General features: G+C 42.9%; 55 protein-coding genes (1 of these 55 running past the window's edge). 26 read left to right on the top strand and 29 right to left on the bottom strand.

Annotated elements, in window-relative coordinates; genetic code table 11:
* From O9334_RS13850 to sufB, 4 genes are all read right to left on the bottom strand, one after another.
* Window positions 1-22 carry the 5' end (the start) of a SufS family cysteine desulfurase gene (locus O9334_RS13850; RefSeq protein ID WP_288000585.1) on the bottom strand. The gene continues 1,241 nt to the left of window position 1, outside the view, so the window shows 22 of its 1,263 coding nt (coding positions 1-22); its start codon is at window positions 20-22; the stop codon falls past the left edge of the window.
* A 55-nt stretch (window positions 23-77) separates the two neighbouring features.
* Complete coding sequence (gene sufD, locus O9334_RS13845) at window positions 78-1,403, bottom strand: Fe-S cluster assembly protein SufD (RefSeq protein ID WP_288000583.1); 1,326 nt, start codon at window positions 1,401-1,403, stop codon at window positions 78-80.
* Window positions 1,404-1,563: 160 nt separating this feature from the next.
* The gene (gene sufC / locus O9334_RS13840; protein ID WP_288000581.1) at window positions 1,564-2,334 is read right to left on the bottom strand and encodes a Fe-S cluster assembly ATPase SufC; all 771 of its coding nucleotides are present in this window, start codon (window positions 2,332-2,334) and stop codon (window positions 1,564-1,566) included.
* A 100-nt stretch (window positions 2,335-2,434) separates the two neighbouring features.
* Window positions 2,435-3,877, bottom strand: a complete 1,443-nt coding sequence (sufB, locus tag O9334_RS13835) for a Fe-S cluster assembly protein SufB (RefSeq protein WP_002758413.1) — start codon at window positions 3,875-3,877, stop codon at window positions 2,435-2,437.
* A gap of 223 nt (window positions 3,878-4,100) precedes the next feature.
* Here sufB and sufR point away from each other — a divergent pair, with 223 nt between their 5' ends.
* Window positions 4,101-4,739, top strand: a complete 639-nt coding sequence (gene sufR / locus O9334_RS13830) for an iron-sulfur cluster biosynthesis transcriptional regulator SufR (protein WP_012265479.1) — start codon at window positions 4,101-4,103, stop codon at window positions 4,737-4,739.
* A gap of 46 nt (window positions 4,740-4,785) precedes the next feature.
* On the opposite strand, the gene O9334_RS13825 is transcribed toward sufR, so the two are convergent.
* The 4 genes from O9334_RS13825 to O9334_RS13810 all read right to left on the bottom strand — a co-directional run bounded on the left by O9334_RS13825 (window position 4,786) and on the right by O9334_RS13810 (window position 10,518).
* Window positions 4,786-6,342: a CPBP family intramembrane glutamic endopeptidase gene (locus O9334_RS13825; protein WP_288000578.1), complete on the bottom strand. Its 1,557-nt coding sequence runs from the start codon at window positions 6,340-6,342 to the stop codon at window positions 4,786-4,788.
* A 105-nt stretch (window positions 6,343-6,447) separates the two neighbouring features.
* Complete coding sequence (locus O9334_RS13820; protein ID WP_045360223.1) at window positions 6,448-7,674, bottom strand: glycosyltransferase family 4 protein; 1,227 nt, start codon at window positions 7,672-7,674, stop codon at window positions 6,448-6,450.
* A gap of 210 nt (window positions 7,675-7,884) precedes the next feature.
* Window positions 7,885-9,150 carry a phosphoribosylamine--glycine ligase gene (gene purD, locus O9334_RS13815; protein WP_045360225.1) on the bottom strand — a complete coding sequence of 422 codons (1,266 nt, stop codon included), beginning with the start codon at window positions 9,148-9,150 and terminating at the stop codon, window positions 7,885-7,887.
* A gap of 99 nt (window positions 9,151-9,249) precedes the next feature.
* Window positions 9,250-10,518, bottom strand: coding sequence for a Sll1247 family protein (locus O9334_RS13810; RefSeq protein ID WP_045360227.1), 1,269 nt, complete (start codon window positions 10,516-10,518; stop codon window positions 9,250-9,252).
* 568 nt (window positions 10,519-11,086) lie between these two features.
* Between O9334_RS13810 and O9334_RS13805 the strand changes: the two genes are divergently transcribed.
* The gene (locus O9334_RS13805) at window positions 11,087-12,457 is read left to right on the top strand and encodes a UDP-N-acetylmuramoyl-tripeptide--D-alanyl-D-alanine ligase (protein ID WP_045360229.1); all 1,371 of its coding nucleotides are present in this window, start codon (window positions 11,087-11,089) and stop codon (window positions 12,455-12,457) included.
* Between the two features lie 146 nt (window positions 12,458-12,603).
* Entirely contained in the window at window positions 12,604-13,554 is a 951-nt protein-coding gene (locus O9334_RS13800; protein ID WP_045360232.1) for a hypothetical protein, read from the top strand.
* Between the two features lie 54 nt (window positions 13,555-13,608).
* Here O9334_RS13800 and O9334_RS13795 read toward each other — a convergent pair whose 3' ends face one another.
* Both O9334_RS13795 and O9334_RS13790 read right to left on the bottom strand, forming a co-directional pair.
* Window positions 13,609-14,199, bottom strand: a complete 591-nt coding sequence (locus tag O9334_RS13795; RefSeq protein ID WP_045360233.1) for a PAP/fibrillin family protein — start codon at window positions 14,197-14,199, stop codon at window positions 13,609-13,611.
* A 180-nt stretch (window positions 14,200-14,379) separates the two neighbouring features.
* Window positions 14,380-14,943, bottom strand: a complete 564-nt coding sequence (locus tag O9334_RS13790; protein ID WP_045360234.1) for a bilin-binding protein — start codon at window positions 14,941-14,943, stop codon at window positions 14,380-14,382.
* 149 nt (window positions 14,944-15,092) lie between these two features.
* Between O9334_RS13790 and rseP the strand changes: the two genes are divergently transcribed.
* From rseP to O9334_RS13775, 3 genes are all read left to right on the top strand, one after another.
* Complete coding sequence (gene rseP, locus O9334_RS13785) at window positions 15,093-16,184, top strand: RIP metalloprotease RseP (protein WP_288000573.1); 1,092 nt, start codon at window positions 15,093-15,095, stop codon at window positions 16,182-16,184.
* On the top strand, window positions 16,184-16,840 hold the full coding sequence (gene nth / locus O9334_RS13780; protein WP_288000571.1) for an endonuclease III: 657 nt from the start codon (window positions 16,184-16,186) through the stop codon (window positions 16,838-16,840). Before rseP ends, nth begins: the two co-directional genes overlap by 1 nt.
* Window positions 16,841-16,909: 69 nt before the next feature.
* Window positions 16,910-17,518: a rhomboid family intramembrane serine protease gene (locus O9334_RS13775; RefSeq protein WP_002759790.1), complete on the top strand. Its 609-nt coding sequence runs from the start codon at window positions 16,910-16,912 to the stop codon at window positions 17,516-17,518.
* Here the strand turns inward: O9334_RS13775 and O9334_RS13770 are convergent.
* Window positions 17,515-17,841, bottom strand: coding sequence for an antibiotic biosynthesis monooxygenase family protein (locus O9334_RS13770; protein ID WP_002759792.1), 327 nt, complete (start codon window positions 17,839-17,841; stop codon window positions 17,515-17,517). The two genes, O9334_RS13775 and O9334_RS13770, sit on opposite strands and share 4 nt — an antisense overlap.
* A gap of 160 nt (window positions 17,842-18,001) precedes the next feature.
* On the opposite strand from O9334_RS13770, the gene O9334_RS13765 reads away from it, so the two are divergent.
* Window positions 18,002-18,544 carry an NADPH-dependent FMN reductase gene (locus tag O9334_RS13765; RefSeq protein ID WP_288000568.1) on the top strand — a complete coding sequence of 181 codons (543 nt, stop codon included), beginning with the start codon at window positions 18,002-18,004 and terminating at the stop codon, window positions 18,542-18,544.
* On the opposite strand, the gene folB is transcribed toward O9334_RS13765, so the two are convergent.
* Window positions 18,531-18,887 (bottom strand): dihydroneopterin aldolase, encoded by a 357-nt coding sequence (gene folB, locus O9334_RS13760; protein WP_045360240.1) that lies wholly within the window; start codon window positions 18,885-18,887, stop codon window positions 18,531-18,533. The two genes, O9334_RS13765 and folB, sit on opposite strands and share 14 nt — an antisense overlap.
* Before the next feature lie 224 nt (window positions 18,888-19,111).
* Complete coding sequence (locus O9334_RS13755; protein WP_288000566.1) at window positions 19,112-20,095, bottom strand: glycosyltransferase family 2 protein; 984 nt, start codon at window positions 20,093-20,095, stop codon at window positions 19,112-19,114.
* A 330-nt stretch (window positions 20,096-20,425) separates the two neighbouring features.
* Here O9334_RS13755 and O9334_RS13750 point away from each other — a divergent pair, with 330 nt between their 5' ends.
* The 10 genes from O9334_RS13750 (at window position 20,426) to O9334_RS13705 (ending at window position 28,490) form a co-directional block, all read left to right on the top strand.
* On the top strand, window positions 20,426-21,346 hold the full coding sequence (locus O9334_RS13750; protein WP_288000565.1) for a glycosyltransferase family 2 protein: 921 nt from the start codon (window positions 20,426-20,428) through the stop codon (window positions 21,344-21,346).
* Window positions 21,347-21,360: 14 nt separating this feature from the next.
* Window positions 21,361-22,320: a GDP-mannose 4,6-dehydratase gene (locus tag O9334_RS13745; RefSeq protein WP_045360246.1), complete on the top strand. Its 960-nt coding sequence runs from the start codon at window positions 21,361-21,363 to the stop codon at window positions 22,318-22,320.
* Window positions 22,321-22,322: 2 nt separating this feature from the next.
* A complete protein-coding gene (locus O9334_RS13740; protein ID WP_288000563.1) occupies window positions 22,323-23,540 on the top strand; it encodes a glycosyltransferase family 4 protein in 1,218 nt (405 codons plus the stop codon).
* A 29-nt stretch (window positions 23,541-23,569) separates the two neighbouring features.
* Entirely contained in the window at window positions 23,570-24,553 is a 984-nt protein-coding gene (locus tag O9334_RS13735) for a glycosyltransferase family 2 protein (RefSeq protein WP_288000562.1), read from the top strand.
* 27 nt (window positions 24,554-24,580) lie between these two features.
* Complete coding sequence (locus O9334_RS13730; RefSeq protein WP_045360249.1) at window positions 24,581-25,135, top strand: phycobiliprotein lyase; 555 nt, start codon at window positions 24,581-24,583, stop codon at window positions 25,133-25,135.
* Between the two features lie 86 nt (window positions 25,136-25,221).
* Entirely contained in the window at window positions 25,222-25,614 is a 393-nt protein-coding gene (locus O9334_RS13725; protein ID WP_045360250.1) for a heavy metal-responsive transcriptional regulator, read from the top strand.
* Window positions 25,615-25,619: 5 nt separating this feature from the next.
* Window positions 25,620-26,840, top strand: coding sequence for a hypothetical protein (locus O9334_RS13720; RefSeq protein WP_045360251.1), 1,221 nt, complete (start codon window positions 25,620-25,622; stop codon window positions 26,838-26,840).
* A complete protein-coding gene (locus O9334_RS13715) occupies window positions 26,837-27,619 on the top strand; it encodes a hypothetical protein (RefSeq protein ID WP_045360252.1) in 783 nt (260 codons plus the stop codon). Before O9334_RS13720 ends, O9334_RS13715 begins: the two co-directional genes overlap by 4 nt.
* A 230-nt stretch (window positions 27,620-27,849) precedes the next feature.
* A complete protein-coding gene (locus tag O9334_RS13710; protein WP_045360254.1) occupies window positions 27,850-28,074 on the top strand; it encodes an AbrB/MazE/SpoVT family DNA-binding domain-containing protein in 225 nt (74 codons plus the stop codon).
* Entirely contained in the window at window positions 28,074-28,490 is a 417-nt protein-coding gene (locus tag O9334_RS13705) for a type II toxin-antitoxin system death-on-curing family toxin (RefSeq protein WP_190357611.1), read from the top strand. The genes O9334_RS13710 and O9334_RS13705 overlap by 1 nt, the downstream gene beginning before the upstream one ends.
* Before the next feature lie 185 nt (window positions 28,491-28,675).
* On the opposite strand, the gene O9334_RS13700 is transcribed toward O9334_RS13705, so the two are convergent.
* On the bottom strand, window positions 28,676-28,855 hold the full coding sequence (locus O9334_RS13700) for a hypothetical protein (protein ID WP_045360426.1): 180 nt from the start codon (window positions 28,853-28,855) through the stop codon (window positions 28,676-28,678).
* A 266-nt stretch (window positions 28,856-29,121) separates the two neighbouring features.
* Here O9334_RS13700 and O9334_RS13695 point away from each other — a divergent pair, with 266 nt between their 5' ends.
* Window positions 29,122-31,362, top strand: a complete 2,241-nt coding sequence (locus tag O9334_RS13695) for a glycoside hydrolase (protein WP_288000559.1) — start codon at window positions 29,122-29,124, stop codon at window positions 31,360-31,362.
* Window positions 31,363-31,668: 306 nt separating this feature from the next.
* Entirely contained in the window at window positions 31,669-31,797 is a 129-nt protein-coding gene (locus O9334_RS13690; RefSeq protein ID WP_288000557.1) for a hypothetical protein, read from the top strand.
* Here O9334_RS13690 and O9334_RS13685 read toward each other — a convergent pair whose 3' ends face one another.
* The 5 genes from O9334_RS13685 to O9334_RS13665 form a co-directional block, all read right to left on the bottom strand.
* On the bottom strand, window positions 31,798-32,988 hold the full coding sequence (locus O9334_RS13685) for a HEAT repeat domain-containing protein (RefSeq protein WP_288000555.1): 1,191 nt from the start codon (window positions 32,986-32,988) through the stop codon (window positions 31,798-31,800).
* Window positions 32,989-33,099: 111 nt separating this feature from the next.
* Window positions 33,100-33,876 (bottom strand): energy-coupling factor ABC transporter ATP-binding protein, encoded by a 777-nt coding sequence (locus O9334_RS13680; protein WP_045360262.1) that lies wholly within the window; start codon window positions 33,874-33,876, stop codon window positions 33,100-33,102.
* 14 nt (window positions 33,877-33,890) lie between these two features.
* A complete protein-coding gene (cbiQ, locus tag O9334_RS13675; protein ID WP_288000553.1) occupies window positions 33,891-34,664 on the bottom strand; it encodes a cobalt ECF transporter T component CbiQ in 774 nt (257 codons plus the stop codon).
* Between the two features lie 150 nt (window positions 34,665-34,814).
* Complete coding sequence (locus O9334_RS13670) at window positions 34,815-35,138, bottom strand: PDGLE domain-containing protein (protein WP_045360266.1); 324 nt, start codon at window positions 35,136-35,138, stop codon at window positions 34,815-34,817.
* A 193-nt stretch (window positions 35,139-35,331) separates the two neighbouring features.
* A complete protein-coding gene (locus O9334_RS13665; RefSeq protein ID WP_045360267.1) occupies window positions 35,332-36,075 on the bottom strand; it encodes an energy-coupling factor ABC transporter permease in 744 nt (247 codons plus the stop codon).
* Between the two features lie 453 nt (window positions 36,076-36,528).
* On the opposite strand from O9334_RS13665, the gene O9334_RS13660 reads away from it, so the two are divergent.
* The 3 genes from O9334_RS13660 to O9334_RS13650 all read left to right on the top strand — a co-directional run bounded on the left by O9334_RS13660 (window position 36,529) and on the right by O9334_RS13650 (window position 38,414).
* Window positions 36,529-37,380 carry a zinc metalloprotease HtpX gene (locus O9334_RS13660; protein ID WP_288000551.1) on the top strand — a complete coding sequence of 284 codons (852 nt, stop codon included), beginning with the start codon at window positions 36,529-36,531 and terminating at the stop codon, window positions 37,378-37,380.
* Between the two features lie 88 nt (window positions 37,381-37,468).
* Complete coding sequence (locus O9334_RS13655) at window positions 37,469-38,005, top strand: deoxycytidylate deaminase (protein WP_043995593.1); 537 nt, start codon at window positions 37,469-37,471, stop codon at window positions 38,003-38,005.
* A 79-nt stretch (window positions 38,006-38,084) separates the two neighbouring features.
* The gene (locus O9334_RS13650; protein WP_045360273.1) at window positions 38,085-38,414 is read left to right on the top strand and encodes a BrnT family toxin; all 330 of its coding nucleotides are present in this window, start codon (window positions 38,085-38,087) and stop codon (window positions 38,412-38,414) included.
* 196 nt (window positions 38,415-38,610) lie between these two features.
* Here the strand turns inward: O9334_RS13650 and gyrB are convergent, their stop codons facing one another.
* The 7 genes from gyrB to O9334_RS13615 all read right to left on the bottom strand — a co-directional run bounded on the left by gyrB (window position 38,611) and on the right by O9334_RS13615 (window position 49,356).
* Window positions 38,611-40,533, bottom strand: a complete 1,923-nt coding sequence (gene gyrB, locus O9334_RS13645; protein ID WP_002781027.1) for a DNA topoisomerase (ATP-hydrolyzing) subunit B — start codon at window positions 40,531-40,533, stop codon at window positions 38,611-38,613.
* A 503-nt stretch (window positions 40,534-41,036) separates the two neighbouring features.
* Entirely contained in the window at window positions 41,037-41,747 is a 711-nt protein-coding gene (locus O9334_RS13640; protein ID WP_288000549.1) for a response regulator transcription factor, read from the bottom strand.
* 264 nt (window positions 41,748-42,011) lie between these two features.
* Complete coding sequence (locus O9334_RS13635; protein WP_288000547.1) at window positions 42,012-43,361, bottom strand: ABC transporter substrate-binding protein; 1,350 nt, start codon at window positions 43,359-43,361, stop codon at window positions 42,012-42,014.
* An 11-nt stretch (window positions 43,362-43,372) separates the two neighbouring features.
* Window positions 43,373-44,092 (bottom strand): PspA/IM30 family protein, encoded by a 720-nt coding sequence (locus O9334_RS13630; RefSeq protein WP_190380731.1) that lies wholly within the window; start codon window positions 44,090-44,092, stop codon window positions 43,373-43,375.
* A 107-nt stretch (window positions 44,093-44,199) separates the two neighbouring features.
* Entirely contained in the window at window positions 44,200-46,809 is a 2,610-nt protein-coding gene (locus tag O9334_RS13625) for an ABC transporter substrate-binding protein (RefSeq protein ID WP_288000546.1), read from the bottom strand.
* A 32-nt stretch (window positions 46,810-46,841) separates the two neighbouring features.
* Window positions 46,842-48,206 carry a DUF1822 family protein gene (locus O9334_RS13620; RefSeq protein ID WP_288000544.1) on the bottom strand — a complete coding sequence of 455 codons (1,365 nt, stop codon included), beginning with the start codon at window positions 48,204-48,206 and terminating at the stop codon, window positions 46,842-46,844.
* A gap of 16 nt (window positions 48,207-48,222) precedes the next feature.
* A complete protein-coding gene (locus O9334_RS13615; RefSeq protein WP_288000542.1) occupies window positions 48,223-49,356 on the bottom strand; it encodes a sigma factor-like helix-turn-helix DNA-binding protein in 1,134 nt (377 codons plus the stop codon).
* A gap of 245 nt (window positions 49,357-49,601) precedes the next feature.
* Here O9334_RS13615 and O9334_RS13610 point away from each other — a divergent pair, with 245 nt between their 5' ends.
* From O9334_RS13610 to O9334_RS13600, 3 genes are all read left to right on the top strand, one after another.
* The gene (locus O9334_RS13610; protein ID WP_045360288.1) at window positions 49,602-50,696 is read left to right on the top strand and encodes a fatty acid desaturase family protein; all 1,095 of its coding nucleotides are present in this window, start codon (window positions 49,602-49,604) and stop codon (window positions 50,694-50,696) included.
* 115 nt (window positions 50,697-50,811) lie between these two features.
* A complete protein-coding gene (gene pgsA, locus O9334_RS13605; RefSeq protein ID WP_045360290.1) occupies window positions 50,812-51,345 on the top strand; it encodes a CDP-diacylglycerol--glycerol-3-phosphate 3-phosphatidyltransferase in 534 nt (177 codons plus the stop codon).
* Between the two features lie 135 nt (window positions 51,346-51,480).
* Window positions 51,481-52,503 (top strand): calcium-binding protein, encoded by a 1,023-nt coding sequence (locus O9334_RS13600; protein WP_045360291.1) that lies wholly within the window; start codon window positions 51,481-51,483, stop codon window positions 52,501-52,503.
* A 27-nt stretch (window positions 52,504-52,530) separates the two neighbouring features.
* On the opposite strand, the gene O9334_RS13595 is transcribed toward O9334_RS13600, so the two are convergent.
* On the bottom strand, window positions 52,531-53,790 hold the full coding sequence (locus O9334_RS13595) for an RNA-guided endonuclease InsQ/TnpB family protein (protein ID WP_045360293.1): 1,260 nt from the start codon (window positions 53,788-53,790) through the stop codon (window positions 52,531-52,533).
* A 50-nt stretch (window positions 53,791-53,840) separates the two neighbouring features.
* Between O9334_RS13595 and tnpA the strand changes: the two genes are divergently transcribed.
* Window positions 53,841-54,272 (top strand): IS200/IS605 family transposase, encoded by a 432-nt coding sequence (tnpA, locus tag O9334_RS13590; protein WP_288000539.1) that lies wholly within the window; start codon window positions 53,841-53,843, stop codon window positions 54,270-54,272.
* 251 nt (window positions 54,273-54,523) lie between these two features.
* Here tnpA and O9334_RS13585 read toward each other — a convergent pair whose 3' ends face one another.
* Window positions 54,524-56,776 carry a PBP1A family penicillin-binding protein gene (locus O9334_RS13585; protein ID WP_288000538.1) on the bottom strand — a complete coding sequence of 751 codons (2,253 nt, stop codon included), beginning with the start codon at window positions 56,774-56,776 and terminating at the stop codon, window positions 54,524-54,526.
* A 196-nt stretch (window positions 56,777-56,972) separates the two neighbouring features.
* Entirely contained in the window at window positions 56,973-57,497 is a 525-nt protein-coding gene (ilvN, locus tag O9334_RS13580) for an acetolactate synthase small subunit (RefSeq protein WP_045360298.1), read from the bottom strand.
* Window positions 57,498-57,671: the final 174 nt, after the last annotated feature.

The raw sequence follows: 57,671 nt of genomic DNA, 5'->3' as shown, positions 1-57,671 counted from the left end.
TTTTTTCTTGGATAATTGTCATTTTAGTCAGGAGTCAGAGGGGTACTATGGGCAGGTTGACACCCACCCCGGTAGAGTTATTCCACACTGCGACAGGCGACGCATTGCCCCAATCTTTGGCGGAGGGATTCTAGAGGAATTTTAGCTAAAATCTCGGCCGAGAAAGCATCAATTAACAAACTGCGGGCGGTGTCGGCGCTTAAGCCCCGGCTTTGCAGATAGAATAAATCATCGGCTTCCAGTTGGCTAACGGTTGCCCCGTGGGAACATTTGACGTTATCGGCGGTAATTTGTAATTCCGGTTTGGTGTTGACTCGTGCCTTGTTAGAAATTAACAAATTCCGATTTAACTGGGAGGCGTTGGTTAATTGGGCGGGTTTGGGAACAAACACTTTACCATTAAAGATGGCGTGAGCGCTACCATCAACGATACATTTATGCAGTTGGTTGGCGATGCCGTGGGGATGGTTGAGATAGATGGCGCTGTGGGTATCGGCGGTTTGTTGTCCGGTAATCATGGCTAATCCGTGCAGATTTGTCTCGGTTTGTTCGCCTTTTTGCAGTACATCGAGGTTATGACGGCAGAGTTTAGCTCCTAGATTTATCTCGTTGAGAGTGTAACGGCTATCGCGCCCTTGTTCAATTATCGTGCGTCCGATGTGAAAACCATCTCCCGATTCCCGTTGTACTCTGGTATGGATGACCTCGGCGTTGGCTTCGAGGTAAATTTCCGTGACAGCATTGGTGAAATAAGAGTAATTTACAGGTAAATCGGAGCAATGTTCGGCTAAAGCCCCGTAATTCTCGATAATATTGACACTAGCTCCCGTTTCCGCCACGATTAGGCTATGGGGCTGATAAAAGCGGGGAATTTCCTCCACAACGGTGATAAATAGGAGATGTATCGGGGTTGTGACGACGGTGTTAGCGGTGACGTGAATTACTGCCCCATCGCTTAGTCCAGCTTGGTTGAGTGCGGTAAAAAATTCGGGGGTTTTTTCTTTCCCTAGATAGTTGACAAGAACATCTTTTTGTGCATTGGCGAGATTGCTGACGCTGACACCGGGGGGTAAAGCGGAAATATCGGACAATTCGGGCTGATAAATGCCGTTAACGAAGACTAGGTGGCTGTTTTTGGCTTCAGGCAGCAAAAAAACAGCTAGGGCATTTTTATCGATTGTAACGGGTTGGGGAGCGCAAAAATTGATCGCCCAGAGTTGACTTAAATCGGTGAATTGCCATTCTTCATCTTTTCTGCCAGGGATGGCTAATTCTTGAGCTTTACTGGCTCCCGATTCTCTTAATTCGAGAATTTTACCGTTATCGATAGTGGGAACCGTTTCTCGCGACAATTTTAACAATAATTCTCCTGATTGTTCAGGTTTCGTGATTATGGCTGTCATTGGTAAGAGGGGGTTGCAGGGTTGGGGTGTGGGGTGTAGGGTGTGGGGTGCGGGGTGTGGGGTGTGGGGTGTGGGGTGTGGGGAGAATAAATAAAAGCCATCTCCTGATAACTGATAACTGATAACTGATAACTGGTAACTGATAACTGATAACTGATGATTATTTAACGGCTAATACTTGTTCGTCGAGGAAATCGTAGCCAGTTCTTTCTAATTCGAGAGCTAATTCTTTACCGCCACTGGTGACAATGCGCCCATCGTACATAACATGAATAACATCGGGTTCAATGTAGTTGAGCAGACGCTGATAGTGGGTGATAAGTAAAAAAGCGTTATCGGGGGTAGCTAAGTGATTGACTCCCTGGGCAACAATTCGCAAAGCATCGATGTCTAAACCGGAGTCAATTTCATCGAGAATTCCTAAAGTAGGTTCTAATAAGGCCATTTGTAGGATTTCATTACGTTTTTTCTCACCACCGGAGAAACCTTCGTTTAAACTTCTGCCAAGAAAGCTAGGATTCATCTGGACAACTTCTAGTTTTTTCTCGACTAATTCCTCAAAGTCAAAACTATCTAATTCTTCCGAACCTAAATATTTTTGTCGGGCATTATAGGCAACGCGAAGAAAATCGAGGTTACTAACGCCGGGGATTTCTAAGGGATATTGGAAAGCGAGAAAGATACCCATAAGCGCTCGTTCATCGGGTTCTTTGTCTAAAAGATTTTCGCCTTGATAAATTATTTCTCCCCCAGTTACTTCATAATCGGGATGTCCGGCGATTACTTTGGAAAAGGTACTTTTCCCTGAGCCATTGCGCCCCATAATTGCGTGGGTTTCCCCTGCTTTAATTTCGAGGTTAACTCCTTTAAGTATCTGGTTTCCGTCAATACTAGCGGTCAGATTTTTTACCGATAAAATTACTTCACTCATGTTTTTTGTTGGCAACTGCAAATATTTCTAGAAACTAATTATATTTCAGCGAACACTGATAACTGATAACCGATAACTGATAACTGATAACTGATAACTGTTACCCGACGGTTCCTTCGAGCTTGAGACTGAGGAGTTTATCAGCTTCGGCGGCGAATTCCATCGGTAATTTACTGAGGACATCCTTACAGAAACCACTGACTAACATAGAGACAGCATCTTCTTCGGAAATACCCCGTTGTGCGAAGTAGAATAATTGGTCTTCACCGATTTTAGAGGTAGAAGCTTCGTGTTCTACTTTAGCACTGTTGTTATCCACCTGAATATAGGGAAAAGTGTTAGCTTCGGCATTATCTCCAATCAGCATAGAATCACACTGGGAGTAATTTCTTGCTCCCTTGGCTTTCGGTCCCATTTTCACTAACCCGCGATAGCTATTTTGGGAGTTACCCGCCGAAATTCCCTTAGAAATAATTGTACTCTTGGTGTTGCGGCCGATGTGAATCATTTTCGTACCTGTATCGGCCTGTTGTTTATTATTAGTTAGGGCAATTGAGTAGAATTCCCCAACGGAATTATCGCCGACTAAGACACAACTGGGATACTTCCAAGTAATCGCCGAACCAGTTTCCACCTGCGTCCAAGAAATCTTAGAATTAACTCCTTTACACAGACCCCGTTTAGTGACGAAATTGTAAATACCTCCCTTCCCATTGGCATCGCCAGCATACCAATTTTGCACCGTCGAATATTTAATATCCGCATTATCGAGGGCGACTAATTCCACGACGGCGGCATGAAGTTGATTACTATCGTACATCGGAGCGGTGCAACCCTCTAAATAACTTACCGATGCCCCTTCTTCAGCGACAATTAAAGTTCTTTCAAATTGTCCCGTCTCACCGTTATTAATCCGAAAATAGGTGGACAATTCCATCGGACAGGCGACACCTTTGGGGATAAAAACAAAGGAACCATCGCTAAAAACAGCAGAATTAAGAGCGGCAAAATAATTATCCCCCACGGGAACTACACTGCCGAGATATTTCTGCACCAAGTCGGGATGTTCCTGTAAAGCTTCCGAAATAGAACAGAAAATAACCCCCTGTTCTGCTAGTTTTTCTTTAAAAGTTGTGGCGATAGAAACGCTGTCAAAAATAGCATCGACGGCCACGTTAGACAGGCGTTTTTGTTCCGAAAGGGGAATGCCTAATTTTTCAAAGGTTTCGATTAAAGTGGGGTCAACTTCTTCAAGACTGTTGAGTTTTTCTTTTTTCTGTTTGGGTGCAGAGTAGTAGATAATATTTTGATAATCAATGGCAGGATAGGAAACGTGCGGCCAACTGGGTTCGGTCATCTTTTGCCATTGATGGTAGGCCCGGAGACGAAAATCGAGCATGAATTCCGGTTCCTTCTTTTTTGCCGAAATTAGGCGAATAATCTCCTCATTCAAACCGCGGGGGATGGTTTCCGATTCGATATCGGTGATGAAACCGTACTTGTAGGGTTGGTTAACGAGGTTTTTAACGGTGGTTGCACTCATGGGGGTTAGTGTTCTCTCTACGCGGTAGGCAGGGGAGGCAGTTAAACAACAATAAAGTTGTTTAAATTGATTATATAATAGATTAACAACAAAGCTGTTGTCAAAGTCAGGGAAAATTTGAGAGGATGCTGATAAACCTCTGTTATTCAAGTTACTCTGTAGGGGTAATCGGCCGCTCCTTGACCCTCAGCAATTGTACGCTAAAGCCTCTGTTTTTGGTATCATGACCACGACTCAACCCGCCTCGACGAAAGACGATATTCTGCAATATTTGCTCAAAAACGGTCAATCTACCGCCCAAGACTTGGCTGAAGAGTTAAGTATTAGTCCGCAAGCGACGCGCCGCCATCTTAAGGATTTGGAGGAGGAAGGACTGATAGAATATTTTGCCGTACAAAATAAGATAGGACGGCCCCAGCACATTTATCGTCTCAGTCGTCAAGGTCGTGGCCGTTTTCCCCATAATTACGATAATTTCGCCGTTTCTTTCCTCAATACTCTCGTGGAGACGGTGGGAGAGCAACAGGTGGGGGAAATTCTCAAAAAACAGTGGCAACGCAAAGCGGCAGAATATCAATTGCGCCTCGGCAAGGGCTCTTTAGGGGAAAGAATGAGAAAATTGCTGGAAATTCGCCAAGAGGAGGGTTATATGGCAGAATTAGTGGCACTGGAAGCAGAAAATAGTTATGTCCTGGCCGAGCATCACTGCGCTATTGCTGAGGTGGCCGGTTCCTATCCGAGTATCTGTGGCCATGAATTAGAAATGTTTGCCATGCTGCTGCCTGATTGTACGATCGAACGGACTCACTGGATCAACCAAGGTGAGCAACGATGTGGTTATCTAATTAAGTGCAAGGGTTGAAAGGGGGAGATTAGTTATCTCTAGACTAAGAGACTTTTGACCTCACCTAACCCGCACCGCTGCCCAATAAAAATAAACTTAACAGGGTGCCACCATTCCAGAGACTATGAACCAACATCGAGGATAATAAATTTTTCGAGCGGGTGTAAACAAAGCCAAGAACACAACCTAGGACGGTTAAAGGCAGCACTTCTGACAAATTTTGGTGAGCAAGGGCGAAAATCAAACTACTAAGAGCGATCGCACCCCAGACGGGTAGATAACGAGTCAAAGAAGCTAGTAAAAAGCCGCGAAAGACAATTTCCTCGAAAAAAGGAGCGGCAAGGGAAGCAGTAAAGGCAAAACAGAGCAAAGCGAAGGTATTCTGGGATTCTAGGGCTAAAGTCAGCAGCGGGTTACTACCCCCCTGTCCTTGCCAAATTAGTTGATTGAGCAAAGAAACGATAATAACCAGGGGTAAAGCGACAAAATAGCCAGCTAACCCCCAGAGAAGCCAAGGACTAAAGAGGTTAAAACGAAACCAATCGGGAGGTAAAGGGCGAAAAGGCTTAATAGCTAGGTATAAAACCGATAAACTGCTCAATGTTAAGGCTAAATAACTAACTACAACGTATATTGCTTTAGCTTCTAGACTGAATTTTTCGGGATTGAGACTCAAGAAACTCGATAAAATCCCGAAAATTACCGGTAAAACAATTTGTCCGACGAAAAAGAAACCGATAATTATTCCCCACCAGAGGGTTTCTCCTCCCCACTTAGTTTGCCAAGCGAGACTATCATCTAAAAAGAGCAGCGCTCGCTGTTGGCGGAGCAGCCACTGCACCAATAAAAAGACCAACAGCACAATACCGATTAAACCGCCGATAAGAGGCAAGAAAGCCAATAAAATTAGTTTAATTAAGGCATTAGCCGCCACTTCACTCTGTTCTTCCTCTAAAGCGAGTAAATCCTCTTGACGATTTTCGAGACTATATAATTTTTCCAGAATGGTATAACGAAACCATCCTTGAAAATTGCGATCGATTCTCGCTTCAGCATCGGCAGCAATTTCGGGGGGTTCACTGTACAATCCCTCTAACAGCAGCGCATTTCCTAAAACAGCAGGTTTATAGTTCTCAAATTCTGATTTTTCCTTGATATCTTGCCAGATTTGCCGTGCTGAATCCAAGTCACCTTGACTAGCTTGAATGAGACTTAATTTTAGCTCTAAATCTTTTAAGGAATTTATGTCGCGCTCAAGGGATTTTTTTTGTTCGGGATTAACTGCTGATTTTTCTAGTTCGGTGATTGTTTTTTTGGCACTTTTCTGGGCTGATAAATACTGTTCCTCGGCAGTGTTATAAGTATCTTCACCGATCAGGGAAGTTTGAATTAATTTAAGATTAGCAAATTCCTCACTATTAGGATCAGCATCGGTGCTGAGAGTCGTGGCTTGTAGATTGAGGTTGGTTTGATATAGTTGAATATTCGATTGGATTTGGGGCTGATTAACACTAGAAATTAAAGCTGTAACTACTGGAGTTAAAGCAATAATTGTTAATAAAAAAGCAATCGCTTGTTTGAGACTTTGCCAGGAGAGTTTTTTGGAGAAATTATCGAACATGAAAATAGTTAAGTGGGAGTTAGGGGTGAGTTGATGGGGTGATGGGGGTTGGGTAATAGGTGTCGGGGAAAATTTTCCCTATCCCTAATCCCTATTCCCTAATTATTAACTAACTACTTGAGAAAAAAGATTTTCGTATTGATCCAAAGTCTTTTCAAAGGCATAATTTTCCTCTGCGTATTCTCGTCCCTTTTCTCCTAGTATAGTTGCTAAATCTGGGTTTTTGTATAGCTTTAAAATAGCTGTAGCTAATGCCTCCGGATCTTCGGGATTAACCACCAAACCACCACCACTACGCTCGATCGCCCTAGCGGCGGTTCCATCGGCGGGAACAGAAGCAATAATAGCACGGCCACTAGCTAATAATAGCTGAATTTTGGACGGCATATTAAAGGAAATAACGTTATGTTTTTGCATCACCATACCCACATCGGCCGCCGCTAACATTTCTGGTAATTTTTCCCGGAGTTGAAAGGGTAATAAAAGCACATTACTCGCCCCCTGTTGTTGGCGATACTTTTCTAGGCGATCAAGGGCCTCTTTTTTACCAACAATTACCACTTTAATCTCAGGGATGTCAACTAAGTGAACTGCAGCATCGATCAGGGTTTCTAAGGGTTGGGTTAGGGCAATATTGCCAGAATATAAAACAACAAACTTGCCCTCAAGATGATTTTCTTGGCGGAAATAATTATGGTTTTTCGGCAGGGGTTTAATAAAGCTTACATCCACCCAATTAGGAATCTCAATAATTTTCTGACTCGGCACATTTTTAGTGAGGAGATTTTTGGTAAAACCATCGGCAATAACCGAGATTTTGCTGGCAGTTTTGTAGGCAAATTTTTCAAGACTACTAAAAACCTTAATCATTTTCTGGTTAGTTAATAATCCCACATGAACTGCCGCATCGGGCAGAATATCCTGTAAATTTAGAATAATCGGCACCCCATATAATTTACTCAATAAAGCGGCGGGAACGCAAACGGGTAATCCGGGGACAGTTAAGAAAATTAGATCGGGTTTTTCACCTTTGAGAGCCTGAAAGAAACTCAAAAAAACAAAGCTCAACTCAAATAAAATACGATTTTTTAGACTTCTTTGGGGGCGCGCCCAAACGTAGGAACGTTGAATTTTAACACCGTTGCGTTCTTCTTCTAGATAGATTTTTCCTCGGTATTCGGGATCGATTTCACTATTAGGATACCAAGGAAAGGCGGTTAAAACCCTAACTTGATGACCTCTTTTAACCAATCCCTCCGCCAATTCTGTCATCAGGGGAGCAATGCCGATCGGTTCAGGATAATAGTTATAAGAATAGAGCAAAATTCGCATAGGGATGGCAATTTGGTTAGGCGATTCAGTTTCATGATTTTATCAATAGTTACTGGTTTTTTGACAAATCAGATGCGCTTTTGTCAGGGATGACCCTAGAAAGAGGTGAGGATTAGCGGTGAGAGATGCGGAAAAAAGGGGAAATTGGCTAATAAATTAATCCTCAAAACCCCTAACTATTCCCCCTTACCCCTGCCTAAATACTGACCCTTATTTTTCCCTTACCCGGTGGCCGATATCGCGACGATAATAGATGCCCTCAAAGTGTATCCTGTTCACCGATTGATAGGCAAGTTCGATCGCCTGATTAAAATTAGACCCCATAGCAGTGACACCCAAAACGCGGCCGCCATCGGTGAAGATATCGCCGTGTTTTAAAACCGTGCCAGCGTGGAAAACGAGCGCTCCTGCGGTTTCAGCTGCCTTAATTCCAGTGATTAACTGGCCTTTTTCGTAGTGGTCGGGATAACCGGCAGACGCAGCCACCACACAAACAGCACTACCGGACCGCCATTGTAAAGAGGGGAAATCAGTTAATTTTTGTTGAGCGCAAGCCAGCAGTAGGGGTGCGAGGGGAGTTTCCAGTAGGGGTAAAACCGCTTGGGTTTCGGGATCGCCAAAACGACAGTTAAATTCGAGAACTTTTGGCTCTCCGGCGGGGGAAATCATTAAACCCGCGTAGAGGACTCCCCGATAGTCAATGCCGCGTTTTTGCAGGGTGGCGACGATGGGGGCGAGGATGTCTCGGTCCACCGCTTCGATAATGGCGGCGGTGGCTATGGGTGCGGGGACATAAACGCCCATACCGCCGGTATTTTTGCCGGTATCGCCTTCACCGATGCGCTTGTGATCTTGGGCGGGTAGCAGGGAACGGAAGCTGATCCCATCGGTGAGGGTGAGGATGGACACTTCTTCCCCTTCTAGGAATTCTTCCACCACGACTTTAGTAAAGCCACTGGTAAAAAGATCATCGATCGCTTCTAGGGCCGTATCTACGGTTTCGGCGACAATTACCCCTTTTCCTGCGGCTAATCCGTCGGCTTTCACCACGATGGGCGCTCCTTGCTCTCGGATATAAGTTTTCGCTAATTCTGCATCGGTAAAGGTTTCCGAGGCGGCAGTGATCACTCCGGCTTCGATCATTAATTCTTTGGCCCAGGATTTGCTCGATTCAATTAAGGCCCCGGTTTGTGTGGGGCCAAAAACCGCTATTTCTTGGGCGAGAAGATGATCGGTAATACCGAGGGAGAGGGGATATTCTGGACCGACAACCACCAAATCGACGCTATTTTCCTGGGCAAAGCGGCTAATTTCGGCAAAATCCTCCATTGCTAGGGGGATATTTTCACATTGAGGTAAAATTGCCGTTCCCCCATTACCCGGAATACAGAACACTTGTTCTAGTTCGGGCGATTGCAGCAGTTTCCAAGCCAGGGCGTGTTCTCGACCACCGCTGCCGATTACGATAATTTTCACGGATAAACGCAGCCTAAATGACGATGGTTTAATTATCCCTTAGCTCCGGGGCGCCATTGGTTAGAAATTGAGATTACTTAACTTTTTAATCCTCGCTCGTCACTGGATTTGACGGAGACAGGACAAATCAGCTTTCCCGAAATGAATACTAAAAGCTACTTGCAGACTTTCTAGGGATTTAACCAACCAAGGCACCTGATCGCGAGAAAAACCCTCGTAATGGTTAAACAGAATCGAAAAACGTTTATCTAAGTGGGGTTTTACCTTGGGACACACCAAAACCAACTTGAGCAATAACCCCACAGTCCGAGTTACCCCCATATTGGTGATCATATCGATAAAAATGTAATGATCAGGTTTTTGGCTGCTTTCCACCACCAGATAATTGAACAATTGACTAGAAGTACGCAGGATGAGAAATTCACTCGGTTTTTGTTGATCCCACTGGGGTAGGGTATTTTGCAGGACATCGTAGAGTTTTTTGTTAAATTGCCCCTTGCCGTGGTCTACGGGGGTAATCAGATAATCGTAGAGATCATTTTTAAAATCTTTATAGGTAGAGCTATAAACTGTATTCGCCAGAAAATTTTGCGAGAGAGCTTTATAAGTATAATTTCCTTCTATTGGACTCACATAATACTTGAGGGCGCGATTTAGTTCCTTATCATTGAGCAGGGTGGGATTTTTCACTGGTTGAATGATTCTCCCCGCTTCTTCGCTGGTTTTTGGGGTATGAGCAACCTGTCCCAAACGTACCTGATAGGTAACATAATGAGAGAGATTTACCTCGAAACAGCGCTCGGTTTTCACTTTAATACGTCTAACGGTTTGTCGCTGTTCTCGGGGACTTTCATCACTGAGTAAACAGTGATCATAGAGATAGGGATAACGATTAATCAGGGTTCCCACGCAAGGGGCGGTTTCTTCGCTGTATTGGCTGCTAATAATTCGCGCCAGACGCTGCAGCTTAACGTAGTCATCCGAGAGGGTAAATTTTTTGACCAGATGGCGCAAAGTATTGGCGGTGCTGTAATGTCCCGGACCTGGAGAGGGCAGATTATCCAGCAGCGATACCAATTCGAGAATTGCTGGCTGACAAGTCGACTGCATTTGCCATCGGTTCACTAAAATGTGACAGCAGCGGTTAAAGAAATAATAAAAACGAATTTCGGCATCTTTAGCCTTGACAAGACGCTCTAGGGCTAAATAAATAGGAGCTTCTTGATAGCCCCGACCTTCGATAAACAGACGACGAAAATCCTCGATTAACTCCTCAGGGGAATCGGTCCGTACGCGGTCGAGCCAATAATCGTACAGTACCTGTTCTTCATCTTTTGTTTCTATTTGTCGATCGTTTAGACTAGCCATCGTTATTTGAATCAGCCCTCCTCAATCAGTAAGCGGATGGATTTTCGGGCCATCACCATAAAGGGTTTAATTGTGATTAGATAGTAGATGCTCGCTTTTTAGGATGCCCCTATTTTGGGTCATTCCACTTATCGAGTTGAGCCATTTTAGCCTTGCCAGTTTGGGAAAATTCCTGTTGGCTTGCCCGGCCAAGCTTGCCGACCATGCCCAGATTACTAAAAATTTAGGCAGCTCCCCCTGCTAATTAGGTTAGCGAAAAAAACACCGCTTTGATGTGATCTAAGTCACAGCTTGTCGTTAATTTGTGTGGTAGGGAGTGCCTGGAAGTCTTGCTAGGCAAGGCTTTAAAGACTATATTTCCCGAAAATTATCCCTATTCTTCTTCCTTCCACACAAAAACCAGAAGAGCGGCGATACTGCCTATAGAGGGGATGTAAGACCAAAAGCTGGGCGTAAGTCTGTCTTGAGGCAATCCCCCAAGAAATAGGAAGCTCTCAACGACCTTGAGAGTAGTTCACATCTATCTTCTAGATGATTCGGAATTTACTCCTAAGTATTTTTATTGTCTATGCCCTGTCATTTATCCCTCAATCAACTAGCTCAATTATTGTCCTTACAAGATAAGGGTGACATAAGTTTGAGCCATGATAGTTTAGTATCTGGCATTAATACTGATAGCCGTAGTATTGAGTCAGGACAAGCATTTTTGGCCTTAAAAGGTGATAATTTTAATGGTCATGATTTTATCGATATGGCTATCGAAAGAGGAGCGGCGGCATTGATTGTCGAGCAGCCAGTTTCGGTAAATTACTCTAGTAATATTCCTGTATTCCTAGTCCAGAATACCCAGGAAACCTATCAGCAATTAGCCCATTGGTGGCGGAATCAATTTACTATACCCGTGATTGCTATTACAGGATCGGTGGGGAAAACCACGACTAAAGAATTAATCGCCTCGGTATTAGCAACCCGGGGAAAGGTACATAAAACCCTGGCTAATTATAATAATGAGATCGGAGTGCCGAAAACTCTCCTCGAACTGGACGAAACTCACGATAGTGCCGTAATCGAGATGGGAATGCGGGGACGGGGAGAAATTGCCCTGCTCGCTCAAATCGCCCAACCGACGATCGCAGTGATTACTAATGTGGGAACCGCTCACATCGGTCGTTTAGGGTCGCAAGCGGCGATCGCAGAGGCGAAATGCGAGTTATTGGCCGAGTCTCCTTCTAGTAGTATAGCTGTTCTTAACTACGATCACCCTTTACTTACCGAAACAGCTAAACGGGTATGGCAGGGGGAAACAATTACCTATGGCTTCTCTGGCGGCGATATAGTCGGAGAATTACTAGATTTAACTACTTTACGAGTCAATGGACTAGATTTTAACTTACCTTTATCCGGTCGTCATCATGCTTTAAATTTTATGGCGGCCTTGGCCGTAGCGAAAATTTTAGGCATCGATTGGACTTCTTTGCAACAGGGAATTAAAGTTAATTTACCCAGTGGTCGGGCCAAACGTTACCAATTAGCACCAGATATCCTACTCCTCGATGAAACCTATAACGCGGGTCTAGAATCAATGTTAGCGGCCTTGGATTTACTGAAGGCTACCCCCGGCCAGCGTCATATTGCTGTTTTAGGCACGATGAAGGAGTTAGGGTCTTTTTCGGAGCAATTACATCGCCAAGTCGGTGAGAGGGTGCAAAAACTAGGCATAGATCGCTTGTTTGTCTTGGTAGATGACCCGGAAGCTAAGTTTATTGCTGAGTCCGCTACTGGGGTCGATTGCGAATGTTTTCAAACTCACGCAGATTTAATTAATCGTTTAAAGGAAGTGATCGATTCAGGCGATCGCATTTTATGCAAAGCTTCCCATTCCGTCGGTTTAAATCGGGTGGTGGAGGAGTTAATCAGTGATAAGCTGTTCGTAATTTAAATTGCTTGTTGAGACGAGGCAAGAGGCAACACCCCCCCTTGCCCCCCACCCCTCGACCCCCCCGACATGGGGGGGGTCGGGGGGGTGGGCTAATCTAAGAATAAGCGGTTTAAATACGTCTTAGCTGATTGGGGGTTAGGGAATATATGTTAGATAATAGAGCATTTTTTAGGAAGAATGGCCTACTAAAAACTGTTTTTTCAGGGATTTTAGTGCTAGTTTTCTTTTTTTCGGCCGTGCAAGTCTCTTTTGCCCAACAATCGAGACGACTGGAGACTTATCTCCCGACTATCAGTGGTTTAGCTTGGGTGGAAGGAGATGTTTTTCTAGGGGTTCACGATGCCAAAAATAAGGGCAAAAATAGTGATCCATCTCAACCAAGGCTGAGTCTTTTACAGCTACCTACAGAGGAAAAACCCCTATTATGGCAGGTTTTAAGGGTAGATTGGCCAAATCCAGAGGGATTGAGTAACGATCTCGAAAGTATTACTCATATCCCTGAAACTAACTTATTTTTGTTGGCTGAAAGTGGCGACAAAAAACCTTTTCAAAGACTATTTTTAATAGCATATAACCAGCAAAAAGTCAAGATAGTTGAGCAAATAAATTGGCCGATTGCGGTGGAAAATGTAGAGGCGATCGCTGTTAGTCGGCAAGGCGATCGTTATCTATTTATCTACGCAGAACGGGCCGATAGTCAAGAGAGTACCAAAATTCGCTGGACGGATATCTCGTTCAATCCCTTAAAATTCGGGGAATTTCAGTCAGTAACTTTTCGGAGTCCTTTTGGTAGTGGTGAAAATATTCGCCCCATCTCTGATTTAGCCGTAGATAAGCAAGGTAATATCTACATAGCTTCCGCTTACGATCCAGATAATGCGGGAGTGTTTAGAAGTGCTGTTTCCCGTATTGGTCAAGTTACAGCCGATAATAGCCTAATTCTTGCTCCTAATCCCCAAAAAATTGCAGAAATCGACGGAGCCAAAGTGGAAGCGGTGACCACCAGAGAATCTCCTAGAGGTAAAATAGAAGTCTTTATCGGTACAGATGACGAGAATTATGGCGGTTTTCTGCGACCTTTGCTGTTAGATAATTAGATATCAGGAGTCAGGGGAGAAGGGAGCGCCGGAGCTTGGCGGATGACTCTTAAGTTAGGTTTTTTCCTTAGCGAGAATAAAGACGCTGCCTTCGCTGCCGCGGCCGATGCGGAGATCTTCATCGAGATAGGTGATATCGAGCCAACCTGTTTGTTGGCGATTATTGAAAGAAAAATCGAGGGGAGGAAATTTTTTGCCACTCTCGATCGCTTCGATAAATTCTTGGGGAGAATGATAATTGAGAAGACGTTGCAAACCGAGGATCGATCGCTCAAATTTGACCATGACCCGACGCTCGGATGTGGGTTCAAAGGTAGCGGAGACGATTACTGCCCCTTCTAGCCCAGGTATGCCGATAATTTCGGCGATATTGTAGAGTTTAGCCTTGTTCAGGTCGAGATATTGATAAATTTGCCCTAATTGAAAAAAAGGTAGGCGATCTAGTCCCAGAATGCCGCGGCTGCTGGTGAATAGTAAACGCCAATTGCCCCCTAATAGTTGTTTAACTTCGAGGGGATGAGGATGGGGATTGTGATCCTCCAATTGTTCAATCGCCGCTAAAATCCGCACGCGGTCGCTTTCCGTGGCCAGGAGTCCGCGATTTCTACCAGCGATCAATTCTAGTAATTTCGCTTTGGCATCCATAGAATCTCCCTTACTTTTATAAACTACCTCGACCCCCTAGGCACTCGATCGAGGTTTTTGGGGGTCCCAAGAGGCCCACCTGCGCCGATGATTTCAGGGTTTCAACGGAGTTTTCACCTCGGTGAGCGGCATTTTCAACCGTTGACCTCACTATTTTAACACAGATTAAATGCCGCAGTTTTAAAACTTTTTCATAACCGTAATTAAGTGATCGAAATAGGGAGCAATTGCGGTTTTTTCTGGGTCGCTAAAATACTCTAAACTGTATGCTTTTAAGGCTTCTAACCCTGAAATCATCGCCCCTAATGGTACTTGCAATTCTTGATAAAGAAGACGCATATTTTCCAATCCCTCGGCACTGGTATAGGGAATCTGCTGTCCGGCGACACCGTAGGTAATACAACGTAAAAAGTTCCAGAAATCACGCCAACAAGCTTCAGCGCGGTGGGGTGGATGAAGATCGCCCCCGGGTTGGAGAATGGTAGGAAATTGGCTTAAGACAGTCTGACGGGAGTTATCGACGATACTATTAGCATTATCCCGCAGTTTTCGAGTTTGCTGACTAGAAACCAGTAAATCAGGCTCTAAATTGACGATAGTATCTAAATCGCTGTCGCTGAGATAGCGAGTTTGATCATCCGCTTGTTGCCAAATAGCGATCGCTGCTTGGTGGTAAGGCCAATTAGCGAAACTGATGATTCTCGCTTTTGGGATTAATTGCTGGGCGCGCTCACTCAAAGGCATCGATCGCTCTCCGTCGGGTCAGATTAGGCGGTTAAGATCTCTTTTACCATAAATGATCGAAAAATTAGCGATAACTAAAGATTTTTTGCAATCTGCCCGGGAGGATCGCTTACAATTAACAAAAGCTAAATCATTATAATTTAATCATCATGTCAGTTTTAATAGCGATCGGTGTACTTGCCCTATTAATTGTCGTTCACGAATTAGGTCATTTTGCCGCTGCTCGTTGGCAATCTATCCATGTTAATCGCTTTTCCATCGGTTTTGGTCCAGCTTTAGCTAAATATCAAGGTAAAGAAACAGAATACGCTCTCCGCGCCATTCCTTTAGGGGGTTACGTTGGTTTTCCCGATGACGATCCCGATAGTCAAATTCCCAATAACGATCCTGATTTATTACGCAATCGTCCTGTTTTCGATCGAGCTATCGTCATTAGTGCGGGAGTAATTGCTAATTTAATTTTTGCCTATTTTTTGCTTGTTACCCAAGTCGCTACCGTGGGTTTTCCCCAAATTAACTATCAAGAAGGGGTAATTATTCCAGAGGTTTTCACCTCGGAAAATTCCGTCGCTAAACAAGCGGGAATGCAAGCGGGGGATATTGTTCTCGCTATCAATGATCAGCCCCTTGGTGCTTCTCAAAATGCCGTTATTGACTTCCGTGACATTATTCAATCTTCCCCCGATCAACCCCTAAAATTAACCATCAAACGCCCCACAGAAACTCTCGATTTAATCGTTACTCCGGAATTGGGAAGTGATGGTCAGGGTAAAATTGGGGTGAGATTGGCTCCTAACGGTGAAGAAACTCGCCTGAAAGCCGATATTTTTGGTCAAGCTTTTAGCTTGGGTGCGGGTGAATTTCAACGATTAACCCTATTAACCGTGCAAGGTTTTGGGCAGTTAGTTAGTAACTTTAAAGACAGTGTTCAACAGGTAGCAGGACCGGTTAAAATTGTCGAATACGGAGCCGCAATCGCTCGTAATGATGCGGGTAATCTTTTTCAATTTGCCGCCCTAATTAGTATTAACTTAGCGGTGATTAATATTCTGCCTTTACCTGCTCTTGATGGTGGTCAGTTGGTATTTTTATTAATCGAGGCTTTGGTAGGTAAACCTCTCCCGACTAAACTGCAAGATAACATCATGCAAACAGGTCTAGTTTTACTCTTAGGATTAGGAGTTTTCTTAATCGTGCGCGACACGGCTAACCTAGCAGTTTTTCAGGATTTATTCCAGTGATGGACTCTCGAAAAAAAACTGAACCTCAACTGCGCGCCCTAGAAATTTTAAGCAACTTAAAGCGATTATATCCAGAGGCAACCTGTAGCTTAAATTATCAAACTCCCGTGCAGTTATTGGTGGCAGTGATTCTCTCGGCACAATGCACTGATGAGCGGGTAAATAAGGTAACTCCTGCTTTATTCGCTCGTTTTCCCGATGCTAAATCCTTAGCTTTTGCCGAGCGAGAGGAGTTAGAAACCCTGATTCGTTCCACGGGATTCTATCGCAATAAAGCCAAAAATATTCAGGGTGCTTGTCAAAAAATCCTCAAGGATTTTCAGGGGGAAGTACCCAAGACAATGGCGGAATTATTAACTTTACCCGGGGTAGCTAGAAAAACGGCTAATGTGGTACTCGCTCACGCTTACGCGATTATTGAGGGGGTGACAGTCGATACCCACGTTAAGCGCTTAAGTAATCGTTTGGGTTTAACTACTAATAACGATCCGGTGAAAATTGAACGGGATTTAATGGCTTTACTACCTCAACCGGATTGGGAAACTTTTTCTATTAGTATTATTTACCACGGCCGGGCGGTTTGTAAAGCAAGAAATCCCGCTTGTTTTTCCTGTCAATTAGCCCCTCTTTGTCCCGCAGCAAACAGTAAACAGTAAACTGAAAACTCACACCTGATAACTGGTAACTGAATCACTGATAACTGATAACTGATCTGGGGGGCTATAATGGGAAAAAATAACTCATCCATCAATCTTATGAGTCAAGGATCACGGCAAGAAATAAAAACCCAAGCAATAATCCTCGCTACCTTTGTGGCGATTTTTTGGCTATTAGAGATTTTAGATCAATTTGTTTTTCGGGGCAGTTTAGACATTTTCGGGATTATTCCCCATCAAGTCATCGGATTGCGGGGTATTCTTTTTGCACCTTTCCTACACGGTGACTTTCCCCATCTTATTGCTAATACGGTTCCTTTCCTGATTCTCGGTTGGTTGGTTATGTTACAGGAAACCAGTGACTTTTTTATTGTGACTGGGTTGACTATGCTGGTGGGGGGGTTAGGAGTCTGGTTATTTGCTGCTCCCGGATCCATCCATATCGGGGCAAGTATCTTGATTTTTGGCTATTTAGGTTTTTTATTACTGCGGGGCTATTTCCAAAGAAATATTCCTTCTATACTCTTGTCAATTCTAGTCTTTTTACTCTACGGTGGCACAATTTGGGGCGTTTTGCCTTCCCGTCCGGGGATTTCTTGGCAAGGACATTTATTTGGCTTTCTAGGCGGGGTTTTAGCCGCCAAATTAATCGCCACCGAAAAGAAACATTATCCCTAAATGGGGGAACCTTCTATCTCGCTACATACTTCGTAAAAATCGGTGACAGGCGGTTTCGCAAACAGAGGAGCCATGGATTTCAGCAATAATTCGTGGGCTTCGCTTTTATTTGCCTCCATATCATCGATTTTATCCCAGATGATCACGGCAATTCCTTCATCGGTTCCGGGTTTTTGCAACAGAAAAGCCCCTTGGAATCCCGTGGAATAGGTGGAAACGGCCTTTTCGTAGAGTTTTTGGGCCTCGGAAAAACACCCCGGTTTAAATTCACCAATAGCCACATAGGCATATTTATGTTTGAGAAAATCGAGAAATTCTGGCATGGCAATGAGGGGAAATGGAATAAATCTTTCTTTCTACTCTCATTAAAACTTAGATCGATCGCTCCCTCCGCCCCATCGACATATTTTTTTAACTAAGCTTCCCCAATTGTCTCTTTTTTTGTTAGCTTATATGTAGTCGTTATGAGTTTGTATAAGTTCTATGATCAAAATCGTTGGTATTAATGGCAGTTTACGCAGCGGATCTTATAGTGCGATGGCGTTAGAAGTTGCTATCAGTCGAGTAGGGGCGTTAGGAGTAGAAACGGAGATAATTGACCTGAGAAAACTCTCTTTACCCTTCTGTAACGGGGGAGATGACTATTCTGACTATCCCGATGTGGCCAAAATGCAGCAAACGGTTAAATCGGCAGCGGGATTAATTTTGGCGACACCAGAATATCATGGCAGCGTAAGTGGCGTGATGAAGAATGCCCTAGATTTAATGAGTTTTGAGGAGTTATCGGGAAAGGTTGCCGGGTTAATCAGTGTTTTAGGCGGCCAATCCAATAGTAACGCCCTAAATGATTTAAGAATCATTCTCCGTTGGGTTCATGCTTGGGTAATTCCCGAACAAATTAGCTTAGGACAAGCGTGGAAAGTCTTCAACGAAGAAGGAGAAATCCTTGACGAGAAGCTTTCCCAACGTTTTGACGCTTTTGCTGAAAGTTTAGTCGATAATACCCGTAAACTCAACGAGATCTAGTAATATCGATGGTGATTTTACCAGTGAAATGGGGTATTGGGGCGGCGGGTTTCGATAATTGTACTCTTACCTGTCGCACGCCCTCGAGTTGTAGGATATCCTCAGCGATAACCGTGGCCAATTTTTCCACTAGGGCAAATTTGCCGGTTTCAATCTGGTGTTTGACAATTTCGATCGCCTGTCGATAATCTAGGGTATCTTCAATCGCGTCACTTTTGCCAGCAATGCTGATATCAACTTCTAGGGATAAATCTACCTCAAACCATTGACCTAAAACCTGTTCTTCGGCCAGATATCCTGTGTAACCGTAGGCACGAATTCCTGTAACGTGAATAGTATCCATAGATAGTTAAATTTAAAAACTGGCAGCGTTGGTCACAAAGATGAAGTGTAACCTAATTTGGTATCGACGACCCACTCCCCAAAACGAAAACTTCCTACCCGACCATTAAGATAACTGCTAAGTAAGTGGTTCTAATTAAATAGAAGATATATCCCCCCTTAATCCCCCCTTGATAAGGGGGGTGTCTGATAATTTTTAACACCTACCTACTTATAAGTTATAGTTTATACGGCTCTGACCTGTTCGGCGTAATCTTTAGGACGTAGTTGACGGAAACCTTGAAAAGCCAATTGTCTCAAGTTTAGAGGTAAATAGGAAAGCAGTAAACCCAGTCTAGCCCTTGGGGATTTTCCTGACAATTTCGAAGCCTTTTCTATTAAAACTCGCCCAGCTTCGGTTTCCCCATTTTCAATTAATCTTATTCCCAAAGATTCCTGTAAAAAAGCCACCTTTTTCACTCTTTCTTCTTCTAATTCTACATCATTAAAGTGATAACCTTCTGTATAAAACAATTTTGCTTGCAAAAAGTGAACCGCTTGTTTTAAGCTAGTTTGACCCCTATGCAAACGATATTCCATTAATAATTCTGGCAGAAAATAAGCTTGTTTTCCCGCTAAAGCTAAACGCACTAATAAATCAAAATCTTCACAAGCATCCACTTGAGAGCGCATATAATCCACATCGGCTAAAGATTGATAACGAAAAAGAGTCGAACCAACCTGTAAACTTTGATAGGAAAAAGTTTGTCTTTCTAAATCGGGAATAATGCCCTGTTTTAATCTGTCTTTGCCCCATTTCGCTGAATTTTCTTGGGTTGCCGATGCCACTTTTTGTCCAAATTTATCAATAATCCAGTGATCGGTACAGACAAAATCAACGTTTTTTTCTTGATCTAAAATAGTAACAGTTTTCGCTAAAAATTCAGGAGTTAGTCCATCATCATCATCGAATTTAATAAAATACTCTCCCTGAGCAGCCGCAAAACCCGATCGCATATTTGAACTTCTACCGATATTTTGGGGATGACGCAGATAAATTATTCTCGAATCCTGAAATGTCGCCACCACTTCTGGGGTATGATCAGAAGAACCATCATCACAGACAATTAACTCAAAATCTTTATAAGTCTGCCGCAACACACTATTAATCGAATAGCTGAGATAATCGGCGCGGTTATAGGTGGGAATACAAACAGTTACTTTCGGCATAATATTTCAGTAATCAGTAATCAGTAATCAGTAATCAGTTATCAGTTATCAGTTATCAGTTATCAGTTATCAGTTATCAGTGGAGAGTTATCAGTTATCAGTGGAGAGTGTTATAGCAGTTAGCTTCATGGTGAGATAGGAAGTTTTCCTTTTGGGGAGTCTGTCGTCAATACCAAATTAGGTTATACTTCATCTTTACGAGAAACTCTATAAGTAAAAAGCAATCTCGGAGTCTCGGAGTCTCGGAGTCTCGGAGTCTCCTCAAGTATTTTTACATTTTTCCAAAGGAATGCTAAGTTTTAGGGTATTAAATGAGTAACCTTGATAGCCATGGCTCCTAAGATAGCAGGTATTATCTGTACCCACAACCGCGATCACTACCTAGAAGGAGCGATCGATAGTCTTTTGGGGCAAACTTGCCCAGATTGCGAGATTTTAGTGGTTGATAACGCATCCACCGATAAAACCCGTCAAGTGGTCGAGTCTCGTCTGGGAGATGGGCGGCTAAAATACGTTTACGAACCTATTTTAGGGCTATCTACCGCCAGAAATCGCGGGGCGAAGGAAACCAGAACACCGATTTTAGCTTATTTGGATGACGATGCGATTGCAAGTCCTCAATGGTTGCAAATTCTGTTAAATGCCTACGAAAATAATGAAAAACTGGCAGTAGCAGGAGGAAAAGTCACCTTAATTTGGCCGCAAGGCTACAGTCAACCCAATTGGTTATCCGATGAGTTAGCAGGGAGTTTAGGGGCTTTCGATTTGGGCGACAATGTGGTATATATCAGCCAAGCGAATTTAACTCCGCGAGGGGTTAATTACTCAATCCGGCGGGATTTCTGGGAGAATATTGGCGGTTTTGACACTAATTTGGGAAGAATTGGCAAAAAACTTCTCTCTAACGAGGAATTATACACTACGGAACTGGCACTCGCCCAGGGATGGCAAGTAGGCTATTTTCCCGCAGCACTGGTGGAACACAATGTTGCCCCGGAAAGAATCAATCGTCAATGGTTTATGCGTCGTAGTTGGTGGCAAGGCATCAGCGAACACTACCGGGAAGAAGTGGCAGGAAAGACGGGATTGGCTCAATTTGGGCGAGGAGGTGAGCGTTTGGTGAGAGGATTGGTTAAATCTGTCAAATTTACCAATGATCCTGCTAAAAGCTTTGATAATCTTCTCTATGCCTATGGACAAATCGGTTATTTAAGCGAAGCCGCCAAGGCGATGTTAACCCCTCAAAAGTAAATTATTGTAAATAAATGGGTAAAAAAGCGTTAATTTGTGGTATATCGGGGCAGGATGGAGCCTACCTAGCCGAATTACTGTTAAAAGCAGGCTATACAGTTTGTGGCACCTCCCGGGATGCCCAAATGTCCTCTTTTAGCAACCTGAAACGTTTGGGAATCAAGGAACAGGTAAAACTAGAATCAATGGCACTAAATGACTTTCGCAGTGTCCTACAGGTGTTAATTAAAATTCAGCCGGATGAGGTCTATAATTTGGCTGGACAAAGTTCTGTGGGTTTATCCTTCGAGCAGCCAGTGGAAACCTTAGAAAGTATTGCCACGGGAACCTTAAATCTCTTAGAAGCAATTCGATTTACCGGAGCAAAAATTAAATTATATAATGCCGGATCGAGTGAATGTTTCGGGGATATCGGCGATAATTCTGCCGATGAGAATACCCCTTTTCGTCCTCGCAGTCCCTACGCTGTTGCCAAATCGGCGGCTTTTTGGGAAGTAGCTAATTATCGAGAAGCCTACGGAATTTTTGCCTGTTCAGGCATACTTTTTAATCATGAGTCTCCCCTCCGTCCCGAGCGCTTTGTTACCCAAAAAATTATCGCTGCCGTGGCTAGAATTGTTCAGGGAAGTCCTGAAACTTTGCACTTAGGAAATATGGATATTCAAAGGGATTGGGGTTGGGCGCCGGAGTACGTTGAAGCGATGTATTTAATGCTGCAACAGGAGCAACCCGATGATTACGTCATTGCCACGGGAGAAAGTTCAAAACTGGAGGATTTTGTCGCCACAGCTTTTGCGACTGTTGGTTTAAATTGGCCAGATCATGTAATTTCTGATCGAAGTTTATTAAGACCAACAGATTTAGCTATTAGTCGCGGCAATCCCCGCAAAGCTAAGGAAAAATTAGGTTGGCAAGCACGATACAAAATGACTGATATTGTGCGTATGATGGTAGAAAATCGTTTAGAGAAATAGCTATGAATATCTTAATGATTAGTTCTACTTTTCCCTATCCCCCAACCAGAGGGGGAACTCAAGTTAGAACCTTCAATCTTTTAAAACACCTAAGTAAGAATCATGAAATCACGATCATGACTCGACCAAATTCGGATGTTAGTAGGACTGATATTGAAGCTTTGGAAAGATTTGTTAAGGAGGTAAAGGTATTTCCCTATTCCAATTCTACCCACCCTAGTATTTTAGGCAAAATAAATCGTTTTTATGATTTTATAATGCAAGGTACTCCTCCCAACGTTCGACAAGTATATAGTGCTGATATTCAATTTTGGCTTGATCGTGCCATTGATAGTCAAAAATTTGATGTTATTACTTGTGAGCATAGCGTCAATGAGATCTTTGTCCGCCCCCATTGGCAAAAAAAGCTTAAAACTGTAGTAAATATACATAGTTTAGCCTATAGAACCTGCAAAAATCAATTAGAAATAGGAGTCAGCCCTAATCCTATTCGAGATACATTGTATCTGCCACTTCTCGAACGTTATGAACGGAGATTTTGTCAGAAATTCAACGCTATAGTTGTCACCACTTCCGAAGACAAGCAACAGATGGAAGAGTTAAACATTAATCGCCCTGTTATTGTAATTCCCAACGGCGTTGACTTGGAAATGTTCCCCTATCGACAAAGGGATCCCAGTGGTTATCAAATCATTATGACGGGAGGCCTAGATTACAGTTCTAATATAGACGCAGTACGCTTTTTTAGCTTAGAAGTTTTCCCTATTTTACAACAAAAATATCCTGAGGTTACTCTGATACTCGTTGGCTCCAATCCTGCTCCATCGGTGATAGAATTGACAAAAAATTCTCAAATCACTGTCACGGGTCGAGTTCCATCTATGGCCGAGTATCTTCATCATGCTACTATTTGTGTTGTGGCAATGCGTTCGGGTTTTGGGATTAAAAATAAAACCCTAGAATCTATGGCTGCGGGGGTGCCGGTGGTGGCCAGCGATCGAGGTTTAGAAGGGTTAACAGTGGAGGGAAATAATGTTCCTTTAGCAGCCTTAAGGGCTAATAGTATTGAGGAATATTGTACGGCGGTTAGTAGTCTTTTTGAATCGGCAGAGTTGCGAGAAAAATTATCTAGAAATGCTCGCAAGTTAATCGAAGATAATTATACTTGGCCGCAAGTAGCTGCTAGGTATGAACAAGTTTTGACTGCTGATATTTATTAGAAAATTTCTCTGGCTTTTTGTCAATTAATATGCTATCAAATCAAATACCGGTGAAAATATCTGTTGTTGTGCCTCTGTATAACGAGGAAGAAAATATCGCTGCTCTCTTTAGGCGACTTTTAGCAGTTTTAGAGGCACTAAATACCAGTTATGAGATCGTTTGCGTCAATGATGGTAGTCGTGACAATACTCTCAAAAATCTCCTGGAATATCATCAACTTTACCCACAAATTAAAGTGGTTAATTTATCGCGTAATTTTGGCAAAGATATTGCCATGTCAGCAGGAATTGATTACAGTCAAGGAATGGCAGTTATTCCTATTGATGCTGATTTACAAGATCCGCCCGAATTAATTGCCGAAATGATCGAAAAATGGCAGCAGGGTTATGATGTGGTTTATGCGTCCCGTCGGGTTAGAATTGGCGAAAGTTGGTTTAAACGTTTAACCGCTGGGGGGTTCTATCAAGTCATTAATAAATTAAGTCGGGTTCCTATTCCCCCTAATACGGGAGATTTTCGTTTAATTGATCGCCGAGTGGTAGAATCAATTAAAAAGATGCCCGAACGTCAAAGATTTATGAAAGGAATATTTGCTTGGGTGGGATATAAACAGACATCAATTTTATTCGATCGAGAACCCCGGTATCAAGGACAAACTAAATGGAATTACTGGAAATTATGGAATTTTGCCATCGATGGTATTACCTCTTTTAGTTTTTTACCCCTGAAAGTCTGGACTTATGTAGGATTTATCATTGCACTTGTTAGTCTTGTTTATGCTAGTTTTTTAATTCTCAGGACTATTATTTTAGGAATCGATGTACCCGGATACGCTTCTCTGATGGTTGCTATCTTATTTTTAGGAGGAATTCAATTACTGACTCTTGGGATTATTGGCGAATATATTGGCAGGGTTTACGAAGAAGTAAAGGGCCGGCCACTTTATCTGGTTCGAGATTGTTATGGTTTTGAAAATAGGGAACAAGTTACTGATAAAATAACTCAAAATTAAGATACTGACAAGAGGAGAATTAAATCTATGAATACCGAAGTTTTTCAGCAATTTTTTGCCTATTGTGTCGGTAGTTGGCAAACGGAAAGAACCTATCATTATCTAGCTGCTCAAGAAGTGGAACGTTCCCGTACTGAATTCCTCATTCAACCCCTGACTAGGGAGATCAAACAGAAAGTTCTGACAGATAATAACTATGCTGATATTGCGGATTTAGAAAGTATCCCCGGGTTTAATTTAGGTTTCTATACCATCTCGGAAAAAGGGGAAGAAGTGCGACAGAATCTTAATCTTTTATTTGTGGTTAAAGCAGAAAATAACGGTTATTTAGAAGGGGATTATCTTCGTGATCGCGCCTACGAAGAAGCAAGACCAATTATCTCCGCTTTTCGCTTTGATTCCACCACCAGAGAGTTATTAATGACCACCAATTACACTCGCAGTGTTTCCGTGGATTCAATTACTTTAATCAATCCAGACCTGCGAATTCGCAAAATTATTAACTATCAACGTCCCCAGCAGGGGGAACCCTTAGAAAAAGTTCTCTTGGTGGGTTTTGGGGTTGAGTGTAAAGTCAGTTAAAAAAAAATATTTCTTCTCCCCCCTTGATTCTCCAGTCAAGGGGAGATTTTATCATGGAGAAACGATATGATTAAGGAGCAAAAATAATGCTCAAAATCGGTCAACTTTCCCTAGAAAGTGGTGTTTCAATTAAAACAATCCGTTATTATGAGGAATTAGGACTAATTCAGTCCCCTGAGAGGACAGAGGGACAATTTCGCCTATTTACTCCCGATACTGTCCATCGCTTGCTATTTGTCAAGAGATTGCAATCTTTGGGTTTAAGTCTGCAAGAGATCCGCGAATGTTTAGTAATTCATGACCATGGTGAGTTACCCTGTGGAGATATTCAGGAAAAATTAATTAAACATATTGCTGAGATCGATCGACAAGTGGAACAATTGCTTTTATTGCGTCAACAATTAACCGAAACCCTGCAAGGATGGACGGATACACCTGTAAAAGACGATCAATTTATTTGCCCTAATCTCAAGGTTTAACTATCATGAAAAAGTTAATTTTATTGGCAACTTTAGCAATGATTTCTACTCCTGTCATTGCTCAACATCTACATCCTCAGTCACCTCAAACTCAGACTTTACAAGCAATTCCTGACAATATACCAGCTTGGATGTATAACAAGCAACGTAATCATATTTATCCCCAAAGAGGGGTTTATAACAATGCAATTTATAATGTCAGAGATTTAGCTTTAGACTTGAATGCGATCGCTGTTGGTCATGCCTTTGCCTACGAAGATATCGTAACGGGAAAAGCGAAAGATTTAGAAACTAAGACATACCAAAAAATTAATTGGGTTTTAAAAAATCCGCCTAAATTTATGCCCGACGAGGGGAATATTTCTCCAACTTTTGGCAGAAAATACGGTGTTTTAGAACAGGTTTTCGAGTGGGCGCATATTTTCCATGCTCAAACCGTTGATGTTTTAGCCAGCAGCAAATTAACCAACGAGGAAAAAGAAGCAGAAATTGAAAAATTATATCAATTTTACTTGACAAAAGTTCCCTATGCGATTACGGGATTACCGATGAATATGGGTTATCTGGATTCCCAGCCCTATTCTAAAGCTTTTCGGCAGAAATATCCGAAAGTAAATGGCTTATTTTGGGGCTACCATTGGCTACAAGGAACCATGTATGACTTGCTTTATGAGAAAACTTTAGAGGAACAAAAACAGGCTTATAAACAGGTGGGTAAACAATACCATACTAAGGAATTATATCGCACTGATCGAGCTTTTATGCCGATGTTTGCCGGACTTAGTCCCAAGTTTGCCCGACGTTTTCCCGAAATATCTAACACCTTTGATAACCTGCATATGTTGCACGATATGGTTAATGATATTCTGGCATCAGATTGGCTAACTCCCCAACAAAAAGACGAACAAATTACCCGCGCTATTTGGTTAGTAATGGCTGCTAATCATCGGGAAATGGAAGCAGGAAAAAATTATGGTGGTCAAGGACTACATGATCATCGTTTTCAGTCAGGAATTCCGGGGATGGGATTAATGCCAGCAGATATTTCTCATGAGGGTCATAATCACGAAAATCCTGATAATTCTGAGAAAAAACCAGATAATTCTCAGGGACATGAGGAAGAAGATCACCAACACCATAACCACGAAAATCACTCCCCAGAAACCCCTGCTAATACGGAGAAAAAACCTGACCACAGCAATGATCAAGAGGAACTGAAAAAATGAGAAGATTTTTATTAATTGCTGTGGGTTTAGTTGCCAGTTTTACTAATCCAGTTTTTGCCAACGATCATAACAATCTTGATTCTGGTCGTCCCCTTTCTTTTGATGATGCTGAAAGTCTCGGTTTTGGAGAACAATCGATAGAATTTGGAGGAAGTCTAGTTTTTCCTGAAAACAGTAATCTCGGTGGTGAATTTGATATTGAATACCTCAACGGTATTATTCGCAATGGTCATATTCTTATCGGCATCGATCCGCAAGTGGGAGGACGAGTTAATAGTGATGATACAAGTTTTGATGTGGGAAATTTATCTGTAGGTTTTTTCTATAATTTCAATCGTGAATACGATAATGTTCCCGCTTTTGCTATTCGTACCGATTTAGGATTACCGACGGGAAATAATGCCGGGGGATTAGATTTTCGTCTGCGGGGAATTGCCAGTAAAACTGTTGGTCAATTCGATCGCTTGCATCTTAATCTCGATTTAAACATAAAAACTGACCCCGATAACGGCGATCGATCTTTTTTACCCGCTGCAATTCTCGGTTATTCGCGACCGATTGGTTATCCAAAACGTTTTGATCGCAGTTTTTTGGCAGAATTGGGCGTAATTACCAGCGATAATAGTAATGGTGGGGCGTTGATTCGCACTGGAATGGGAATTCGTCAGCAAATTAATCGTCAAGGTGTGATCGATTTCGGTATTGAGGGAGATATTTCTACTAATAGCAATGATCAAAGTCAATTAAAGTTAAAAATCGGTTATTCTTTCGGATTTTAGCGTAGCATACTAAAGATTAATCTTCAGGTCATAGGATGCCATGATGATAATAGTATGGAAAAATACACTTTTTTCTCTGGCAAAAATGGCTCAAAGTCTTATCTAGAGAAACTTCCGGGATTATGTCCCTCAAGTGTTACCGTGCAAGGCTTTCAAAGGTTTTGTCTATAAAAAAGATAATGTGTTATAACATTTGTATAATTCCCAAAAATAAAGAGAGGAAATAAGTTATGACAACTTTAACACTCCGAAAAATCGGTAATTCTATAGGGGTGATCTTACCGAAAGAGGTTTTATCCAGGCTGAATGTAGAAGAAGGGGATTGTATTTATATAACTGAATCGGCAAACGGGTACAGCATTTCGAGCTTCGATCCCGATTTTGAGGAAACTATGAAAGCTTTTGAAGATACTTACGCTCAATACCGTAACGCATTCAAGGAACTTGCCAAATAATGATTGAGGAACCGAAAGGGTTATCAAGCAAGGCAATCCGATCAATTCAGGACATTTTAATCGCTCGAACTGGGGGGATTGCCGGGATTTTAAACCCTACCTTACTGGAATCGACCATCGATAAACCAAAATTCTTTTTCCAGTACGAACCCGAATCATCGATTTTTAAATTAGCGGCAGCTTACGGTTATGGTTTTCTCAAGAATCATTGCTTCTGCGACGGGAATAAACGTATGGATCTAGCTGCCGTTTCTACTTTTTTGCGAAAGAATGACTATCTTTTAACCGCCAGTGAGGTAGAAGCGGCAAGCTTTTTTCTTGATCTCGCTGGTGCTATTGAAACCTATGAAGATGGTTTCGAGAGATTGACCGATTGGATCGAAAAACACGCAATTAAGCTAGAGAGAGAGGATTAACCTCAGTCTATTTTTCCTCCTTGATCTTGTGATGACCGTCAATTCTAGCTGTAATAATATGTAATGTTGTAATTAAGTTTATATCTTTTCAAGAAATTAAGATCAATGTCGAGTGTATTAGCACGGCGTAATGCACTTATTTAGGGTTAGAGGTAAGATTAAATTTGTCGATAAATTACCTAAGTTTAGATCTTAATTTTCTCTCGAAAACCTGAGTTAACCAAATCTCGTAAAATGAGGCGCGCTGTCCCTGGTTCTCCATTTAAAAAGAGAATCAGTGCTTCATCTAGCAAAGCTTTGGCGAATTCGGGGTCTTTTTGAACTCGTTCGTTGATTGTCTCTTGATAGTCTCTCGTTAGTGCCATAATCTCTTAAAGTTTTATCGTGGTGGGTTAGGGACAAGATTAAATTTGTCGATATATCACCTAAGTTATTCTTGCCTAACTCACTCTGCTAAACCGAATCCGATCCTTTAACAAATACAAAGAGACGATACCCCTTCAAAACCAGTTGATAGGATTATGGTAGTGACCGAAATCAATTTTTAAGAATCTAGAATGGGCTTTATTGTCTATTCTCATCCAAATAACGGCTAAATAGCCTGTTATATGCACTTTTTCTCGGTATTATCATGGCCTATCCTCTCTACGTCGCTTTTATTTGGCATCAACACCAACCCCTCTACAAATCCTCTCAAACTAGCAGTGACGCTTCGGGACAATATCGCTTACCCTGGGTGCGACTGCATGGGGTGAAAGATTATCTCGATTTAATCCTGATTCTAGAACGTTTTCCCAAATTACACCAAACCGTCAACCTTGTCCCCTCTTTAATCCTGCAATTAGAGGATTACGTCAACGGACTAGCTATAGACCCCTATCTTGCCCTCACCGTCACCCCGGAAGCGCAGTTAACCCCAGCACAAAAACACTTTATCCTCGAACACTTTTTCGATGCTAACCATCGTACCCTGATCGATCCGCACCCCCGTTACGCCCAATTATACGCACAGCGTCAAGAAAACGGTCATAGTTGGTGTATTAGCCATTGGAATCTGCAAGATTATAGCGATCTCTTGGCTTGGCATAACCTCGCTTGGATCGATCCTATCTTTCACAGTGACCCGGAAATCGCAGCCTGGTTAGAACAGGGAAAAAATTTCAATTTAAGCGATCGCCAGCGAATTATCTCCAAACAGCGTCAAATTCTGCGTCGTATCTTGCCACAACACCGGTTAATGCAGGAAACCGGACAACTAGAAATCATTACCAGTCCCTACACCCATCCGATTTTACCCCTGCTGGCCAACTCGGAAGCCGGCCGGGTAGCAGTGCCGAATATGACCCTTCCTCGGCAATATTTCCGCTATCCTGAAGATATTTCGCGCCATCTCCAGAAAGCTTGGCAAATCTATATCGATCGCTTTGATAAACATCCTCGAGGACTTTGGCCCTCGGAACAATCCGTTAGTCCCGCAATTCTCCCCGCTGTCGCTAAACAGGGTTTTCAGTGGTTATGTTCCGATGAGGGGGTGTTAGGTTGGTCTCTGGGACATTACTTTCATCGCGACGAAAAGGGCAATATTAGCGAACCAGAATTGCTTTATCGTCCCTACCTTCTGGAAACTAGCAACGGCAATTTATCGATGGTTTTCCGCGATCATCGTCTCTCGGATCTGATCGGATTTAGCTATAGTGGCATGAAAGCGCAAGAGGCCGCTACAGACTTAGTTAAACACCTAGAAGCGATCGCCGAACAACTGAAAACCAACGCAGAAACCACGACCCTAGAAAAACCCTGGTTAGTTACCATTGCGCTAGATGGCGAAAACTGTTGGGAAAACTATCATCAAGACGGTTTACCCTTCCTAGAGAACCTTTATCAACTTTTAAGCGACCACCAAGCGATCGAATTAGTCACCGTCTCCGAATATCTCGATCGCTTTCCGGCTAATGCAAAAATACCCAGCAATCAACTTCATAGCGGCTCTTGGATCGATGCCAATTTTACCACTTGGATCGGCGATCCCGCTAAAAATAAAGCTTGGGAATATCTAATTTTAGCCCGTCAAACCCTCGCTAATCACCCGGAAGCGACGGAAGATAATAACCCCGACGCGTGGGAAGCATTGTATGCAGCGGAAGGTTCCGATTGGTTTTGGTGGTTTGGTTATGGCCATTCTTCTAATCATGACGCAATTTTTGATCAACTTTTCCGCGAACACCTGATCACTCTTTATCAAGCTTTAAATGAGCCAATTCCCTCCTATTTGCTCGAACCGGTGGAAGAACACGGGGATAAACAAAGTAATCGTCCGATGGCTTTCATTCACCCCATTATCGACGGTTTTGGTGACGAACAGGATTGGGATAAAGCTGGACGGATCGAAATTGGCGGCGCCAGTGGTACAATGCACCGGACTTCCTTAGTACAAAGGCTCTTTTTCGGTTGGGATCACCTCAATTTTTATCTGCGTTTCGATTGGAAACCGGGGGCAAACTTAGGAGAAGAAATTCCCGCAGAAGTACATTTATATTGGTATTATGACGAAGTCCATCGTCTGCAAAGTCCAATTCCCCTAGCAGATATTCCCCCTCGATCGCCCCTCGATTACGGTTATCATCATCATCTAGGAGTTAATTTAATCACGGAATTTACTTGGTTAGAAGTCGCTCAAGAATATTTTACTTGGCAACGAGTTCCTAGTAATGCCAAAGCTTCTTTTAATCAATGTTTGGAAATTGCTGTCCCCTGGGAAGGATTACACATTGAACCCGATGATCGTCTCCATTTAATCGCAGTTTTAGCTAATCAAGGTCAATACTATGATTTCCTCCCCGTTGAAGAATTAATCTTCCTGCAAAGACCTTAAATCAGTAATCAGTAATCAGTAATCAGTTTTTTAGTTATCAGCTATCAGCTAGAATCAGTTATTAGTAAGTGATCAGTAATAGTAGAAAGATAAGTAGTCATGCAAAATAAATTTCCTAGTGAAGACAGGCAAGAGGCAATAGGCAATAGGCAAAAGCTTTATCGAAATGTGTAATTAATTTTGCTTAGGTACTTATGTTTTAGCTTTAACTAATCAGATAGATTTAGTTTTTGCTCCCTAAAAAAAACTGCTCTGGTATTCTAGAGAGCGGAATTCTGGAGACGGAGAGAAGAAAATAGAGAATAATTGCTTTCTGTCAATTTTTCCATTAATGCCCAATTTGCTCAAGAAGCGCAGGAGAAATTAAACGCTATTCTTGGGGAAATTGATGCGGATCACTGGCAAATTCACCACATCTGGGCAGCGGGAAATTAGCTATATAGTCCCATGATCTAGCTTTTTCAGGGCGCTGAGAGCATGGAGACGGACAATCGCCTCCCCATCGGCTGCTAAAGTCAGCAAAATACTTTTATTGTCCCGATCTAATTCTCCTAAAGCGATCGCTAGAGACTGTTTAACTCCCGTATCACCGAGGATCGCAGGACGGGAGTGATAAAAATTACCGAGAATTTCCCCTGCTTGTCGGCGTAATTTCTGGGAGGTTTGCCGGCCGAGAATAGCGATAATTTCCCGACAAATCAAGACATTTTCGCTATATAAAGCCTTTTCTAAGTAATTTAAAGCTTCCTCATCCTCGATCCAGCCCAATGCTCGCACTACAGTTAATTTTAAACTATCGGGAGTTAAGGAAGATTGCAGCAGTGGATTTAAAGCTTTGGCTGAGGTTGCTGTGCCGATACGACCGAGAGCGATCGCCGTTTCTTGACAGATATCGAGGTGGATATCGAATAACAGCGGTTGCAGATACTTAACTAAATCTGCTTGGGGATAATTTGGCCCCAGGTAACTACTAGCTTTAATTGCTTCCCGTCGCACCTCGATGGCCGGATCCTTTAACCCATCGAGGATAATCGCAGTAATCTGGGGATGGTGAAAACTGCTTAAAGCTTCCATCGCCATGGCTCGAATGGCGCTAGATTGATCCTTAACTACGGTTAAAAGCGGTTCGACAATTTCCGGCCGGCGAATTTGTGATAAAGCTTGTACGGCTAAAAAACGGGTGTTCGAGTCGGACAGTAATTGTCCTAAACTAGAGATCGCAGAACTGCCGATATTGGCTAAAGCGGCCGCAGCCATTTGGCTGAGTGTTTCCTCCTCCGATCTTTGCAATAATTGACTGAGAGCGAGAATACAGGCTCGATCGTCAAATTGACTGAGAATTCTCACCAGAAACCAGCGCATTTCCCCATCTTGTTCCTCGGATTCTAACAGGGCAATTAAAGGAGCGATCGCCGATTGGCCGATTTGGGGAAATAGTTTCGCTATCTCCCATCGCTGTTGAAAATCGCATTTTTGTAAAGCTTCTAGGGCTAAATCGAGGATTTCATCGTTAATAATCGGTTCAATCGCATCTTTTTGGTTTAAAAGTCGCTGTATGCTGGCGTTTACTGTCTCCCAGTCCTTTTTATTCAACGCTATCTGAGCTTTTTCTAGCAGAGCTTGCATCGTCAGAAATGGCCTCGATTTTCGTGCTACCTATCCCAAGAATGTCAGACTTTCTCGCTTTTGTCTTCTCTCATAATGCAAGAAACCGATAATAAATCTCTAAATTGTGCATCAGACATCAGTAGAGGGCGCATCAGCGATCGCACAGTAGGGACGACTATAACAAAGGGGTATTTCCAGGTCGTGTTGTTCCAAAAATTCCCGATTACTTAAAATCTTAGCGGTTTCTCCCTCTCCCACCACCTGACCACGACTTAACACCACCGTGCGATCGCATAGTTCTAAAGCCAGATCGAGATCATGGGTGGCGATCACTTGAGTTTGGGGTAGAGTGGCCAACAGTTGTATTAATTGCCGACGGGATCGGGGATCCAGTTGGGCGCTAGGTTCATCAAAAACTAAGACCTGGGGCAACATGGCTAAAACCCCCGCAATCGCCACGCGTTTTTTTTCACCCCCCGATAGATTCTGACTGTTTCTCTTACCGTAATGCTGGGAATCCAATCCCACCGCGTGTAAAGCATGATGACAGCGATGGTTTAAATCCTCTCCGCGAATGCCCTGATTCATCGGTCCAAAAGTCACATCTTCCCAGACAGTGGGCATAAATAGCTGATCGTCGGGGTTTTGGAAGACTAAACCGACAAAATTGCGGATATTTTCTAAATTCTCCGGTTTAACTTGGTAGGGACCGACGGTGATTTTACCCGTTTGCGGCGGGAGAATACCGTTAAAATGCAATAATAAGGTGGATTTTCCCGATCCATTGGCCCCGACTAAAGCCACCTTTTCCGTAGCTTCAATGGCTAAATTAATACCCTTTAACGCTTCTGTACCGTCAGGATAGGTATAAACTAGGTTTTCAATAAAAATCGGGTTGTGGTGCATGAAAAACGAGACTTTTACCTGAGTAGATGTACCATTTGACCCCAGAGGATCAGAATTACTATGCCAATTATAGCGAGATAATCTTTCAGCTTGCTTTGGGGAACCTGTACAGAGGGCAAGGAACCGGTGTAACCCCTCGATAACATGGCTTGATAAATGCGATCGCCACGTTCGTAGGTACGGATAAATAAAGCGCCGATTATATGTCCCACTAGCAGCCGTTGCCATCGGGGACTACTCATTAAATTGCGCGCAATTGCTGCCCTTCGCATGGAATTAAATTCAGCGATCAAAACAGCTAGATAACGGTACATAGAAGCCAAAATTGCCACCAATAAAGGGGGAGTTTTTAGGGTAACTAAGGCCTGCAACAGGTCGGGAATTGCTGTGGTTAAAACCAGAATATTGACCGTACAAAGACAGAGAAAAGCTTTTAGGGCGACACTGCCTAAAACCAGCAATCCCTCGCTAGTTATCCGCAAAAATCCCCAAGACCAAAGAATTTCGCCGCCATCACGAAAAAGAGTTCCCAATAAAACCACACCGATAAAGACAAATTCGATCGCCACTCTTTGTAAAAGTATGGGAATAGTCACCCGACTGATCAGAATTAAAATAATTAATCCTAATCCGTAAATCGCCCAAGTTTCCCAGCTACCATTCGGGGTTAAGGCTGTGGCAAAAACTAACAAAAGAGTAACTAAAACCCGGGTATGGGGCGCGAGTCTCTGCCAAAAACCGCAATTTTGGCGCTCATTTTGGTGAGAAAAAGTGGCAATGTGTAGCATTTATTCAGTGATCAGTGATCAGTGATCAGTTATCAGTTATCAGTTATCAGTGATCAGTTATCAGTTATCAGTTATCAGTGATTTAGGTATTTAGGGATTTAGGGAAATTTCAGCTAAATGCCCCACTTCCCCACTCCTGATTCTGATTCCTTACTCCTGATTTTGGGATTTTGGCATCACTAATTTACCGATACCCCAAGCGATGCCGAAAGTGGCAAGAGTTCCCAGAAAACCGGCGAGGGGAGTGGCGACACCTTCGGGAACACCTTTGAGGGCATAACCATCAAAAATTCGGGCGAAAGGTAATTGACTACCTAGGGCGTTAGGGTCTTCTTTTTTGCTAAATTGCAAGTCTTCCGCCACTCGATCGAGTCCGTCGGGATCGGGACTGGCAAAGGGAGAAAGAAAAACGGCGATAATTAGGGAGCATACCAGACCAATCAGAAAAAATTGGCTATTTCTGCGAATATTCATGGGCTAATCTTTATTAAACCTCTTGCATAATTAATTTTTGAGGGTTCAAAAACGGTAAAAATAAGGATTAAATTGCATAAAATCCTTAAATAGACCATTTAATTGATTATTATTCATTCTTAATTCTCCTGACTCCTGACGACCGGCTACTGACTCCTGACCCTAACAACAATTTTTGATTTTTACAAGAGGTCTATTGACGAGGAGCGTAGGCAGGAGGAACAGAAGTATTAAGGGAATGGGGCGGATTGTAGAGAAGATCGGGACGAGTTCGCCAGATATAACCGACAGCGAAAACGGTAATCACCGCTTCCCCGATGCCGATGAGGATATGCCAAGATAACATGGCAAAAAGGGCGAATAAAGGCGGTACAGTCCCCGATAAAGCCAATTGCAGGGCGCAAGCCAACGCAGCCACCACCACACTTGTCCAAGCGGCCAGGGCAACAGCGATCGCCATACCGCGCCAACTATGAAAACCGAGGGCTTTCCTAATCCCCAGATAGAGATAATAACCGCCAAAAGTCCCGATCAGACCCATATTGACGATATTTGCCCCTAAAACCGTTAAACCGCCATCTTGAAAAAATAAAGCTTGAACGATAAAAACCACCGCCATCACCAGAGAACCCGCCCAGGGACCGAGTAAAACCCCCGCGAGAGTCCCCCCTAATAAATGTCCGGAGGTTCCGCCCGGAATGGGAAAATTAATCATCTGGGCGGCAAAAATAAAGGCGGCACAAACTCCCATCAAAGGTACAGCCCGTTCAGCGTAGTGACCGCGCACTTTTTTGAGAGAAAAGCCAATCAGGACAACCGCAATTATCCAAGTAAATAGACTCACCGATGGACTCAAAAAGCCGTCGGGAATATGGAGGGCGAGATAAGGGGTAAGGAGAGGGTGAAACAAACCAACTCCCAGAAAATTAACAGACATTAAAATTCAGTCTCCTTGGGAATTTGGGTTAAAGATTTGCCGAGAATTGTCTCGCTAGGACGGAAAAGTCCTCTCTTCTAGTAGATAACTAACCGCTTCATTCTACAATGCCCTCTCTGGGGATTTAAACCCTTTAGCTTCTTAAGAATTTCTGTTATTTTTCCGGTCGTCAGGGTTTAGCTATCAGCAAAAATCTGATTATTCTCAAGCAATCAAATTATTTAAATTATTATTAACTTTTCAAGGTTTTTTCAGTTTTTATGCTAGGCATTAATCATTGAGCAGTGAGCAGTGATCAGTTAGAAGAGGCTGGTGACTATTAACCAGTATTCACTAACTAAGGTGATCAGTTTTAAGTAATATTATTCACCGATCACCGATTACTGTTAACTGATAACTGAAATGTCCCCCCCCCACATCTCCTCTACCTGCCACTTCCTAACATAAATAAAGATGAATCAGCTTAAAACTGTTGCTTTATTGGGTTTACTAGCCGGTTTACTTGTCGCTATTGGCTATGCGATCGGTGGTCAGGGTGGTGCTTTAATTGGTTTAGTAATCGCCGCCATTACTAATATCGGTTCTTGGTACTTCTCCGATCGCATTGCTCTGGCCGCTTACCAAGCCCAACCGGTCAGCCGCCAACAAGCCCCCGAACTCTACCAAATGGTGGAAAATCTCTCTCGTCAAGCCAATATTCCCACGCCGCAACTCTATATCGTCCCCACCCCCGCCGCTAATGCTTTCGCCACCGGCAGAGATCCCGAACACGCCGCCGTCGCCGTTACCGAGGGCATTTTAAACCTGCTGCCCGCCGACGAATTAGAAGCGGTTATCGCCCACGAATTAACTCATGTGCGTAACCGGGATACCTTAACCCAAGCTGTTGCGGCCACCGTTGCCGGGGCGATTTCCTACCTCGCCAGAATGCTGAGTTATGGTTTCCTGTTTGCTGGCAATTCTCGCCATCGTCAAGGGGGCAATCTCATCGGTTTACTACTTACCATCTTTCTGGCCCCCCTTGCCGCCACTGTGATTCAGATGGCTATCTCTCGTACCAGAGAATTCGAGGCTGATGCTGGTTCCGCCCGCTTGACCGAGAATCCCGAAGCTTTAGCCCGGGCTTTAACCCGTTTAGAATCGATCGGTCGTCAAATGCCCTTAAATGCCAATCCTGCCTTTGAACCGCTGTTAATTAGCAGTCCTTTTTCGGGGCAGTTTCTGGCTAATTTATTCGCTACTCACCCATCCACCGAGGCAAGAATCGAAAATCTCCGTCGCATTCAACAGGAATTATTAACCTGATCCCGTTCTTAATTTTTAGAGGTTATCTAATGATAAGCTATCAGAGATGACCCCCTCTTTTTCGCTTTTTCTAGCTTGGTATGAAACCGTGATCAACTCTGAAGAAAAAAGACCGACTTGGGACGAATATTTTTTAATGATCGCTAAATTAGCCGCCACCAGATCCACCTGTTTAGCTTTTCCCGTCGGCGCGGTAATTGTCAAAGATCGGCAGGTTTTAGCTACGGGGTACAATGGTTCCCCATCGGGAACGGTTCATTGTACTGCCCAAGGTTTTTGTTATCCCGGTTTGGGAACCTGTCGAGAATCCGGAGAAATTCCCTCTCGGGCAATTCATGCTGAAGCTAATGCGATCGCTCAAGCGGCTAAACACGGTATTTCTACCCAAGGGGCTAGTATTTACGTTACTTTAGAACCCTGTATTTCCTGTCTAAAACTAATTATTTCTTCGGGAATTAAAGAAGTTTTTTACGAAGCGGATTTTAATAGTGGGACAAAAGCCATGTTAAGGGATTCTTTTCTGGAAACGGGGATTATTAAATATAAAAAGATTTATTTATCAGCAGAAATGGCTAGTCATGCGGCCTTATTTTTATTAAATCCCATTTCGATCGATCTCAGGTAGTTATCCTCAACGGCGACATCCCTCGACTTGATACGAGTGCAGCCTCTATAATCAGATTATAGGCGATCAACTATCGATAATGACGACCCCGCAACTTTTCGAGTGGGATGAAAATAAGCGTCAGGCCAATATAGAAAAACACGGCATAGATTTCGCCGACCTGGAAGCGATTTTTAGGGGTCCAATAATTGAGCGCGTGGATACCCGTCAGAATTACGGCGAAATTCGAGTGATTCTAGTGGGTACAATCGATAATATCGTTTTGGTGGTGGTTTATCCATGGCGTGGCTCGGTTCGTCGAATAATTAGTGCTAGGAGGGCTAACAACCGTGAACGAAGAACATATTACCAGAGTCACCCGCGAACAGTGGGCGAAGTTGAAAGGCAAAACGAACTGGGAGAAAGTTAAAGGGATGAGTGAGGCGGAAATTGCCAAAAACGCCCTAGAAGACCCCGATAATCCACCGCTGCCGGCTGATTTTTTCGATGAAGTTCTGGAATGCGCCCCGGGTTCCTTGAATCCCTAACCCTCCGATTAGTAACTGGATTTAGGGATTTTATCGGGGGCTGTATTAGCTTAGACTAACACAGCCCAAAGTTACTCTTTAAATGTCCAAATCCGTAAGATTTAAACGTGATCCGTGGGTTTCGATAAATTCTCGCCGGGGGGCAACTCGATCGCCCATAAGAATGGTAAATAATTCCTCTGCTTTGGCTGCGTCTTCGATTTCCACCCGTTTTAAAGTGCGAGTTTCGGGATTCATGGTGGTATCCCAAAGTTGTTGGGGCATCATTTCTCCTAACCCTTTAAAACGTTGGATTGTGTAGTTAGCATTGGAGGGAAATTCCGCTATCTTTTGCTGTAATTCTCGATCGCTATAGCAGTAGGAATGATTTTTACCGCGTTCCAATTTATAGAGAGGAGGACAGGCGATATATACATAACCTTGGTCAATTAAATTCTTCTGATAACGATAGAAGAAAGTTAACAACAAAGTTCGGATATGTGCGCCATCCACATCAGCGTCAGTCATTAAAACAATGCGATGATAGCGCAATTGTGAGGGGTCGAAATCTTCTCCTTTAATCCCTAAACCGAGGGCCGTAATCAAGGATTGAATTTCCGTATTTTTGTAGATTTTGGCATCATCGGTTTTTTCGATATTGAGGATTTTTCCCCGCAGAGGTAGAATCGCTTGAAAACGACGATCGCGCCCTTGTTTGGCACTTCCGCCGGCGCTGTCACCTTCGACGATGTAAATTTCTGACCTTTCTGGGTCTCTTTCGCTACAATCAGCCAATTTACCCGGTAAAGGTGAGGATTCCAAGACCGATTTCCGTCGTACTAAGTCCCGCGCCCGTCGGGCCGCTTCCGCCGCTTTGTACGCTTGTACTGCTTTTTCGATAATCGTGTCGGCCACTTGGGGATTTTGTTCTAAGTATTCGTTGAGAGTTTCCCCCACCAGGGAATCGACAATACCCCGGACTTCGGTGTTACCCAATTTGGTCTTGGTTTGTCCCTCGAATTCCGGTTCGGGGACTTTTACGGAAATAACGGCGGTTAACCCCTCGCGGACGTTTTCCCCCGCTAGATTAGGCTCGTTTTCTTTAATTTTATTGCGTTTACGAGCAACATTATTTAAAGTACGAGTCAGAACTGCCTTTAATCCTTCTAGATGAGTTCCCCCGTCAATGGTGCGGATGTTATTAGCAAAACCGAGAATATTGTCGCTATAGGCATCTATACACCACTGAAACGCCACTTCGATATTAATTCCGTTCTTTTCCCCCGATACATAGATAATATCTTTGTGCAGGGTTTCTTTTTCCCGACACATATAGGCGACGTATTCTTTAATACCCCCCTCATAACAATAGGTTTCGATGTGGGGTTCTTCGGGACGGTAATCGCTAAAGGTGATTTTAACACCGGCATTTAAGTAGGCTAGTTCTCGTAAACGTCCGGAGAGGGTACTGTAATCAAATTCGATGCCTTGGCTAAAAATTTCGGTATCTGGCAGGAAATTAACCCTAGTTCCCGTTTTTTCCTCTTGACTGGGACTGCTGACCAATTCTGTGACGGGGATACCTCTTTCGTAGCGTTGGGTATGTACTTTATGATCGCGCCAGACGGTGACATCGACCCATGCAGAAAGGGCATTAACGACGGAAATCCCGACCCCGTGTAACCCTCCCGACACTTTATAACCACCACTGCCAAATTTACCGCCAGCATGAAGTATAGTGAGAACGGTTTCGAGGGCAGATTTACCCGTGGTGGGGTGAACATCGGTGGGAATACCCCGGCCATCGTCGGTGACGCTGACGGAACCATCGGCCTTGATATCCACTTCGATATGAGTACAGTAACCCGCTAGGGCCTCATCGATCGAGTTGTCCACCACTTCATAGACTAAATGATGTAGTCCCCGCGGCCCGGTCGTACCGATATACATCCCCGGCCGCTTCCTGACTGGTTCTAACCCTTCGAGAACTTGTATCTGTTCCGCGCCGTAGTTACTTGTCATAAAATTTCCCTAAAAAGGCTGTGATCCCTGATTGAACCTAAATGAATGGCAAAATCTTCAAAAATTCTAGCACATAAGGGTTAAAGACTGCTTAAATGCCTTTAGGGAGAATTTTTTATTAGGGTTGGGGTGTGGGGTGTGGGGTGTGGGGTGTGGGGTGTGGGGTGTGGGGTGTGGGGTGTGGGGTGTGGGGTGTGGGGTGTGGGGTGTGGGGTGTGGGGTGTGGGGTGTGGGGTGTGGGGGGAGAATAAATAAAAGCCATCTCCTAAGTAGGTAGGCGTTAAAAATTATCAGACACCACCCTTATCAAGGGAGGACTAAGGGTAGGGTTGATTCATGAATCAACCCTACTATGAATTCACCCTAGGACTAAGGGGGGATCGAACCTAAAATCTATTTTTAATTTAACTATAACCAGCTACTGATCTCCTGAATACTGCCTCCTGAATACTGACTCCCGACTCCTGACTACTAACCCCACCAACAAACTTTTTCAGCAGCTCCTAAATAAGGTCATCCTCAAATTTATAACCGACACCGACTACAGTTTTGATAAAGATGGGATTAGCAGGATCGGGTTCTACTTTTTTGCGTAAGCGTCGGATATGGGTATCTACTACCCTTTCATCGCCAAAAAAATCATTTCCCCAGAGATTATCGATTAATTGGGTGCGACTCCAGACGCGATTGGGATAACTGACAAAGGTAGCGAGTAGATTAAATTCTAAGGTGGTTAAATCGAGGGTTTCCTCCGGCATTCCCTCCAATTTACGAAGAGCAGAATGTTGATCTAAGTCGATAATAAAATGACGGCTGCGATGGAGTTGTTGGGGTTGACTATCGTGTCTTAAACTACGTCTTAATAAGGCTCTTACCCGAGCGGTTAATTCCCTCGGACTAAAGGGTTTGACCATATAATCATCGGCTCCCGTAGATAAACCGATAATGCGATCGATTTCTTCTCCCCTAGCGGTTAACATTAAAATATAGGGGTCTTTTGTCCCGGGTTTTTGGCGAATTCTAGCACACAATTCTAGTCCGTCTAATTCGGGTAACATTAAATCTAAAATAACTAAGTCTGGTTGCTTTTGATAAAATAGTTCTAGTCCTACCCTACCATTATAAGCCAGATGACAAGTAAAGGACTCCCGCTCTAAAGTTTGCTGAATCAAATGGGCGATTTCAATTTCATCTTCGATAATAACGATATCCATAAGTAAGTAGTTATAATTTAATTGAAGATAGATTTTGCCTTTGATCCCCCCGCACCCCCCTTATTAAGGGGGGTGCGGATGCACCCTGCTCCCCTTATTAAGGGGGAATCTGACAATTTTTAAAACCTACCTACTTAGGCATATTTTAACATATTAGCCATTCATTTCTTTCTCAGGGTTGAACATTGAAATAATTGTAATTTTTGCTCATTTTTTGGGGGGGAGAGTTGGCAGCTCTCCCGACTTTTGTGGACTGGGGACTTTTCAAGGTAAAGGGACAAACTGCTCACCGGAGGGAGTCGATCGCACTTGAATTAACACCGGTTGACCGATGCGATCGCCAGTATTAGGATCAAAGCTAATTTTTCCGGTGGCCCCTGTTTGATGAAAATTGGCGGAACGCAGCAGGGATTGTAGGCCCTGACGATGGGTATTTTCCCTTAAACCGGCAATAATCACCCGTGTAGCGTCAAAACTGGTGGCTGTGCGCCAACTGACCGGACCGCGCCACTGTTCCTGCATAAGATTGGCAAAAGTCTGGTTAACCGAGGGGTGCCAGGGTGCGGCAAGGGTTAAACCTTGGGCGTTTTTGCCGCCATCTTCGAGGGTACGAATATTGTAGAGGGTGGGACTACTAAACAGAGGCAAACGCTGACGATTGGAGCGAATAACCTCAAAAACGGGATCGAGACGATCAACATGAGCGACGACAAATAGGCCGTTAGCACCCCCAGAAATCGCCTGATTAAGGGCTTGATCGGCCTTAAAATTGGGGACGCTCAGATCGCAGACAATCGGCACAATTTGACCGCCTTTTTTCGCCACATTAGCCATCAACTCATCTTTAAAGGAAATATTATCGGGAGCTTGAGAATCGTAGCAAAAAGCAATTTTCCGGACTTTAGCACTATTTACTATGTAATTTGCTAATTTTTCCGTAATTTTGCCGTTAGAAGCCACGAGACGAAAGATATAATTTCCCGCACCGGAGAGATTATTAGCCAGGGAGGTGGGAGAAATCATCACCAAACCGCCTTTTTCGTAGATGGGAGCGGCGGCTAAACTGGCATCGGAGGCATTATGACCGATAACAGCGATAATATCAGGATTTTTGACTAATTCACTGGCTACCTCTTTCGAGATCTGCGGCTGATTATCGTCATTAACCACGATAACCATCAGTTTTCTGCCGTTGATCCCTCCCTGTTGATTGATCTGGGTTTGTGCGCTGGCGACTCCTCGCAATATTTCCTGAGCGACGTTGGGATTAGTTGTAGCTGGCACAACAACGGCGATTTTAAAGGGATTTGGGCTGGTTTGCAGGTTGCTGAGATAAATTACGCTTTCGGGATCGTTGGGATGTTGAGCGAGGGATTTTTGCAGGAGTCCCCTTGCTTCTTCGTAGTAACCCTGGTCAATAGCAGCGATCGCTGATTCTTTGGTGGTGTTAGAATTAGTTTTGATCAGGAGATGATTGCCGTAACTGATGCGGGGATTATTATCGGCTTTTGGGGCAAATATTGCCAATATTTGGGGAAAAAGAAACCAACCGATCAACCCCAGTAAAACATAGAAAATTGGCGGTAAACCCGCTTTTTTGCCAGTCTTTGTCATTGCTTTACTCCTTAACTTTGCTGATTGAATTCGGCTAAACGGCGGTTAATTTCGTCATCAAGGCTTAAGAAATCGATTTCTTGAGCTAATTTCTCGCTATAGTTCTCGCTTAATTCACTATAGGCGTTTTCTTTTCGATAACGGTCTTTAATCGCTTCATTGGCATCCTCAAAGCGATCGCGGGAGGTATTGAGGTTGAGACTACTATCAAATTCGTTTATTTTGCCTAAAGCCTCATTCATGGAACTAATCGCTTTTAAGTTGCTCATTTCTAACTTATAATGCTCGATTTTTTCCTGCTCTTTACGAAGTTTTTCCTTAGCAGCAATGACCACTTTTTCGGCATTATCGACCCGATCTTTCATGGCGGGTAGAATTTTTTCTAGGGAGATAACCTTAACCATAGCCAGTCTTGCCGCTTCTTGAAGACCTTTTTTTTGAGCGGTGACAGCCTGTTGCAAGTAGTTTGTGTGTTCCTGTTTTTTCGCCTCGTATTGTGCTTGGGCTGATTGCTGGGCTGCTACTACTTTCGCCACCGATTCTGTCAATTCCGCTAGAGATTTTTGCATCGATTCTAGGGATTCTCTGGCCGATTCTACGGCAATTTTGCCGCCGGATTCGATGGGAATACCCCACAACCAATTCCAGATCGCAACGAGAGAATTTCCTGCCTTATCACCGATCAGCCAAAAAATCAAGGCCTTTGGGGTTAATTTTTTTAACAATTTCATGCCGTTTGTCTCCTAGAGGTGTTACCTGTTAATTAGGAGTGATGGCCAACTTTAATGCAGTGGGTAAGGTTAAGTTTTGTAAAAAGTCTTGACAAGGATAGGAAGGTTTAGACTGAACCGGCAGATTTAATGGGAGCGAGGGGGACAAATTGACCCTTTTTGACCTGTAGAATCAAGTAGCGGCGATCATCAGGATTATTGTTCATGTTGCGGACACCATTCTCATCGAATCTAACAGTGCCAGTCATTCCTTCGATAGAAAAATCGTTTCTTAAAACTTGATTTAATAATTCTCGATCGAATTTTTGTCCTTGTTGGTATAACTGTCGCAAAGCGGTGAGGATAACTTTAGTCGCATCGTAGGCCATGGGAGTGCGCCAAACATTGATCTTATTTTGCCAAAAACTGTGGATATAATTATCTTGTTTGAGATCATACCAAGGCACGGTGATAACTAAATTTTCTACTCCTTGTTTACCTTCTGCAAGGGTGAGATAACTTTGAAAGGTGGGGGAACCTAAAATCACTAAGTTTAACTGTTGTGCGGGACGTTGCTTAAAGATACTGACGGCTCTTTTCAGATCGTCAATATAGGGAGCAACCATGAGAATATTTACTTGGTATTGAGCGATTTTTTGATAAATTTTCTCTTGATCTAAATTATTTTTTGGTTCGATATTGCAGTCAAAATCTGCATCTTTAATGACTTTTTGAAACTGCTGACCGAGAAGAATGTTTCTATATTTTTGAGCGAAGTTATAATTATCCCCAGAGCGATTATCGTAACAAATTAAATTAGTGGGGTTTTGGATAATTAGCTTGTCAGTTTGTTTGCGGATGTATTCACTTAAGGTTGTGGCAAAAGTTTCCAGATCGGGAACCATCTTATACACATAGCCATTACCGGAGATTTTCGGGGAAAAGCTGGTGGGAGATAGGGCAACAATTTTCCCTTGTACATAGATATCTTTGGCCGCTTCACTAGCAGCAGAAGCATTATGACCAACCACTGCTAAGATTGACGGATCTTTAACAAATTTTTCGGCTCGATCTTTGGCATCTACGGGGCTATTATTATCATTAGCGACCACTACCTGTAGAAAGTGAAAATCGGGGTTTTTGGCCTGTTCATCGTTTAACTCCTCTTGGAATAAAGCAATACCTCGTAAAATTTCCTGAGCAGTTTCTGGATTATTACCAAGCGGAACACTGGTGGCAATTTTTAAGGGATTTCTGTCTTGATAGGCCGCACGAGCGTTATTATAATAGATGCGAATCTCTGGATTATTTGGCAAGCGATCGAGGGATTTTTTAAAAAGCTGAATTGCTTGTTTATATTCTTTATTTTTAAAAGCTTGTCTTCCCCGTTCAATAATGTTATCTTGTCGGTTTGTCTTTAATAATATTTCTTCACCTAGGCTAATTTCTGGGTATTTACTAGCATCATCGGAAAATACTCCTCCCCAATATAAAACTGATAAAGTTACCAGAATACTTAAAATAAATAACAGAGCTTGTTTCCAGCGACTAGATAGACGTAAAGGCCAACTTTGCTCATAACTATTTTGGTGATTTTCCTCCGTATTTTCAGGGGGTAAAGGTAAAATTAACGGTGGTTCTTCAGGATTTTCTATCAAACGAGGCAGTAAAGAAGAACTAGCAGCATCCTTCTCAAATTCATGTAATCTTAATTCTTGTCGAGCGCTTGTTAAGGATTCCTGTAGGGATTTATGTCCAAGAAAATTGGGAAGAAAAACTTCTAGAAATCTCAAAGCAACCCGCACAGCGATGGGTTCTTTCATAACAATAATATGCGGTACTCCGATATTAGCCAACTGACGACCGATACCTAACCCATCGCAGGAGTTACAGATAACAAGTTTTAAGCCTTTTTTAACAGCTATTTTCAGGGAATTTCTTAAATTATGTTCGGGAGATAAAGCCGTATCATTATCAATGATAAAAACTCCATCATGTCCGTCGCTACTGGTTTGACTATGACCTAAATAAACTACAATATCCCATGGATTTTTGATCAACTCATTCTGAATATTTATCGTTGAAAGAGGAACTTCTGAACTGGGACTTAATATTTGTATATAAACCTTATCTGGGTTTCCTAGGACCGTTTGCAAACTGGATAAACCCAGGTAATTATGCTCGTTTTCGATGTCAATATTACCCAAAATTACTAAAACATGAATCGTAGGAGTAAGGTTAATTATCGGAGGATTTCTCTGGATAGTAAGAGCAATTTCCACATCATTCCACCAATCCCGTAAAAAATTCCAACACTCCCAGGGAATTTGTTGTAAATCAAAGTGGGTAGTTTGGATAAAAAATCTTACTTCTGACTCAGTACCTATATGGAACAAGATACGATTTTGTATCGAACTCAGAGAACTGGAATTTAGCCATTCATTTAAGCTATCTTTTAAAGTTTGAGTGGCTTTTCTGAGGTTGTCTCTAGGATCACCTACCGCTGCATGGGTGATCATACTATGAGGAACGGTAATTCCTAAACTGGGTTGACTTTCTACCCAATGATAATAAGCTCGACGATAATTTTGCAAAGCGGCAGCAATGTCAAGGTTAGGGACTAATTTCCCCTCGGCAAAAGGTGCTATCAAGAGATGATTGTCACGAATTTCTAGAGTGACGGAAAATCCCGTTTCAAAACTGCCATCACCAATTTTCAGAATCACAACTCTGCTCATGTCTTTACCCTTGACATTTTCTGCTATCTCTATTAAATACTAAACTGCTCGGTAATGCTACTGTCCCCTAAACTTAGGTTAACATTAAAGCGATCGTCGGCATCAGCTAGAAAATAAAGTTGCAGATAGCTATCTAGGGGTTTCTCCCTTGCTATTGCTTCTAAACCGGGGATTAATTGGCCTATTTCATCGCTAATTTGCAAAGATAAACCGGGGGGTAGCTTGGCAAAATTGTCCATGGCATAGGCACGAATTAAGACAGCAATTCTCTGGTCACTGGTCGATAAAACTCCCACCATTAAAGCGATTTTATAACCCATTAATTGACTACCCACATCGAGCATTTTACGAATAGCAGCATTGGGATAATGAGGATCAATATTCCAGAGATATTCGGCCGCTTGCCAGCGAATAGTTTCATCTTGGGTTTGATGTTGCAGTTTTGCTAAAGCTTCCTCTGGGGTTAAATGTTCCGAAAATTCCACCTCTTTTTGACTAGCATACAGTTGTCTAATTTCTCGCTGAATATCTGTCGGAGATTCTCGGCTGCTGATTTTTTCAGCAGCCAACAAAAACCCTGGATTAATTGGACGATAATTGTCGATAGTGCTGAGGATTTCCTGCCATTTATCGCTAATAATTCCCTGCAACCATTGACTAAGTTTAGTGGGGATTATTTCTAGACGCTGCTGATAAAGTTTTTCTCGCCATTGTTGATTATTCAACAAAGCTAACCACTGCTGACAACTAATATCTAATCTCGGAGAATAGGGTGAAACTTGACCTAACTTTTTAATTAAATTTTCTGCTGTTGCTGGCGATAAGTTTGCTAGAGATTCCAGTTTTCCTTTTTCACTTTCTCCCTCTAAACAACTCTGCCAAAGAATATCTAAATCATCAATAATTTGCTCACTGTCCAAATAATATTGATGGTAAATTGGATCGTATTCTGCGAGATTTTTAACATCTTGTCTGGATATAAAACCCCAGATATTGAGGAATTTTTCTGCTAAATCTACCTGCACCCCTAGATAAAAATCTGCCGCTAAATCGGGAATATCAACCCATTCTTGCTCTATTGTCAATCCCTCAATGTCAATCGCTTGACTGGGAATAGTGGTAACTTTTTTATCTTGAATTTGCCAAGTAAAACCGTTAATAAACTCCCAAAGATACTGATGGTTTTTAGGTGTTATTTGAAGGGAACAATCAAGATTATCTTTCAGCCAATTACTTAGGCATATTTGCACCAAGTAATTAATCAAAGCCTGATTTTTGGCGGTTTGATTAGAGTATTGACCGAGAATCGATCGAGCTTGTTTAATCTCTGTTTCCGAAAAAGTTAGCCAAAGGGATTTCGGGTTAATTTGTTGCAAAATATCGAGGTTGACTTTCATGGTATCTCCTAACAGATTAGATTTGAGTTAAGTAGGACTGACAAAAATATTCTAGATAAGCATCGATCTCTTGTTTTTGCCGAGATTGTAATTTAATCTCATTTAACAAACTAGGACAATCTTTGCCTTCCCTTGCACAGAGTAGCTGATAAAATTTTTTACATAATTGGGTTATTTCTCGACTAATAGTAGATGAGTGAACTCCCAATCGATTAGCGATCTGTGCTTGCGTCATCTTTTGATGATAGTAACAATATACAATCTGTTTAACTTCATCCTCAAGAGTGATTAATAACTTATTAATATCTTCCTGGATTTCTTGCTGTTGTAGTAAATCTTTACTTGGCTTCTGACTGGGGAGATTTTCCCAAAAGTAATTGCTATTATCGTCATAATTATTAAGCTCAAATCTAGAGTAAGAAGGATCGATATGATTACGCATTATCTCCCCTATTTGATTGAGTTTTGCTTGCACTTCCTCAACGGTGAGAATAACTTGCGGTTGTAACTGCTGCAAGCGATCGATTACCTGTTGCCAATCTTCCTCTTGCCACTTATCCAATGATCTAACAGAAGCTTTTTTAACCTCTCGAAAACAGTTAAATATTAGCAGGTGATTCTCGGTAAAGATACCCGATGTTCGTAAAATTTTTTGAATTTTATTCGCACTAAAAAGACTGACTATACCGAGATTAGTCCTGCCGATAGTTTTATACTCTCCTCGCAGGAAATTATAGAGAGTATTTCTCAATTTTTTATCTGTCCATTTTTCTAAGATTAAGCGAAAAAATCCCGGTTTGGTCTTGTTATCCTGAAAATTACCGTAAAAAATAATTGCCGTGGCAAGCAAATTCAGCAAATAGTAGAATAGGGTTTCATAATCAGCATCGATCCGATGGCCAACATTTTGATAGACCCTTTGAGTTACCATACAGGAGCGATATTGTAAGAAAACCATCCAATGAGACTTGACTAATTGGTTATTAGGCTCATTCTGTAACCATTGCCACAGATAAAAATACACCGCTTCATCATTGGCTACGCTTCGAGCGATCGCATCGATCGATTTTCTTAATTGTGGTACTTCGCACCAGAAAACTCGATCGCCTTCAATCGCTTTAATAGTAGTATAAAAGTACCTAACGCTCATTTCTATCACCGGCTACAGGTATCTGATATCTGATTAGGTAAAAACCGAGGATTTTCTGCAAGAGTAGCAAATAAATTGAGCGATTCCCTTGCCAAGCGCACCTCTTTCTCTGACAATAGATGAGGGACTGATGAGAAATTATCAGTTATGCTGAGACGGCTTTAGCAAACCAGTAAAAGACTCATAAATTCACTCTGAGCTGCCAAAAATTGCCGTCGGATCAACTTCTAGGACAAAAATTAGGAATGCGAGTAACTTTTACCGAAAATCAGGGTTTTAGAAAGGAATTGAATAAACGGGTTGATGCTTATTTTACCGAAAACGGCATCCCCACCAGAGATAATTTTGCCATGTACCTGAAGACGATCACGATTTTAACTTGGGTAATTGCCGCTTGGCTATTTGTGCTTTTTGGTCCCGATATCTGGTGGCTAAAAATTATCGGTTGCCTGGTTTTAGGAGGAGGATTAGCAGGAATCGGTTTTAGCATTGGTCATGATGCAAACCATGGCGGCTATTCTAGTAAAAAATGGGTTAATTCTCTCCTTGGCATGACCTACGATTATATCATCGGTACTTCCAGTTATCTCTGGCGTTTTCGTCATAATTATCTCCATCATACCTACACCAATGTTTTAGGGTACGATGTGGAAATTCACGGCGATGGTATCGTGCGAATGACTCCCCATGCCGAGCATAAATGGTATCATCGTTATCAACATTTATTTATCCCGATTCTCTACGCTATAATTCCTATCTATTGGTCATTCTCCGATGTGCGCTCCATCCTCTTTTGTAATCGTTTTGGCGAGATTAAAATTCCCAATCCTAAACCGATCGATTTATTCGTTTTATTGAGCGGAAAAGTTGTTTATCTCTTTTGGTTTATTGGCATTCCTCTCTTAGTTGGTTATAGTCCCCTAGAAATAGCGATCGGTTTTCTCATTGCTTTTATGACCTATGGAGTGCTTGCCTGTCATGTATTTATGTTAGCTCACGTTTTGGAACCCGCCGAATTTATTCAACCCTCGGCAGCTAACCAAATCGAAGACGAATGGGCAATCTTTCAAGTGCGAACTACCGTAGATTTTGCTCCTAAAAATGCCTTTTTAAATTGGTATTTAGGGGGATTAAATTATCAAGTTGTTCACCATCTTTTTCCGCAAATTTGTCATATTCACTACCCCAAAATTGCCTCAATCTTAGCGGAAGTTTGCCAAGAATTTGGCGTTAATTATGCCGTTTATCCCACCCTGCGAGGTGCTTTAGCTTATAATTATCGTTGGCTCAGACAATTAGGCAATAAACAAAGTAATTTCGATCTCAAATTAGCCAGCTAAAGATCAGTTATCAGTTATCAGTTATCATTGGTTAGTGATTGGTCACTGTTTACTGTTTACTGGTCACTATTTACTGATTACTGATTACTGTTTACTGTTTACTGATCACTGAAAAATGAACCTACCCAACTCGATTACCCTATCGCGACTCTTGGGACTGCCATTAATTTTATACTGGTTGCACCAAGGCACAGAAATCGAGCGCTGGTTAAGTTTAATTATCTTTCTAATTGCTGCCAGCACCGATTGGCTCGATGGTTATCTAGCGCGAAAATTAAATCAAATCACCGAATTAGGTAAATTTCTAGATCCTTTGGTCGATAAATTGCTGGTTCTCGCTCCTCTTTTAGCTCTGATTGAAATGGATTTAATTGCTGCTTGGGGAGTATTTTTGATTCTTGCTCGGGAATTAGCGATCGCTGGTTGGCGCATTAATCCGAATTTAACAGGAAATAGCGACATAAAAGGGGCTAATTGGTGGGGAAAAAGCAAAACAGTCAGCCAAATTGTCGCTATCGCTCTCTTAATTGCTCCCTTGCCTTCTGAATATAACTTAATTTCTCAGTTCGCTTTTTGGCTATCAGTAACATTAACTTTAATTTCTGGGGTGATTTATGTCATACCCAGCCAAAAATTAACCCAAAATTGATAAAAACTTAACCATTAGCAATAATTCAGGAAACAAGCCTCGCAAACATGATTGCATTTTTTTTCTCGGTATATAATGATCGGAGGAAGACTGTCAAACTCTTCAAGTTCAAACATATCACTCAAAGAAAAAACTATGCCTATCACCATTTCTGCTCCGATTGGCTCCACCACGGGTTTTAATATCACGGCTCCAACAGCAACCACATCTCTAACAGCTTTTTGGACAGCTAATGCAACAAATATCAACCTAGCCGTTTCTATCCCTACCACAGTCACCGGTAGAAATCTTACTTCTTTAGGCAGATTTTCTGGACGTGCCACTTGGAGACTTCGCAACGGAGTCGGTCAGACTGACGTGGCGAGTGCTAACCTAACTGGTTATAATAGCTCTTTTTCACAAAATTATTTTCTTCCTGCCGGAACTGACACTTTCGTCTCCTCCACTTTTTTAGGAACCCATATCCTCGACTTTGGTGGTGGTCAAAGCTTTACTAAAGCAGAAAACACGGCTAATTCCAGTAACAGTATTGCCTCTTTGAGTGGCACTGAAAATTACGTCCTCAGAGGTGCCAATGGAAACGATAGCATAACTGGCAGCAACCAAGCTGATACCCTATTCGGTTTCGACGGAGACGATATCCTGAGTGGTATCGGGGGTGCGGATTCCCTAGTTGGTGGCGCGGGAGCCGATCGCCTAGTTGGTGGACTGGGAGCCGATACCCTAACCGGTGGCGACGGAAACGATACCCTAACCGGTAACGGGGGAACGACGAATACCCTGGATGGTGGTAATGGTGCTGATAGATTTGTATTTACCAATCAGGGTGGTCAGATAGTTTCCCAATTCATTACCGGTGACAATGATGTCTTTGCATTTACTGTTACTAATTACTCGGGCGCTCCAGCAGCAGGTACGCCGCCAGTTGTTAGTAATGCGGCTACTGCTGCCAATCTTTCTAGCAGTATCATTGTTGATATTTTTGATAATATCGAGGCCTTGGAGACTACTAAACCATTAATTCGTTTTGCCTTCGCCACCGATACAAAGACCCTCCTCTATGACAATGACAGTGACTGGTCAACCGCCAACATCCCCGTTGCGACAATTACCTCGATTACTGGTACATTAGCTGCTGCTAATTTCGCCTTCATTTAATTTCCTTGTTTGATTGACTCTCCCCCGCTAACCGCTCGCGCGGTGTAGCGGGGGATTCTCGGTTCTTAGGCTTTTAACTAGATCGACCTGGTTTAACTGGAGGATCCCCGTCAAATCGCCTCCGCGAGCGTTTTCTAACACGGTCAGTCCGACCGCGTTTTTTCCTCGGTTCTCGATTACCTTTGCTGATGCTGTATCTCTTGGTTCTATGTGACCGCAAGAATCACACCGGTGAACTCTTTCCGATAATGCTTTTTTACCAGTAATTGCGCCACAATTCGGACACTCTTGCGAGGTTCCGTTTTTATCAACCTTAAGATAATATTTTCCCCGTTTCCAAATAACAAACGGTAGTATCTCGTTAATAAAACTACCGATGCCCGAATCTAGAGATTGTTTTCTAACGATACCCCTAGACCAGGAAACGAAGTTAATATCCTCAACAAAGATATTATCAGCAAGATCACAAAGATAATGAGCTAGTTTAAAGTGCCAATCTCTACGAGTATTAGACACTTTTTCATGTAATCTTGCTATCTTCTCCTGAAGTTTTAACCAACTGTTTGAGCCTTTAGTTTTCCGTTTCAAGCGTCTTTGTAGCAATTTAAGCTTACTCTGTACTTTCAACAAAAATCGAGGGGCTTTGATTAAATCTCCTCGTGAAGTAGCGACAAAACTTTCAATTCCCGCGTCAATTCCTAAACAGGTCTTCCCCACTGTCATATCGGGAACTAATTCCGTAGATTGGAAAGAAACCGAAACGTAAAATCCCGACGCTTTTTGGATAATTCGAGCTTGTTTAGGCTCAAACCCAGACGGGTACTCCCTAGATTTCCTAATCCGAATTTTTCCCAATTGCGGAAAATTTAAGTATTCGTCACCTAAGAAGTTTTTTGACAGCGCAGGAAAAACAAAACTCCGCATCTTTTTCTTAAATCTAGGAAAGCCGAAGCCTTTCGATTTCATGTCAGAAAAAGCTTTATCTACAGTTTTTAAAACTTGCTGTAAAACTTGAGCGTTAACCGTCTTTAATATCGGGTAAACTTTTTTAGCTTCCGTTAGATTTTTGGCTTGAACGAAGTAATTAGGATAAGGTTCATCCGCAGGAATTATGTACTCGGAAACTAGCGAACAGTGATCCGCAAGAGACTTTCGAGAGTTTAACCAATCTTTCCGTTCCGAGAGAGCGTAATTATAAACGCTCTTGCCAACATCGAGAATATGTACAATCTCCCGTTCCTGTTGCCTATTTACCTTTAGTTTGTACTGGTAGGTAAGCGTTATCACTGTCGTTTGTTTCGTGGTATATAATTAGATTATAACACTTACTGCCTAATATGTCAACCGATTACAATCATGGATTTCGCTCTGTTTATAGACTTACCGCTCAGGTCGTATTCGTCATCAAATACCGGCGAAAAGCTATTAACAATGAAATCTTAGCTCGACTTAAAGAAATCTTTGCGTCAACGCTGACGAAATGGGAAAGCGTGTTGCTTGATTTCAATGGTGAATCGGATCACGTTCACCTGATTATTGATGACAAGCCTGACATCGCTTTATCCAAATTAATCGCTAACCTTAAAACAGTTAGTAGTAGCTTAATTAGACAAGAATTTCCGTATTTGGCGGCCAAGTATTTCTACAACAAACCCTATTTTTGGACGGGAGGTTATTTCGTGGCCAGTTGTGGCGGAGTAACTGTTGAACAACTAAAAAAATATGTTGAGAATCAAAACTCCCCGAAAGTGGAAACGCTACCGCGTTAGTTTTATTCTGGTGGCGATTTATCTCCCGTTAAACCGCGTAGCAGTTAACGGGAGTCCTCTCGCTCCATTGAGATAGACAGATACTGGGTGTGTTAGCTAGGGCTAGGACACCCTTATTACTGTGAACCATTTAAATTGTTAGTTGAGATGAGGCAAGAGGCAAGACCCCCCGATGTCGGGGGGGTTGGGGGGATTCCACTAATCTTAAGGATAGACGGTTAAAATGGGTCTGAGCTTCAGAACTATTGGGGTTAGTTTTGTGTGGTGATTAACTGACGGTGATAATCGCCCCATAACTTGGCTGCCTGTTGACTACTGCCCGCAGTGGGAGAATTATTATCATTACCTAACCAAATGCCTGTCACCCAGTGGCGACGGGGAAGATAACCGATAAACCAGAGGTCCACATAATTATTCGTAGTTCCCGTTTTACCCGCTTCTCCCATGCCAATACTGGCAGCGCCTCCTGTACCATTAGTTATCACCCCCCGCAATAAGCTATTCATCGTTTCGGCGGTTTTAGGGGAGATTACCCGCTGATTTCTATCGCTATCGTCGCCATAGTCATAAATAACCCGACAGGTACTCAAATCCTCCACATTTTTACAGTCGGAAGCGTCGAGAATGCGTTTAATGGCGTGGGGACGATTCCAGCGCCCGCCATGGTCAAAAACCCCATAAGCGCCAGTCATTTCCAAGACATTTACCTCGCTTTGCCCTAAAATTAGCCCCGGTACGGGATTTAAAGGTGATTTCACCCCCAAACGTTCCGCCACATTGACCACATTACTTAATCCTGCCTCGCGAGCAATGCGAAGGGCGACGCTATTTTCCGATTGCGCTAAACCTTGAAACATATTGACCCCCCCGCTACTGCGTTCACAGGGAGAATAGGCTTGTCCTTGCCAAGAGAGTCCAGCGCAGGTATAGGTTTTATAGGGCGATATTCCCTGTTCCAGGGCGGCAGCATAAGCAAATACCTTAAAAGTGGAACCGGGTTGACGTTTAGCTTGGATAGCGCGGTTAAATTGGCTTTTTTGATAATCAACTCCCCCGACTAAAGCGAGAATTTCCCCGGTTTGACTGTTTAAGGTAACTAACGCCCCTTGGGAGTAACGATAGCGGTGGCCTTGGTTTAAGACATTATTTTTTAGGCTTTTTTCTGCGATCGCCTGCAGCCGGCGGTCTAAACTGGTTTCAACGATAAAATTGCCCTCTTTCGCCACTTCCTCCCCTAAAAGAGCCTGTAATTCCTCGAAAACGTAACTATAAAAATATGGTGCAATCGTACTAGATAGGGATTTTTTGGCTTGGGGACTGATTTCAATGCGGGATCTGCGGGCGCTGGCGGCCGCTTCCGGGGAAATCATGCCTAATTGGGCCATGCGATCGATGACACGATTGCGATATTGTACGGAAGTGTCGTAATCTTGAATGGGATTAAATAAATTCGGGGCGGGTAACATAGCCACAAGGGTAGCAGCCTCGGAGATATCTAAATCTCTAGCGGATTTATCGAAATAAAAGCGGGCCGCGTCTTCAAAACCGTAACCGGCCAGACCGAGATAAACTCGATTGAGATAGGTTTTGAGAATTGTATCCTTACTATAGACCGCTTCTAATTGTAAAGCGACAACCATCTCCCGGAGTTTGCGATCGGCAGTATTTTGGCGACCGACTTCGGGGAATAAACTACGCGCTAACTGTTGAGTTAGGGTACTGGCCCCTTGACGAATGCCTTGACCTTGCCAATTAATCATAACAGCCCGGACAATCCCCAAAGGATCAACCCCAAAATGCCAGTAAAAACGACTATCTTCGGAAGCGACAACCGCCTGGGGCAGATAGGGAGAAAAATCGCCCAGATTATCTAATTCTTGGTGAGTTTCCTGTCGAATGGGATTGAGGGGAGTTTGACCATCCCTAGGGTAAACCACCACCGGACCGCTCACCCCGGAAGGGAGTGGATAAACATTAACTCTACGACTTTCCCAGATAATCGCTAAAACTAATAAACCGAAAATACCGCCCGCACCGTAGAAACCATAGCGCAAAAGTCGCGCCCACAGGGGAGGGGGACAGTAGTAGGAGATGGTGACACAATTGGCTAAGTCTGGGGGGGCCAGGGTAAAGGTATCACCATGACGCAGGGAAACGCTTTTGAGACGACGTTTACCCATATAAACCCCGTTGGTGGAGTTTTCATCTGTAAGCAGGAAATTATGGGGATTTTTTGGGTCACGCTGTAGGGAACAATGAATCTGACTGACCACGGTATTACGGATAGTAATATCACAGGAACTGGAACTGCGGCCTAACAAATAGCGATCGCCAATGAGGGGATATTTGCTTTCCCCACTGCCATTCTCGTTTTTAAGGCGTAATTCAGGAACTCTCGCCCCTTTTTTGAGATTTACCGCCTGAAAATTCACCTTTCCTTGCAATTTCTGCACGGCAACGGTGACAAGTTGACTAATTTGGGTTTTCGGCGACTGCTTAGACATAGTTTTTATCAGTTATCAGCTTCTGGAGGCAAGAGACAACAGGCAATAGGCAATAGGCAATAGGCAATAGGCAATAGGCAATAGGCAATAGGCAATAGGCAATAGGCAATAGGCAATAGGCAATAGGCAAGTGGGGAAGTGGGGAATTTCAACTAAAACCCTAAAACCCCAACACCCCAATTCATAGCCAATATCCCTAAATTGCCATTTTAGCCTCTAAAGCTTTGAGGTATTCCGTATTGACTCCCGACTCGCGAATCAGAGCAATTTTACCGGTACGCGCCACCTCACGAACGCCAAATTTATTCAGCATTTGCATAATCGCCACCATTTTACCCGGATCCCCCACCACTTCGATGGTCAGGGTTTCCTCGGAAATATCCACAATCCGCGCTCGGAATACCTGCGCTAATTCGATCACTTCCGCTCGGCGATCGGCGGTAGCATTAACTTTAATCAGCATTAATTCCCTTTCCACACAGGGGGTTTGGGTGATATCCTGCACCTTGAGGACGTTAATTAATTTGTAAAGTTGTTTGGTTAACTGTTCGATGCTGTCCTCGTCCCCGGGTACTACCATCGTAATGCGAGAAACTCCCATCTGTTCGGCCGGACCCACGGCCAGACTTTCAATATTAAAGCCGCGACGGGCGAATAATCCAGCAATACGGGTTAAAACTCCCGCTTCATCTTCAACTAATACGGATAATGTGTGTTTCATGGCGCTCTGTCTGCACAACCTATATTTCACCATTTTGACACTCCCCGCGCTAAAGCGACGGGGATTCTTGGTTCAAAGAGATTACTTGCTTAGACAGAATCGCTTCTGAAAAAGTAGAGGTATTCTCTCCCCAAGCGTTTATCGGATCTAGCCCGAAAGTTCCCGTATGCCCTA

The organism is Microcystis sp. LE19-8.1F, from assembly GCF_027531715.1.
Lineage (GTDB): Bacteria > Cyanobacteriota > Cyanobacteriia > Cyanobacteriales > Microcystaceae > Microcystis > Microcystis wesenbergii_A.
Note: the sequence above shows the minus strand (reverse complement) of the source record. Positions and strands in the feature narration are given on the sequence as shown.

Excerpts from the sequence above, each read along its gene's own strand:
- O9334_RS13775 (WP_002759790.1), top strand. The coding sequence starts at position 16,910 with ATGGGAAAAAATAACTCATCCATCAATCTTATGAGTCAAGGATCACGG.
- O9334_RS13700 (WP_045360426.1), bottom strand. The coding sequence starts at position 28,855 with ATGGCACTAACGAGAGACTATCAAGAGACAATCAACGAACGAGTTCAA.
- O9334_RS13630 (WP_190380731.1), bottom strand. The coding sequence starts at position 44,092 with ATGAAATTGTTAAAAAAATTAACCCCAAAGGCCTTGATTTTTTGGCTG.
- O9334_RS13625 (WP_288000546.1), bottom strand. The coding sequence starts at position 46,809 with ATGAGCAGAGTTGTGATTCTGAAAATTGGTGATGGCAGTTTTGAAACG.
- rseP (WP_288000573.1), top strand. The coding sequence starts at position 15,093 with ATGTCAGTTTTAATAGCGATCGGTGTACTTGCCCTATTAATTGTCGTT.
- O9334_RS13660 (WP_288000551.1), top strand. The coding sequence starts at position 36,529 with ATGAATCAGCTTAAAACTGTTGCTTTATTGGGTTTACTAGCCGGTTTA.
- O9334_RS13650 (WP_045360273.1), top strand. The coding sequence starts at position 38,085 with ATGACGACCCCGCAACTTTTCGAGTGGGATGAAAATAAGCGTCAGGCC.
- sufB (WP_002758413.1), bottom strand. The coding sequence starts at position 3,877 with ATGAGTGCAACCACCGTTAAAAACCTCGTTAACCAACCCTACAAGTAC.
- cbiQ (WP_288000553.1), bottom strand. The coding sequence starts at position 34,664 with ATGCTACACATTGCCACTTTTTCTCACCAAAATGAGCGCCAAAATTGC.
- O9334_RS13745 (WP_045360246.1), top strand. The coding sequence starts at position 21,361 with ATGGGTAAAAAAGCGTTAATTTGTGGTATATCGGGGCAGGATGGAGCC.
- O9334_RS13740 (WP_288000563.1), top strand. The coding sequence starts at position 22,323 with ATGAATATCTTAATGATTAGTTCTACTTTTCCCTATCCCCCAACCAGA.
- O9334_RS13765 (WP_288000568.1), top strand. The coding sequence starts at position 18,002 with ATGATCAAAATCGTTGGTATTAATGGCAGTTTACGCAGCGGATCTTAT.
- O9334_RS13750 (WP_288000565.1), top strand. The coding sequence starts at position 20,426 with ATGGCTCCTAAGATAGCAGGTATTATCTGTACCCACAACCGCGATCAC.
- O9334_RS13635 (WP_288000547.1), bottom strand. The coding sequence starts at position 43,361 with ATGACAAAGACTGGCAAAAAAGCGGGTTTACCGCCAATTTTCTATGTT.
- nth (WP_288000571.1), top strand. The coding sequence starts at position 16,184 with ATGGACTCTCGAAAAAAAACTGAACCTCAACTGCGCGCCCTAGAAATT.
- sufD (WP_288000583.1), bottom strand. The coding sequence starts at position 1,403 with ATGACAGCCATAATCACGAAACCTGAACAATCAGGAGAATTATTGTTA.
- gyrB (WP_002781027.1), bottom strand. The coding sequence starts at position 40,533 with ATGACAAGTAACTACGGCGCGGAACAGATACAAGTTCTCGAAGGGTTA.
- O9334_RS13755 (WP_288000566.1), bottom strand. The coding sequence starts at position 20,095 with ATGCCGAAAGTAACTGTTTGTATTCCCACCTATAACCGCGCCGATTAT.
- O9334_RS13800 (WP_045360232.1), top strand. The coding sequence starts at position 12,604 with ATGTTAGATAATAGAGCATTTTTTAGGAAGAATGGCCTACTAAAAACT.
- O9334_RS13665 (WP_045360267.1), bottom strand. The coding sequence starts at position 36,075 with ATGTCTGTTAATTTTCTGGGAGTTGGTTTGTTTCACCCTCTCCTTACC.
- O9334_RS13610 (WP_045360288.1), top strand. The coding sequence starts at position 49,602 with ATGCGAGTAACTTTTACCGAAAATCAGGGTTTTAGAAAGGAATTGAAT.
- O9334_RS13730 (WP_045360249.1), top strand. The coding sequence starts at position 24,581 with ATGAATACCGAAGTTTTTCAGCAATTTTTTGCCTATTGTGTCGGTAGT.
- sufR (WP_012265479.1), top strand. The coding sequence starts at position 4,101 with ATGACCACGACTCAACCCGCCTCGACGAAAGACGATATTCTGCAATAT.
- O9334_RS13680 (WP_045360262.1), bottom strand. The coding sequence starts at position 33,876 with ATGCACCACAACCCGATTTTTATTGAAAACCTAGTTTATACCTATCCT.
- O9334_RS13805 (WP_045360229.1), top strand. The coding sequence starts at position 11,087 with ATGCCCTGTCATTTATCCCTCAATCAACTAGCTCAATTATTGTCCTTA.
- O9334_RS13795 (WP_045360233.1), bottom strand. The coding sequence starts at position 14,199 with ATGGATGCCAAAGCGAAATTACTAGAATTGATCGCTGGTAGAAATCGC.
- O9334_RS13615 (WP_288000542.1), bottom strand. The coding sequence starts at position 49,356 with ATGAGCGTTAGGTACTTTTATACTACTATTAAAGCGATTGAAGGCGAT.
- O9334_RS13725 (WP_045360250.1), top strand. The coding sequence starts at position 25,222 with ATGCTCAAAATCGGTCAACTTTCCCTAGAAAGTGGTGTTTCAATTAAA.
- O9334_RS13825 (WP_288000578.1), bottom strand. The coding sequence starts at position 6,342 with ATGTTCGATAATTTCTCCAAAAAACTCTCCTGGCAAAGTCTCAAACAA.
- O9334_RS13640 (WP_288000549.1), bottom strand. The coding sequence starts at position 41,747 with ATGGATATCGTTATTATCGAAGATGAAATTGAAATCGCCCATTTGATT.
- O9334_RS13705 (WP_190357611.1), top strand. The coding sequence starts at position 28,074 with ATGATTGAGGAACCGAAAGGGTTATCAAGCAAGGCAATCCGATCAATT.
- O9334_RS13715 (WP_045360252.1), top strand. The coding sequence starts at position 26,837 with ATGAGAAGATTTTTATTAATTGCTGTGGGTTTAGTTGCCAGTTTTACT.
- O9334_RS13670 (WP_045360266.1), bottom strand. The coding sequence starts at position 35,138 with ATGAATATTCGCAGAAATAGCCAATTTTTTCTGATTGGTCTGGTATGC.
- ilvN (WP_045360298.1), bottom strand. The coding sequence starts at position 57,497 with ATGAAACACACATTATCCGTATTAGTTGAAGATGAAGCGGGAGTTTTA.
- O9334_RS13810 (WP_045360227.1), bottom strand. The coding sequence starts at position 10,518 with ATGGCTAGTCTAAACGATCGACAAATAGAAACAAAAGATGAAGAACAG.
- O9334_RS13695 (WP_288000559.1), top strand. The coding sequence starts at position 29,122 with ATGGCCTATCCTCTCTACGTCGCTTTTATTTGGCATCAACACCAACCC.
- sufC (WP_288000581.1), bottom strand. The coding sequence starts at position 2,334 with ATGAGTGAAGTAATTTTATCGGTAAAAAATCTGACCGCTAGTATTGAC.
- O9334_RS13585 (WP_288000538.1), bottom strand. The coding sequence starts at position 56,776 with ATGTCTAAGCAGTCGCCGAAAACCCAAATTAGTCAACTTGTCACCGTT.
- O9334_RS13600 (WP_045360291.1), top strand. The coding sequence starts at position 51,481 with ATGCCTATCACCATTTCTGCTCCGATTGGCTCCACCACGGGTTTTAAT.
- O9334_RS13710 (WP_045360254.1), top strand. The coding sequence starts at position 27,850 with ATGACAACTTTAACACTCCGAAAAATCGGTAATTCTATAGGGGTGATC.
- O9334_RS13770 (WP_002759792.1), bottom strand. The coding sequence starts at position 17,841 with ATGCCAGAATTTCTCGATTTTCTCAAACATAAATATGCCTATGTGGCT.
- folB (WP_045360240.1), bottom strand. The coding sequence starts at position 18,887 with ATGGATACTATTCACGTTACAGGAATTCGTGCCTACGGTTACACAGGA.
- O9334_RS13735 (WP_288000562.1), top strand. The coding sequence starts at position 23,570 with ATGCTATCAAATCAAATACCGGTGAAAATATCTGTTGTTGTGCCTCTG.
- O9334_RS13720 (WP_045360251.1), top strand. The coding sequence starts at position 25,620 with ATGAAAAAGTTAATTTTATTGGCAACTTTAGCAATGATTTCTACTCCT.
- tnpA (WP_288000539.1), top strand. The coding sequence starts at position 53,841 with ATGTCAACCGATTACAATCATGGATTTCGCTCTGTTTATAGACTTACC.
- O9334_RS13790 (WP_045360234.1), bottom strand. The coding sequence starts at position 14,943 with ATGCCTTTGAGTGAGCGCGCCCAGCAATTAATCCCAAAAGCGAGAATC.
- O9334_RS13820 (WP_045360223.1), bottom strand. The coding sequence starts at position 7,674 with ATGCGAATTTTGCTCTATTCTTATAACTATTATCCTGAACCGATCGGC.
- O9334_RS13685 (WP_288000555.1), bottom strand. The coding sequence starts at position 32,988 with ATGCAAGCTCTGCTAGAAAAAGCTCAGATAGCGTTGAATAAAAAGGAC.
- pgsA (WP_045360290.1), top strand. The coding sequence starts at position 50,812 with ATGAACCTACCCAACTCGATTACCCTATCGCGACTCTTGGGACTGCCA.
- O9334_RS13620 (WP_288000544.1), bottom strand. The coding sequence starts at position 48,206 with ATGAAAGTCAACCTCGATATTTTGCAACAAATTAACCCGAAATCCCTT.